This is a genomic window from Vibrio sp. 070316B, from assembly GCF_013114115.1.
Classification (GTDB): domain Bacteria; phylum Pseudomonadota; class Gammaproteobacteria; order Enterobacterales; family Vibrionaceae; genus Vibrio; species Vibrio chagasii_B.
The window spans coordinates 57,672-115,342 of sequence record NZ_VTYC01000010.1 but is presented as its reverse complement, the minus strand read 5'-3'; the positions used below and the strand labels follow the sequence as shown (position 1 = coordinate 115,342).

49 protein-coding genes and 1 riboswitch (2 of these 50 cut by a window edge) are annotated in these 57,671 nt (G+C 45.0%); of the genes, 24 read left to right on the top strand and 25 right to left on the bottom strand.

What is annotated here, in order from left to right:
* From mrdA to lipA, 7 genes are all read left to right on the top strand, one after another.
* On the top strand, nt 1–1,199 hold the 3' portion of the coding sequence (mrdA, locus tag F0251_RS10475) for a penicillin-binding protein 2 (RefSeq protein ID WP_116870155.1). The gene continues 694 nt to the left of window position 1, outside the view; 1,199 of the gene's 1,893 nt are visible here — the last part of the coding sequence; its start codon lies beyond the left edge, outside the window; it ends in the stop codon at nt 1,197–1,199.
* A complete protein-coding gene (gene rodA, locus F0251_RS10470; RefSeq protein WP_105059129.1) occupies nt 1,199–2,320 on the top strand; it encodes a rod shape-determining protein RodA in 1,122 nt (373 codons plus the stop codon). The genes mrdA and rodA overlap by 1 nt, the downstream gene beginning before the upstream one ends.
* A gap of 3 nt (nt 2,321–2,323) precedes the next feature.
* A complete protein-coding gene (locus F0251_RS10465; protein WP_171730931.1) occupies nt 2,324–3,163 on the top strand; it encodes a septal ring lytic transglycosylase RlpA family protein in 840 nt (279 codons plus the stop codon).
* Nucleotides 3,164–3,256: 93 nt separating this feature from the next.
* Nucleotides 3,257–4,438: a serine hydrolase gene (locus F0251_RS10460; protein WP_081090352.1), complete on the top strand. Its 1,182-nt coding sequence runs from the start codon at nt 3,257–3,259 to the stop codon at nt 4,436–4,438.
* Between the two features lie 232 nt (nt 4,439–4,670).
* Nucleotides 4,671–4,949: a DUF493 family protein YbeD gene (ybeD, locus tag F0251_RS10455; RefSeq protein WP_026084358.1), complete on the top strand. Its 279-nt coding sequence runs from the start codon at nt 4,671–4,673 to the stop codon at nt 4,947–4,949.
* Between the two features lie 195 nt (nt 4,950–5,144).
* A complete protein-coding gene (gene lipB / locus F0251_RS10450) occupies nt 5,145–5,804 on the top strand; it encodes a lipoyl(octanoyl) transferase LipB (protein WP_171730930.1) in 660 nt (219 codons plus the stop codon).
* Nucleotides 5,805–5,808: 4 nt separating this feature from the next.
* Nucleotides 5,809–6,774: a lipoyl synthase gene (lipA, locus tag F0251_RS10445; protein ID WP_017068511.1), complete on the top strand. Its 966-nt coding sequence runs from the start codon at nt 5,809–5,811 to the stop codon at nt 6,772–6,774.
* A gap of 170 nt (nt 6,775–6,944) precedes the next feature.
* Here the strand turns inward: lipA and F0251_RS10440 are convergent, their stop codons facing one another.
* From F0251_RS10440 to F0251_RS10430, 3 genes are all read right to left on the bottom strand, one after another.
* Entirely contained in the window at nt 6,945–8,306 is a 1,362-nt protein-coding gene (locus F0251_RS10440; protein ID WP_116870152.1) for a sodium-dependent transporter, read from the bottom strand.
* Between the two features lie 278 nt (nt 8,307–8,584).
* Nucleotides 8,585–9,361, bottom strand: a complete 777-nt coding sequence (locus tag F0251_RS10435; RefSeq protein WP_061033225.1) for a YggN family protein — start codon at nt 9,359–9,361, stop codon at nt 8,585–8,587.
* 88 nt (nt 9,362–9,449) lie between these two features.
* Nucleotides 9,450–9,923: a GreA/GreB family elongation factor gene (locus F0251_RS10430; RefSeq protein ID WP_102425977.1), complete on the bottom strand. Its 474-nt coding sequence runs from the start codon at nt 9,921–9,923 to the stop codon at nt 9,450–9,452.
* A 145-nt stretch (nt 9,924–10,068) separates the two neighbouring features.
* Between F0251_RS10430 and F0251_RS10425 the strand changes: the two genes are divergently transcribed.
* Nucleotides 10,069–12,003, top strand: a complete 1,935-nt coding sequence (locus F0251_RS10425; RefSeq protein ID WP_171730929.1) for an ATP-dependent DNA helicase RecQ — start codon at nt 10,069–10,071, stop codon at nt 12,001–12,003.
* A 74-nt stretch (nt 12,004–12,077) separates the two neighbouring features.
* On the opposite strand, the gene dinB is transcribed toward F0251_RS10425, so the two are convergent.
* On the bottom strand, nt 12,078–13,154 hold the full coding sequence (gene dinB, locus F0251_RS10420; protein ID WP_061033228.1) for a DNA polymerase IV: 1,077 nt from the start codon (nt 13,152–13,154) through the stop codon (nt 12,078–12,080).
* A 162-nt stretch (nt 13,155–13,316) separates the two neighbouring features.
* Between dinB and F0251_RS10415 the strand changes: the two genes are divergently transcribed.
* A complete protein-coding gene (locus tag F0251_RS10415) occupies nt 13,317–14,558 on the top strand; it encodes a diguanylate cyclase (protein WP_061033229.1) in 1,242 nt (413 codons plus the stop codon).
* A gap of 112 nt (nt 14,559–14,670) precedes the next feature.
* Here F0251_RS10415 and nqrM read toward each other — a convergent pair whose 3' ends face one another.
* The 9 genes from nqrM to bolA all read right to left on the bottom strand — a co-directional run bounded on the left by nqrM (nt 14,671) and on the right by bolA (nt 22,791).
* Nucleotides 14,671–14,925 carry a (Na+)-NQR maturation NqrM gene (nqrM, locus tag F0251_RS10410; protein ID WP_004737624.1) on the bottom strand — a complete coding sequence of 85 codons (255 nt, stop codon included), beginning with the start codon at nt 14,923–14,925 and terminating at the stop codon, nt 14,671–14,673.
* 16 nt (nt 14,926–14,941) lie between these two features.
* On the bottom strand, nt 14,942–15,946 hold the full coding sequence (locus F0251_RS10405; protein WP_105059125.1) for an FAD:protein FMN transferase: 1,005 nt from the start codon (nt 15,944–15,946) through the stop codon (nt 14,942–14,944).
* A 174-nt stretch (nt 15,947–16,120) separates the two neighbouring features.
* Nucleotides 16,121–17,347, bottom strand: coding sequence for an NADH:ubiquinone reductase (Na(+)-transporting) subunit F (gene nqrF, locus F0251_RS10400; RefSeq protein ID WP_008223085.1), 1,227 nt, complete (start codon nt 17,345–17,347; stop codon nt 16,121–16,123).
* A 29-nt stretch (nt 17,348–17,376) separates the two neighbouring features.
* Nucleotides 17,377–17,973 carry an NADH:ubiquinone reductase (Na(+)-transporting) subunit E gene (gene nqrE, locus F0251_RS10395; RefSeq protein ID WP_004737621.1) on the bottom strand — a complete coding sequence of 199 codons (597 nt, stop codon included), beginning with the start codon at nt 17,971–17,973 and terminating at the stop codon, nt 17,377–17,379.
* A gap of 7 nt (nt 17,974–17,980) precedes the next feature.
* Nucleotides 17,981–18,613, bottom strand: a complete 633-nt coding sequence (locus F0251_RS10390; protein ID WP_008223083.1) for an NADH:ubiquinone reductase (Na(+)-transporting) subunit D — start codon at nt 18,611–18,613, stop codon at nt 17,981–17,983.
* Entirely contained in the window at nt 18,613–19,380 is a 768-nt protein-coding gene (locus tag F0251_RS10385; protein WP_061033230.1) for a Na(+)-translocating NADH-quinone reductase subunit C, read from the bottom strand. Before F0251_RS10385 ends, F0251_RS10390 begins: the two co-directional genes overlap by 1 nt.
* Nucleotides 19,370–20,614, bottom strand: coding sequence for an NADH:ubiquinone reductase (Na(+)-transporting) subunit B (locus F0251_RS10380; RefSeq protein WP_048669180.1), 1,245 nt, complete (start codon nt 20,612–20,614; stop codon nt 19,370–19,372). Before F0251_RS10380 ends, F0251_RS10385 begins: the two co-directional genes overlap by 11 nt.
* A 5-nt stretch (nt 20,615–20,619) precedes the next feature.
* Nucleotides 20,620–21,960, bottom strand: coding sequence for a Na(+)-translocating NADH-quinone reductase subunit A (locus tag F0251_RS10375; protein WP_032498707.1), 1,341 nt, complete (start codon nt 21,958–21,960; stop codon nt 20,620–20,622).
* Between the two features lie 522 nt (nt 21,961–22,482).
* Nucleotides 22,483–22,791: a transcriptional regulator BolA gene (bolA, locus tag F0251_RS10370; RefSeq protein ID WP_008223074.1), complete on the bottom strand. Its 309-nt coding sequence runs from the start codon at nt 22,789–22,791 to the stop codon at nt 22,483–22,485.
* Between the two features lie 174 nt (nt 22,792–22,965).
* Between bolA and F0251_RS10365 the strand changes: the two genes are divergently transcribed.
* The 4 genes from F0251_RS10365 to F0251_RS10350 all read left to right on the top strand — a co-directional run bounded on the left by F0251_RS10365 (nt 22,966) and on the right by F0251_RS10350 (nt 26,714).
* Entirely contained in the window at nt 22,966–24,117 is a 1,152-nt protein-coding gene (locus F0251_RS10365; protein ID WP_008223072.1) for a methyltransferase, read from the top strand.
* Nucleotides 24,118–24,184: 67 nt separating this feature from the next.
* The gene (locus F0251_RS10360) at nt 24,185–24,754 is read left to right on the top strand and encodes a YajG family lipoprotein (RefSeq protein ID WP_004737614.1); all 570 of its coding nucleotides are present in this window, start codon (nt 24,185–24,187) and stop codon (nt 24,752–24,754) included.
* On the top strand, nt 24,754–25,302 hold the full coding sequence (locus tag F0251_RS10355; RefSeq protein WP_171730928.1) for a peptidylprolyl isomerase: 549 nt from the start codon (nt 24,754–24,756) through the stop codon (nt 25,300–25,302). The genes F0251_RS10360 and F0251_RS10355 overlap by 1 nt, the downstream gene beginning before the upstream one ends.
* Before the next feature lie 53 nt (nt 25,303–25,355).
* The gene (locus tag F0251_RS10350) at nt 25,356–26,714 is read left to right on the top strand and encodes an MFS transporter (protein ID WP_171730927.1); all 1,359 of its coding nucleotides are present in this window, start codon (nt 25,356–25,358) and stop codon (nt 26,712–26,714) included.
* Nucleotides 26,715–26,790: 76 nt separating this feature from the next.
* Here the strand turns inward: F0251_RS10350 and F0251_RS10345 are convergent, their stop codons facing one another.
* Complete coding sequence (locus tag F0251_RS10345; RefSeq protein ID WP_171730926.1) at nt 26,791–28,137, bottom strand: DUF4397 domain-containing protein; 1,347 nt, start codon at nt 28,135–28,137, stop codon at nt 26,791–26,793.
* Between the two features lie 585 nt (nt 28,138–28,722).
* On the opposite strand from F0251_RS10345, the gene F0251_RS10340 reads away from it, so the two are divergent.
* The 3 genes from F0251_RS10340 to csdA all read left to right on the top strand — a co-directional run bounded on the left by F0251_RS10340 (nt 28,723) and on the right by csdA (nt 31,861).
* Nucleotides 28,723–29,559, top strand: coding sequence for an outer membrane protein OmpK (locus F0251_RS10340; protein WP_029405556.1), 837 nt, complete (start codon nt 28,723–28,725; stop codon nt 29,557–29,559).
* Nucleotides 29,560–29,669: 110 nt separating this feature from the next.
* The gene (panE, locus tag F0251_RS10335; protein WP_019823860.1) at nt 29,670–30,563 is read left to right on the top strand and encodes a 2-dehydropantoate 2-reductase; all 894 of its coding nucleotides are present in this window, start codon (nt 29,670–29,672) and stop codon (nt 30,561–30,563) included.
* A gap of 86 nt (nt 30,564–30,649) precedes the next feature.
* Complete coding sequence (csdA, locus tag F0251_RS10330; RefSeq protein ID WP_019823861.1) at nt 30,650–31,861, top strand: cysteine desulfurase CsdA; 1,212 nt, start codon at nt 30,650–30,652, stop codon at nt 31,859–31,861.
* A 218-nt stretch (nt 31,862–32,079) separates the two neighbouring features.
* On the opposite strand, the gene csdE is transcribed toward csdA, so the two are convergent.
* The 4 genes from csdE to F0251_RS10310 all read right to left on the bottom strand — a co-directional run bounded on the left by csdE (nt 32,080) and on the right by F0251_RS10310 (nt 35,139).
* Nucleotides 32,080–32,511, bottom strand: coding sequence for a cysteine desulfurase sulfur acceptor subunit CsdE (gene csdE, locus F0251_RS10325; RefSeq protein WP_019823863.1), 432 nt, complete (start codon nt 32,509–32,511; stop codon nt 32,080–32,082).
* A gap of 37 nt (nt 32,512–32,548) precedes the next feature.
* Entirely contained in the window at nt 32,549–33,358 is an 810-nt protein-coding gene (gene tcdA / locus F0251_RS10320) for a tRNA cyclic N6-threonylcarbamoyladenosine(37) synthase TcdA (RefSeq protein ID WP_019823865.1), read from the bottom strand.
* Between the two features lie 113 nt (nt 33,359–33,471).
* The gene (gene mltA, locus F0251_RS10315; protein ID WP_171730925.1) at nt 33,472–34,584 is read right to left on the bottom strand and encodes a murein transglycosylase A; all 1,113 of its coding nucleotides are present in this window, start codon (nt 34,582–34,584) and stop codon (nt 33,472–33,474) included.
* Nucleotides 34,585–34,665: 81 nt separating this feature from the next.
* Nucleotides 34,666–35,139 carry a DUF2850 domain-containing protein gene (locus tag F0251_RS10310; protein WP_029405557.1) on the bottom strand — a complete coding sequence of 158 codons (474 nt, stop codon included), beginning with the start codon at nt 35,137–35,139 and terminating at the stop codon, nt 34,666–34,668.
* Nucleotides 35,140–35,299: 160 nt separating this feature from the next.
* On the opposite strand from F0251_RS10310, the gene argA reads away from it, so the two are divergent.
* Both argA and F0251_RS10300 read left to right on the top strand, forming a co-directional pair.
* Complete coding sequence (gene argA / locus F0251_RS10305) at nt 35,300–36,637, top strand: amino-acid N-acetyltransferase (RefSeq protein WP_019823870.1); 1,338 nt, start codon at nt 35,300–35,302, stop codon at nt 36,635–36,637.
* A gap of 293 nt (nt 36,638–36,930) precedes the next feature.
* Nucleotides 36,931–37,122, top strand: a complete 192-nt coding sequence (locus F0251_RS10300) for a hypothetical protein (RefSeq protein ID WP_008223046.1) — start codon at nt 36,931–36,933, stop codon at nt 37,120–37,122.
* A 52-nt stretch (nt 37,123–37,174) separates the two neighbouring features.
* On the opposite strand, the gene recD is transcribed toward F0251_RS10300, so the two are convergent.
* From recD to F0251_RS10280, 4 genes are all read right to left on the bottom strand, one after another.
* On the bottom strand, nt 37,175–39,385 hold the full coding sequence (gene recD / locus F0251_RS10295; RefSeq protein WP_019823872.1) for an exodeoxyribonuclease V subunit alpha: 2,211 nt from the start codon (nt 39,383–39,385) through the stop codon (nt 37,175–37,177).
* The gene (recB, locus tag F0251_RS10290) at nt 39,385–43,059 is read right to left on the bottom strand and encodes an exodeoxyribonuclease V subunit beta (RefSeq protein ID WP_019823874.1); all 3,675 of its coding nucleotides are present in this window, start codon (nt 43,057–43,059) and stop codon (nt 39,385–39,387) included. Before recB ends, recD begins: the two co-directional genes overlap by 1 nt.
* 393 nt (nt 43,060–43,452) lie before the next feature.
* Nucleotides 43,453–46,929, bottom strand: coding sequence for an exodeoxyribonuclease V subunit gamma (gene recC, locus F0251_RS10285; RefSeq protein WP_019823878.1), 3,477 nt, complete (start codon nt 46,927–46,929; stop codon nt 43,453–43,455).
* A 127-nt stretch (nt 46,930–47,056) separates the two neighbouring features.
* Entirely contained in the window at nt 47,057–48,007 is a 951-nt protein-coding gene (locus tag F0251_RS10280; protein WP_029405558.1) for a TDT family transporter, read from the bottom strand.
* 205 nt (nt 48,008–48,212) lie between these two features.
* On the opposite strand from F0251_RS10280, the gene F0251_RS10275 reads away from it, so the two are divergent.
* The 5 genes from F0251_RS10275 (at nt 48,213) to F0251_RS10255 (ending at nt 52,470) form a co-directional block, all read left to right on the top strand.
* Nucleotides 48,213–49,109 (top strand): LysR family transcriptional regulator, encoded by an 897-nt coding sequence (locus tag F0251_RS10275; RefSeq protein ID WP_171730924.1) that lies wholly within the window; start codon nt 48,213–48,215, stop codon nt 49,107–49,109.
* 88 nt (nt 49,110–49,197) lie between these two features.
* The gene (locus tag F0251_RS10270) at nt 49,198–49,491 is read left to right on the top strand and encodes a YebG family protein (protein ID WP_008223840.1); all 294 of its coding nucleotides are present in this window, start codon (nt 49,198–49,200) and stop codon (nt 49,489–49,491) included.
* Nucleotides 49,492–49,645: 154 nt separating this feature from the next.
* Nucleotides 49,646–49,729, top strand: a riboswitch (Fluoride riboswitch).
* 193 nt (nt 49,730–49,922) lie between these two features.
* Nucleotides 49,923–50,615 carry an iron-sulfur cluster assembly scaffold protein gene (locus tag F0251_RS10265; RefSeq protein ID WP_017071044.1) on the top strand — a complete coding sequence of 231 codons (693 nt, stop codon included), beginning with the start codon at nt 49,923–49,925 and terminating at the stop codon, nt 50,613–50,615.
* 23 nt (nt 50,616–50,638) lie between these two features.
* Nucleotides 50,639–51,628 (top strand): GGGtGRT protein, encoded by a 990-nt coding sequence (locus F0251_RS10260; protein ID WP_019823886.1) that lies wholly within the window; start codon nt 50,639–50,641, stop codon nt 51,626–51,628.
* Nucleotides 51,629–51,828: 200 nt separating this feature from the next.
* On the top strand, nt 51,829–52,470 hold the full coding sequence (locus F0251_RS10255) for a MarC family protein (protein WP_004737591.1): 642 nt from the start codon (nt 51,829–51,831) through the stop codon (nt 52,468–52,470).
* An 84-nt stretch (nt 52,471–52,554) separates the two neighbouring features.
* Here the strand turns inward: F0251_RS10255 and ushA are convergent, their stop codons facing one another.
* Entirely contained in the window at nt 52,555–54,255 is a 1,701-nt protein-coding gene (ushA, locus tag F0251_RS10250; RefSeq protein WP_019823889.1) for a bifunctional UDP-sugar hydrolase/5'-nucleotidase UshA, read from the bottom strand.
* A gap of 504 nt (nt 54,256–54,759) precedes the next feature.
* On the opposite strand from ushA, the gene dapD reads away from it, so the two are divergent.
* On the top strand, nt 54,760–55,791 hold the full coding sequence (gene dapD / locus F0251_RS10245; RefSeq protein WP_019823891.1) for a 2,3,4,5-tetrahydropyridine-2,6-dicarboxylate N-succinyltransferase: 1,032 nt from the start codon (nt 54,760–54,762) through the stop codon (nt 55,789–55,791).
* Nucleotides 55,792–55,902: 111 nt separating this feature from the next.
* Here the strand turns inward: dapD and F0251_RS10240 are convergent, their stop codons facing one another.
* Together F0251_RS10240 and purL are read right to left on the bottom strand one after the other, a co-directional pair.
* Nucleotides 55,903–56,436: a DUF3332 domain-containing protein gene (locus tag F0251_RS10240; RefSeq protein ID WP_019823893.1), complete on the bottom strand. Its 534-nt coding sequence runs from the start codon at nt 56,434–56,436 to the stop codon at nt 55,903–55,905.
* A 252-nt stretch (nt 56,437–56,688) separates the two neighbouring features.
* Nucleotides 56,689–57,671 carry the 3' end of a phosphoribosylformylglycinamidine synthase gene (purL, locus tag F0251_RS10235; RefSeq protein WP_171730923.1) on the bottom strand. The gene runs 2,914 nt beyond the window's last position, so 983 of the gene's 3,897 nt are visible here — the last part of the coding sequence; its start codon lies off the right edge, out of view; its stop codon occupies nt 56,689–56,691.

Sequence of the window (57,671 nt, the reverse complement as noted above, 5' to 3'; positions counted from 1 at the left end):
GCCGTGGACGTGTTATTCGCACACTAAAATTTGTTCCTTCTGTTCCGGGTAAAGATATTGTACTGAACCTAGATATCAATCTTCAGCTTTACGTTCATAAGCTACTCGATGGACGCCGTGGCTCAGCAGTTGTATTGGATCCAAAAGACAACGGCGTATTAGCAATGGTTTCAAGCCCGAGCTATGACCCGAATGCGTTCGTGCATGGCATTTCCTCTAAAGGGTATAACGCACTGCTTCAGGATAAGAACCGTCCTCTAGTAAACCGAACCACACTTGGCATCTATCCACCAGCATCAACGATCAAACCCTTCATGGCCGTTGCAGCTTTACAAGAAGGTGTCATTACACCGAATACCACACGTAACGACCCTGGCTACTGGAAGATCCCGAACTCTAAAACTCGACCATTCCGAGATTGGTTACGTTGGGGACACGGTAAAGTCGATATCGTAAAAGCCATCGAAGAATCGGTGGACACTTTTTTCTACCAGATCGCGTATGACCTAGGTATAGACCGCATATCCAAATGGATGATGATGTTTGGATTTGGCGATTACACGGGCATCGATATTTACGAAGAAAGTAAAGCCAACATGCCAACACGAGACTGGAAAATGGCCAGACACCGTGTGCCATGGTACCAAGGTGACACAATCCCTGTAGGTATCGGTCAAGGCTATTGGACGGCTACACCAATGCAGATTGCAAAAGCGACCTCTGTGCTGGTCAATAAGGGCGAGGTAACAGCACCTCACCTATTACGTGCCACCATTGAAAACGGTCACCCATTCGACGAGCAAGTTATGTCGGACATTGAAACTTACCCGCCACTAACAGGGGTTAAGAAGAAGTACTGGGATATCGCTCAAGAAGGTATGAAGCTGGCTAACCACGGTAAAAAAGGGACAGCCAGACGCTCATTCCAAAATATGTCTTACGTTACCGCAGGTAAGTCAGGTACAGCACAAGTCTTTGGCCTGAAAGAAGATGAAGAGTACAACGCCGATGAAATCGCTGAGCACCTACGTGACCACGCATTGTTTACTGGCTATGCACCGCTTGAAGATCCAGAGGCCGTTGTCACTATCGTTCTCGAAAATGCTGGCGGTGGTTCATCGAATGGCGGCCCAGTAGTAAGACGAATTCTAGACCACATTATCCTTGCAGAAGATTATCAAAGCGAGCCAATAAAATAATGAAACTTGATCCTTCAACAGGACGAAACAGAGCCTTATTTGAAAGGCTCCATATCGATCTGCCACTCTTACTCGGCATTCTAGTTTTAATGGGCTTTGCCTTATTAATCATGTACAGCGCGAGTGGACAGAGCTTAGCGATGATGGATCGCCAGGCGATGCGTATGGCACTGTCTTTGGGCGTAATGATTTTCTTAGCTCAGATATCACCACGTACCTACGAGACTCTAGCCCCAGTGCTATTCGCTGGCGGCGTTATTCTGCTATTAGGCGTACTCTTCTTTGGCGAAGCCTCTAAAGGTGCACAGCGTTGGCTGAATTTTGGTTTTGTTCGATTCCAGCCCTCTGAACTCCTAAAGCTCGCCGTGCCTTTGATGCTAGCGAGGTTTATTGGTAAGCGTTCACTACCACCGACATTCCAAACCTTAGCAATCTCGCTGGTTATGGTATTTGTACCAACCATTCTGATCGCTAAGCAGCCCGATTTAGGCACCTCTATCCTTATCGCGGCATCGGGTATCTTCGTGATATTCCTAGCGGGTATTAGCTGGAAGATCATTGCCAGTGCAGCTGTCGCCTTAGGCGCATTTATCCCAATTCTGTGGTTCTTCTTAATGCGTGAATACCAAAAGGTACGTGTTAGAACCCTTTTTGATCCTGAATCAGATCCATTAGGTGCGGGTTACCACATCATTCAAAGTAAGATTGCGATAGGTTCAGGTGGTATATCAGGGAAAGGCTGGCTACAAGGGACACAATCTCAACTAGAGTTCATTCCAGAGCGCCATACTGACTTCATCTTTGCGGTTATCGCTGAAGAATGGGGCATGATAGGTATCTTGTTCTTACTTGCGATCTACCTATTCATTATTGGACGTGGTTTGTACTTAGCAAGCCAAGCGCAGACGGCCTTTGGTCGAATGATGGGAGGCAGTATTGTACTGAGCTTCTTCGTTTATATTTTTGTAAATATTGGCATGGTAAGTGGCATTCTACCGGTTGTAGGTGTACCTCTTCCTTTAGTGAGCTATGGCGGTACCTCTATGGTTACCCTAATGGCTGGTTTTGGTATTTTAATGTCGATCCACACACATAGAAAAGCATTCTCAAAGGCGACCTAATCGATGTCTATTACAACGTTTTCAAAAAAAGCATCCTTGGTTGATGAGATGCCAATCAAAAAAATAGTCTCAATTCTGGGCTTAGCGATCTTAATCAATGGCTGTGCTTCTCAGAAACCAACTGGTCGCTACGATATCGATTCAGATATCGCGCCTGATGCCCCTATCTCGGTCGAGCATCTAGAGGACGCGCATCCTCAATATGAACCGTACAGCCTAGGCGGTAACAGTGACTACACTCTGCGTGGTGAAGATTACAAAATCGTAAAAGAAACCGAAGGCTTCACCGAGAAAGGCAAAGCGTCTTGGTATGGCAAAAAATTTCATGGTCATTTGACGTCTAACGGCGAGATTTACGACATGTATTCGATGTCGGCAGCGCACAAAACATTACCTATTCCGAGTTATGTCAAAGTCACTAATACCGACAACAACAAAACAACGATTGTGCGTATTAATGATCGCGGCCCATTCCATGAAGGCCGAATCATTGACCTCAGCTATGCGGCAGCTTACAAGCTTGATGTCTTAAGGACTGGCACTGCCAATGTTGAAATTGAAGTAATCAAAGTGGCGATGCCAACTGACGCTAAGAAAAAGGCAGCTTTGCCACAATTTATTATTCAAGTCGCAACATCGCAACATGAAGACAGAACGGAGAAGTTAGCCAAAGATCTCAGCGAAAAGCTAGCAGTAGCAAGCTTCTTGCAGCCAAATGATGGTCAATACCGACTGATGCTTGGGCCATTTCATGACTATGCTCTGACTCAAGAGAAATTAGAACAGGTTAAGCTGATGGGTTACCCTTCTGCTTATATCAAGAAACACACGCTAACTCGCTAATTAATCTGACAGTAACCTCTGGTAATCAGCGCTCTGGTGTGACAGAGTGATTCTGGTAAGATATGAATAGTTAACCAAATAATTGCATTCAAAATGATTAAATCTAATAAACTTGTTAAAACGATTTTTGCTACTTCTGTTGCGCTTTCAGCAACAATAGCTACATCGTCATTCGCTGCTCCAATTGTTGTTCCTGATGCACCACAAATCGCCGCTAAAGGTTTTGTTCTGATGGATTACCATTCAGGCAAAGTACTAGCAGAGAAAGAGATGAATACTCAACTTTCTCCAGCAAGTTTAACCAAGATGATGACGAGCTACGTAATCGGTCAAGAACTTGAGCGTGGTAACATCAACCTAAACGACGATGTTGTAATCAGTGAAAATGCTTGGGCTAAAAACTTCCCAGACTCATCTAAAATGTTCGTTGAAGTTGGCACAACGGTTAAAGTTGAAGAACTGAACCGCGGTATCATCATTCAATCAGGTAACGATGCTTGTGTTGCAATGGCTGAGCACATTGCTGGATCAGAAGACGCATTCGTTGACCTTATGAACGCATGGGCAAGCTCGATCGGCATGAAAGACACGCACTTTGCTAACGTGCACGGTCTAGACAACCCGAACCTATACTCAACGCCTTACGATATGGCACTGCTTGGTCAGGCGCTAATTCGTGACGTTCCTGATGAGTACCGTATCTACTCACAGAAAAAATTCACTTACAACGGCATCACCCAGTACAACCGTAATGGTTTGTTGTGGGATAAGAGCATGAACGTTGATGGTATTAAAACAGGCCACACAAGCAATGCAGGTTACAGCCTAGTAAGCTCAGCAACCGAAGGCAAAATGCGCCTAGTTGCGGTTGTGATGGGTACTAAGAATGCAAACGCTCGTAAAACAGAAAGCAAAAAGCTGCTTAGCTACGGCTTCCGCTTCTTCGAAACAGTGGCACCACATACTGCTGGTGAAACTTTCGTAGAAGAGAAAATCTGGATGGGTAGTAAAGACACAGTTGCTCTAGGTGTCGACGAAGATACTTTCGTAACTCTGCCTCGCGGCCAAGCTAAAGACCTTAAAGCAAGCTTTGTACTTGAGAAAGAGCTAGAAGCGCCAATCAGCAAAGGTGATGTTGTTGGTAAACTTTTCTACCAAGTTGATGGTGAAGACGTTGCGGAATACCCACTACTAGCACTTGAAGACGTAGAGCAAGGCAGCCTATTTAGCCGCCTATGGGATTACCTAGTACTGCTATTCAAAGGCTTGTTCTAAGTAATTCCAAGGTTTTGTTCTAAACAAAATCTAAACTTGCTAGAAAGCTAACCTAATGAGTAAGTTCATTATTTACTCTTTAGCGAAACAAAAGCCGCCATGTGCGGCTTTTGTTGATCTTGAGTTCAGTGATATTTACACGTAATATTCCGCCTTATTACTCGAGTCTACTGACCGAACACGCTTTTTATCGACTTCCGCCAATTTGCGAGAGTCTAGCCTTTTGGAGCTAATCATGAACATCAATTCTGATGCAAAACTAAAAGACCTCTTAGAGTTCCCTTGTTCATTCACTTACAAAGTAATGGGCCATGCTAAGCCAGAACTGACTGAACTAGTGCTAGAAGTGATCCAGCGTCATGCTCCTGGTGACTACAGCCCAACACTAAAACCAAGTGCAAAGGGTAACTACCACTCTGTTTCTATCAACATCACTGCGACTTCAATTGAGCAGGTGGAAACGCTATACAAAGAACTAGGCGAGATCGAAATCGTTCGTATGGTTCTGTAATCCTCGATTACGCATGAAAAACAGCGGCTTAATGCCGCTGTTTTTGTTTATAGCACCCTATTGCGGTCAAATTCATTCAACTTAATTTTAAATAAATACAAAGAAAGTTGAAAAACCTTGCAGTCCATCTGTAGTTAGAATCATGTTTCGCGTTTATAATGCGTTCACTTTATTAATCCTTGAGGGAGTGCCGCTTTGCAAAACAAGCTAATCGTAAAAAAATTAGGCCGTCAGGATTACGAACCTGTATGGAAAGCCATGCATAAGTTCACAGACGAACGCACAGAAGAAGACGTAGACCAAGTATGGTTGGTTGAACACAACCCTGTCTTCACTCAAGGACAAGCAGGCAAAGCTGAGCATGTATTAAATGCTGGCGATATCCCTGTGATACAAAGCGATCGCGGTGGCCAAGTGACTTACCACGGCCCAGGTCAGTTAGTAGCTTACTTTCTGATTAACATCCGCCGCAAGAAGTTTGGAGTGCGCGATTTGGTTACTCATATCGAGAACCTCGTAATCAACACTCTGAAAGCTTACAATATAGATTCAGCTGCCCGACCTGACGCTCCTGGTGTTTATGTCGATGGCAAGAAAATCTGTTCACTCGGACTACGTATTCGACGTGGCTGCTCATTCCACGGGCTAGCACTGAACGTCGATATGGACTTGTCCCCATTCCTACGCATTAACCCATGCGGTTACCAAGGTATGGAAATGGCACAGGTAAGCCAACTTGGCGGACCAAGTGAATTAGAGAACGTTGAGCAACAGTTAATACAAGAGCTCGTAGAGCTGCTCGGCTATGACCAAGTAGACATTCAAGCCACCAATAACATTACAGCAGAAGCATAAAATCATGAGCAAACCAATCCAAATGGAAAAAGGCGTTAAATATCGTGACGCTGACAAAATGGCATTAATTCCCGTAAAGAATATGCCTGCTGAACAGAAAGAAGTACTACGTAAGCCAGAATGGATGAAGATTAAACTTCCTTCTGACAGCCATCGTATCCAAGAAATCAAATCAGCAATGCGCAAAAACAACCTGCACTCAGTTTGTGAAGAAGCGTCTTGCCCTAACCTAGCCGAGTGTTTCAACCACGGTACGGCAACGTTTATGATTCTTGGCGCTATCTGTACTCGTCGCTGCCCGTTCTGTGATGTTGCCCATGGTCGTCCTGTTGCTCCTGAAGCAGAAGAGCCGAAGAAACTGGCGAAAACAATTCAAGACATGAAACTGAAGTATGTAGTAATAACTTCAGTTGACCGTGATGACTTGCGTGACGGTGGTGCTCAACACTTTGCAGACTGTAACCGTGAGATCCGCGAGCTCAACCCAAATATTCGCATCGAAACGCTGGTTCCAGACTTCCGCGGTCGTATGGACGTTGCACTTGAGCTACTGAAAGACAATCCACCAGATGTTTTCAACCACAACCTTGAGACAGCGCCACGCCTATACCGTAAAGCGCGCCCAGGTGCGAACTACAAATGGTCTCTTGATCTACTGAAGAAGTTTAAAGAGCAGCACCCAGACATCCCAACAAAATCTGGCGTTATGATGGGTCTTGGTGAAACTAAAGAAGAGATCATTCAAGTATTGAAAGACCTTCGTGAGCACGGCGTAACTATGCTGACTCTTGGTCAATACCTAGCGCCAAGCCGTCACCATTTACCAGTAGAACGCTACGTGCCGCCTTCAGAGTTCGACGAGCTGAAAGAGATTGCTCTAGAGCTAGGCTTCACTCACGCAGCATGTGGTCCGTTTGTACGTTCTTCTTACCATGCAGACTTGCAAGCACAAGGTATGGAAATCAAGTAACCTTGATTGCTTAAACCAAGATTGAAAAGGCGCTGAACTAACGGTTCAGCGCCTTTTTTCTATCGAGTAAAGCAAACTTGTTCTACACAAAAACAACAAAGCCGCTCAATGAGAGCGGCTTTGTTAAATTCAGATGTCTAGACGATAGACAAGTGAACAATAATGGCTAATTAGCCGAAAGAAGCCCAGATTACCGTTGCCACTAAGATTGGGCACACGAACTTCACATACATCGGCCAAACCTTACCAAACCAGCCAAGTTGAAAATCAGGGCAGCCTTGTTCAAGCTCTTTTACTTTTGACGCTCGGCTCCACACCCATCCACCAAACAGGCAGAACATCAATGCAGCAATTGGCTGTAGGTACTGTGTCGCTATCATCGCCACCATGCCAAACATCGCAGCAAAGTTGTAAACAATTACCACACTGAACAGTGCGATTGCACCACCAATCACCCAACTTGTTGGCGTGCGTCTAGTATTAAAACGCTCGCTCACTAACGCTACCGGGCCTTCTAACATTGAGATAGAAGAAGTCAGCGCGGCAATGGTTAGCAACAAGAAGAAAACAATTGCGAATATCTGACCAAGCACACCTAAGCTATCAAACATCAAAGGTAGAACCGTGAATACTAGCGTGTCAGAGCTTAACAGCGAGCCATCTTCTGCATAGATTTGAACGCCTTTTTGCATCGCAACAAACATTGCAGGCATTACCACTAAACCGGCAATAAAAGCCACTGCGGTATCAACCAGCGTCACGTTCATCGCCATTTTTGGCAGGTTCTCTTTCTTACTTAAGTAAGATCCATAAACCAACATTGAACAGCCACCAATCGTTAGCGAGAAGAAGCCTTGTCCCATCGCCGCTAGAATCAGCTTTCTATCCCACACCTTTTCAAAATCAGGAACTAGGTAATGCTTCAAGCCTTCTATTGCGCCAGCTTGAGTCATGATGTACACGAACAATAAACCGAACAAAACAAACAGTGCTGGCATTAAACGCGTCGACCACTTCTCGATACCTTGTTTAACACCGCCCTGAACAATAAGAATGGTCAGTACGTAGAACGCTACAGTACCAAATACATTACGCTCAACGCTGAAGCCTTTAAACCAATCAGCAGCAGCCTCTAGACCAATAAGATCAGCGACAGCACCAATTAGGAAGCAGATTAACCAACCACCAACAATGCTGTAAAACGCCAGTACGGCACTTGGGACACTTAATCCAATCCAACCAACAAATTCACCGACTTTTTTGCCTAGCGGGCTAGCCGTTAGTGAACGCATACTATCAACTGGGTTGGCTTGACCATGACGACCAATCGCCATTTCAACCACCAGCATAGGGAACGCAACCACGAAAATCATGATTAGGTAAACAAGTAGAAAGGCACCACCGCCATTACTCGCTACCTGAGTTGGAAAACCCCAAATGTTACCCAAGCCAACAGCAGCACCAGCCGCAGCTAAAATAAAGCCTAAACGAGAACTAAACAGCTCTCTTGAAGAAGAAGATTGTTGTTCCATATTGCTCGCACAAAGAATCAGTGAACTAGTTGAGAAGTACAGTAATAAAAAGCAATGATAGACACAACCAATAAATGAACAATTCTCTAATTTTTACAATCAATGCGCTATTTAGAACCACAAAATTAACAAAATTCCAGTTAGATAATTTTTCACAAGCAGATATATAAGGATTATCAGTCTACACCATCATCAAATCAGATACTGATCCGTTGGGCAAATGCTATAAACAAAAAGAGCACCAACTGGTGCTCTTGCTATTCATCATTAGACTCGAATTAAATCGTGAATACTTGATAATCTTTTAAGTTTGGAATGATTTCATGCAGCTCTTGCTCTTGTTCTGCCATCTCATCAAGAGAGTCACAGAACTCTGCGCTTTCTTCTTCCACCTGCTTAGCGTGCTGCTTCATTCGCTCTTCAACTTTCAGCTTGAGTTCAGCCATGCTGTCTGTCAATTCCGTCAGGTTGAGTCCGCCTTCTTGCTTCATCTTTTCTGACATGGCATTAAAAGCACTAGAAATAAACTCTTGGTTAAAGATCTCTTTAGCTTTTTCGAAGTCTTCAGACCAACCATTGGCCATCGACTCAAAGCTGTCTGCAGGCAAAACCAGCTCGCCATCTTTGTAGTAACGGGCTTCTAGGTCTGCGAAAAACGTTTTCATAGACTCTTTTACGTTATCAAACGACTCTGGGGAGTCCAAGCTGACAGCAATATCGTCAATCACATCATTGGCTAATGCGAGACTTTCGCTCGCCATCTGCTTAGCTCGTGGTATGTACTCACTCATACTCTCACGATATTTTTCAATCGCCGCTTGTTGGTCAGCATCAAGCTCAACTTTCTCGCCATGAATATAGAGATTATTATTATCATCGAACACGGCGGTATCACCATTTACCTGATGAATTTCGACTTTTTGGTCATCGATTCGCAACTCATTCTTCAAATCAACTCGACATTGAGCCGCAAATGTTGGCAGGCTCACAACAGAGATCGCCGCTGTTAACGATGCAATTAATACACTGTTTTTCATAAATACATTGCTTTTCATAACATCCTCTCATCAATCTGCCAGATTACTATACCCCGAGTTTATGCTTCTTTGTCAGGGCAAGGTTTTATATCAATTCGCTCGGACCTCAATCAATAGAAACCACTTCGTAACAAAACGGTTTATCAGCGACGCTAAACTCAACCTCGTCGCCGACTTCTTTCCCCATAAGCGCCCGACCAAACGGCGCATTCGAAGTCAAAATAGAGACCTCATTACCGTTCCAGGTAACAGACAGCCCACCGACTCTCGGCCCCATGAAAAAATGCTTATATTGGTCATGCTCGTCAATCACCACAACGTAGCTACTCACCGTCACCTTTTCACTATCACGCAAAACTAGGTTTAGGTAGCACTGGATATCCTCTTCGCACTCTTGCACTCTCACCGCTTGTCCGTGAGCAAGGTACGAGGCTTCTAACGCCAACGTATCGTACTTGTGTTCAGGAACTGTCTCTTCATCAGTCGCAGCATCAATGGCACGCTGTGTAGCGGACTGCGCGATACGTAATCGAGATTCAAGTTGCTCTAAGATTATTTGGCGGAGCTCAGACTTATTCATACTATTGGGGTGCTTTTCTATAGGAGCTACAGAATAGAATTAGGTACAATCAGGTGCAAGAGATTTGATACCTCAAGCGACGCTATCGTCAATCAGCGCTCGCTTTAGCATCAAGACAACACTTATTAATTCAGGTAGAACACAAATGATTGAGCAGAAGCTAAAACAAGTATTCGGATTCGATTCACTGAGAAACGGACAGAAGCAAGTCATTGATAATGTTCTATCTGGTCACTCGACAGCGGCGATATTCCCGACAGGTTCAGGAAAATCACTCTGTTATCAGCTACCCGCTCTAAAGTTACCCCATTTAACCTTAGTGATATCGCCACTGCTCGCCTTGATGAAAGATCAACTCGCTTTCCTACACAGCAAAGGCATCAGCGCGGCTGCAATCGAATCGAGCCAAGACAGACAAACCACCCAGCAAGTGATGCAATCCGTACGCAACGGAGACACAAAGATCCTGATGATCTCAGTCGAACGACTGAAGAACGAACGCTTTCGCCAGTTTATTTCCCAAGTGCCTATCTCGTTACTTGTGGTCGATGAAGCACACTGTATTTCTGAATGGGGCCACAACTTCAGACCAGACTACCTCAAGCTGCCTCAATATCAAAAGCAGCTTAACATTCCTCAGGTACTGCTGCTCACAGCGACAGCCACAACATCCGTTATTCAAGATATGAAGTCTAAGTTCGATATCGATGAAGATCGTGTTGTGGTGACAGGCTTCTACCGTAAAAACCTCGACCTATCTATTCAGCCATGCGAACAAGCTAACAAGTTAGAAAGCTTGTGTAATGTGGTCAACCAAGCGGCGCGAGCACCCACCATTGTCTATGTTACTCTGCAGCAAACGGCAGAGATGGTTGCTCAACAACTCCGTAATGCCGGGGTTAATGCTGTGGCTTATCACGCAGGTCTTAAACCAGAAAACAGAGATGCAATTCAACAGCAATTCATGAATGATGACGTACACTGTATTGTGGCGACGATTGCATTTGGTATGGGCGTAGACAAATCGAATATCCGCCGAGTGATTCATTTCGACTTACCAAAATCGATAGAGAACTACTCCCAAGAGATAGGAAGAGCTGGCCGTGATGGGCAAGCTTCTGAGTGTATTTTACTGGCTAACAAACACGGCTTGAGCACACTTGAGAACTTCGTGTTTGGCGATACACCGGACAACATATCCATCCAAGCAGTATTAAAAGAGATCTACGAAAACCAAAACATTGGGCCATCTGGCGCTAATCAATGGGAAATCATGCTTAACCAACTTTCGCGTGAATCTAACATTCGTCAACTGCCGCTTAAAACACTGCTGGTTTACCTCGAAATTGAAGGCGTGATTGAGCCGAAGTACAGCTACTTTGCGGATTACAAATTTAAGTTCATTCGTCCTAAGCAGCAGATCTGCGAGCAATTCCAAGGCGAACGTCGTAACTTTGTTGAAGCGATCTTCCAATGTTCACCGCAAGCGAGAGTTTGGTGTCAGGTCGACTTCGAAGCACTTTGGACTCACTTCCAAGCTGACCGTCAACGCGTGATTGCCGCTATCGATTACTTTAATGAGCAGGGCTGGATTGAGTTGGAAAGTAAACAGATCACCGACGTTTACGCGATCCATAATACTTCTGAAGAGATGATGCAGTTGTCTGAGCGACTCACCGAGTTGTTTAAAGCAAAAGAGAACAGTGAGATAAATCGTCTTAATCAAATGCTGAACTTCTTTGAGGCTGACACCTGCCTAAGCTCACGCCTAGCAAGCTACTTTGCAGATAACGAAGCGCCAAAAGCCTGCGGTCACTGCTCAGTATGTCGCGGCCAAGTGGCAACCTTGCCAAGCGTTGATGTTGAATCAGTCGATGATGAGACAGTAATGACATGGACTCATGAATTTATTTCTGCAAGCCAACAACTGATTACCGATGAAGCGATTACCCGTTTTCTCTGTGGAATCGCCACCCCACTTTCAACCAAGCTTAAAGCCAGCAAAATGGCTGGCTACGGAAAGCTAGAGCAACAACCTTTCGCCGACACCTTAGCGCGCGTAAAACAGCTTCCAAGATAACTCAAAACGATAAAAACCGACTAGGCTGTGAAGCTTAGTCGGTCTTAATGAAAAGCACTCGCCAACCTCTGTCTTTAGAAAAAGCTCAGCTGACGCATTTGGTCTTTAGGCTGCAACATCACACTCAAACCCAGTAAGCGTATCTCTCGCCCTTGCTGCCTTTTGAGTATTTCACTTAACAGCTCTTTGAAGTGCTCGCGATCTAGAGAAGCATGAATGTGCTCAATAGTGGTTTGCTGGAAATCAGCGAATTTGAGTTTGATACCCTGCTTGATGATCGCTTTACTTGGGCTAGCCTTTTCCAATCGAGTTTCAAGTTCAGGAAACAGTTTGTCTTCTATAACCTGCCAACACTCAGCGTAAGTCGATATGTTTTGGGTAAAGGTTCTTTCAACCCCAACAGACTTTCGCTCACGCTCGACAATGACTTCTCGCTCATCGATACCATGACTGCGCTTCCACAGTGAGGCGCCCTGACGACCAAATTTAAGTAGTAGATCGCGATAGTCAGACTCTTTTATATCCTTGCAGGTGAAAAAGCCCGCTTGGTGAAGCTTTTCAATACTCACCTTGCCGACGCCAGGGATCTTTTCAAGTGGTAGTTCATCGATCACCGCTTGCACGTCTTGTGGAGGGATAACGAATTGCCCGTTAGGCTTATTCATATCCGAAGCCACTTTCGCCAAGAACTTTATCGGAGCAATACCGGCAGACGCTGTTAGATTGAGTTCATTCCAGATATCACGACGAATAGATTCAGCGATAAGTGTTGCAGAGCCATGACACTGCTTTGAGTCCGTCACATCAAGAAATGCTTCATCCAACGACAACGGCTCTATCACGGCAGTATACCGAGAGAAAATCTCACGGATCTTTTTAGATATCTCGACATAAACCGACATTCTTCCCGGCACCACTAACAAGTTAGGGCAGAGTTGTAGCGCTTTAGCTGTCGGCATGGCCGAACGAACACCAAACTTACGCGCTTCGTAATTGCATGTGCTGAGCACACCACGCTGCTTTTCATGCCCGCCGACGGCTAACGGTCGGTTACGGTAGGCCGGGTTATCTCGCATTTCTACAGCCGCGTAAAAACAGTCCATATCGACATGGATTATTTTTCTCACTTTCTCTTGGTCCGCACTACACATCAACCAGTAACTCAACCTTACAACTGTATCTATGAACAGTATAATGGATAATTGTTGGTTTTAAAATGATCTAGAGTCCAGCTCAACAGGTTTAGCTTCAATCGCCACCTACTCTTCTGATAGTATTGTTAGGAGTATTTAGTCTATAAGTAGGGATAGCTTTTGAGTGAAAAAATACTAGTAGTAGAGGACAGTCGCGCATTCAGAAACTACCTTTACCAGCAATTTAAAAACGATGGTTATGAAGTTGCGCTCGCAGAATCTGTGGCTGAAGCCAAAGCTATCTTAGAGCAAGAGACGGATTTCTTGTGCGCCGTGCTCGACTACTGCCTACCTGACGGCCAAGATGGTGAGATCATTGATTTAGTGCTCGGCTATCAACAAAAAATCATCGTGCTTACCGGCATGTTCAACAACACCCTACGAGAACAAGTTCTGGCTAAAGGTGTGTTGGATTACATCCTCAAAGACAGCATGTCATCGGTCAGTTACTTGCTACCGCTTGTAAAACGAATCTCGAATAATCGACACCATAAAGCTCTGGTTGTTGATGATTCTGCTGTGGTTCGCCGATATGTCGTTCAACTTCTTGAACACCAATATATTCAAACCGTTCAGGCAGAAGATGGAGAGCAAGCGCTCGCACTGCTGCAAAACGATCCTGATATCACCGTTGTGGTCACTGACCACGATATGCCAAATAAAGACGGTATTTCGATGACTCGTGACATTCGAGTGCACCACGACCGTAACCAACTCGCTATCCTTGGCTTATCAGGCAGTGATGACCGCACCATGACCGCTCGTTTCCTTAAAGCTGGCGCCAATGACTTCCTCTATAAGCCCTTTAATCAAGAAGAATTCTTCTGCCGAATTCATCAACTCCTCGATATGAAAGAAGCGACGAGCGAACTGTTTCGCCATGCAAACGAGGATGCACTTACTGGCCTGTGGAACCGTCGTTATCTATTTAACCAGACGTGCAAGGGTTGTGAAGAACGCAATATTGCAATGATGGATATCGACTTCTTTAAAAAAGTGAACGACACCTATGGTCACGATGGTGGTGATGCGGTGTTGATTGAAGTTGGAAAAATTATCAAACAACACTTTAAAGACGACTTGCCCGTTAGGTTTGGCGGAGAAGAGTTTTGCATTCAATCATGCGGCCCATTTGAACAGTTTGTGGAAGCGTTGGAATCCATGAGAGACGCAATTGAAAGTCACCAAGTGGAGCATGATTCACAAATCATTAAAGTGACCATGAGCATTGGGGTAACCGATCAAGTGGGCTCTTTAGATGAACAGATTAAAGCCGCCGACGAACTGCTTTATACCGCTAAAGAACAAGGTCGAAACCAGCTAGTGTGCGCTCGCAATAATCTTCAGTTAGTTAACGAGTAGCTGAACCTTTCTAAGCATGAATCCAATTAGCGAAAAACAAAAAAAGCCCAAGGCACATACCTTGGGCTTCTGTTCTTGGAAAGCTTAATTCGCTCCCAATCAATATCGCTGATTAAGCAATACGATCTTTATTCCAAGCAGCTTCTTTTTGCTGACGCTCGGCCAGTTTCTCTTCGCGGTAAGCTTCACGGGCTTCACGCTTTTTACGCGCATCACAAGGTTCTGGGCAGTTACATACTTTATCAATACCAACTGCACCTAAGCCACCACAGCTACCTTTAACTACTTTCTTTTGAATGATGTAGCCAATAGACATTGCTGTAATCACAGCTAGAAAAACACCAAATGTAATCAGAAATGTATTCATAATTATCTCGCTTACCTTATTTACCTAAGTATGGCTTAAATGCTTCAGAAGCAACTTCTTTAAAGCCATCTGCTGTTTTTACCACCATGAACACAGGGATGTTATGTTGGTTTGCGACTTCCATTCCTTTCTCTTCACCTAAGACCATAAGGCCTGTAGATAAGCCGTCTGCAGTCATTGAAGACGGGTTTAAAACAGTTACAGAAACCACTTTATGGTGAAGAGGCTTTCCTGTTTCAGGGTTGATGATGTGTGAGTAACGAACACCATCACGTTCAAAATAGTTACGGTAATCACCAGAGGTTGCGATAGCCATATCACCCGGCTCGATGATCTCTTGGATATTACGCTCGTCAACGCTTGGTTTCTCAATCGCGATACGCCAGCCCACGTTCTCACGGTTTAAACCTTTCAGACGAATTTCGCCACCGACTTCAACCATGTAGTTGTGAATACCAATAGAATCAAGGTAGTCAGCGACGACGTCAACGCCCCAACCTTTTGCAATCGTGGATAGATCGACATACAGGTTAGGTAGGTCTTTCTTCAACATGTTGCCTTCAACGCTAAGGTGATGGATACCAATCTTAGCCTTGCGAGCCGCCAGCTCTTCATCTGATGGCACAACTTCGGGACGCGCTTCAGGACCAAAGCCCCACAAGTTAACTAACGGACCAACCGTTACATCCAGTGCTCCTTCAGTAAGACCGTTCAAACGAATCGCTTCTTTCACAACCGTCGCTGTTTGCTCAGATACTTCGAACGCATCTGCACCTTTATGCTGGTTGAAACGGCTTAATTCGGAATCTTTACGGTAAGTCGACATCTGGTCGTTTACTTCTTCAAGCAGGCGATCGATCTCTGTATGAACTTCATTAGACTCAGGAAATTCATCACCATTGATGTATTTAATATTGTAACTCGTGCCCATCGTTGGGCCACTCAAATGCACTTGCTCTCTTGACTGCTCACAGCCCGCAAGAAAAATCAAAGAAGTTAATGCAACAAGCCAAATTCTCACTTGCTTACTCCTGTCTAATGTTGAGGATTTATATAAGGAAAAATAAGAGTAAAAAATAGGTATTTTGAATGCCTTACTCTTTCTTATATAAGCCAGTATGTTGTCAAAAACTGTCTTAGAAAAACAAATGGCTGACTCGTAGGAGTCAGCCATAATATCAATCACTTAAGTGGATTAACCACCGAAGTCATCTAGTAGGATGTTTTCATCTTCTACACCAAGATCTTTCAGCATACCGATAACAGCAGCGTTCATCATCGGTGGACCACACATGTAGTACTCACAATCTTCAGGAGCTTCGTGATCCTTCAGGTAGTTTTCGTACAGTACGTTGTGGATGAAACCAGTGTAACCGTCCCAGTTGTCCTCTGGTTGAGGATCAGACAGTGCACAGTGCCATACGAAGTTTTCGTTTGCAGCCGCTAGGCCATCGAAATCTTCAATGTAGAACATCTCACGCTTAGAACGTGCGCCATACCAGTAAGACATCTTACGAGTAGACTTAAGACGCTTAAGTTGGTCGAAGATATGAGAACGCATAGGCGCCATACCTGCACCACCACCGATGAATACCATTTCATTGTCTGTGTCTTTAGCAAAGAACTCACCAAATGGACCAGAAATAGTACACTTGTCGCCTTCTTTAAGAGACCAGATGTATGAAGACATCACACCAGGAGCAACATCAGGGTTGTTTGGCGGCGGAGTCGCGATACGAACGTTCAACTTGATGATGCCTTTCTCTTCTGGGTATGAAGCCATTGAGTAAGCACGGATTGAATGTTCTTTAACGATAGACTCGTAACGGAATAGGTTGAACTTATCCCAGTCACCACGGTATTCCTCAGGAATATCGTAATCTGCGTATTTCACGTGATGTGGTTCAGCTTCAATCTGAATGTAACCACCCGCGCGGAACGGAACTTCTTCACCTTCAGGGATTGCTAGCGCAAGTTCTTTGATGAAAGTAGCTTCGTTGTTATTCGAGATAACAGTACATTCCCACTTTTTAACACCAAAGATATCTTCGTCTAGTTCAATCTCCATGTCAGTTTTCATAGCAACTTGACATGCAAGACGTTCGCCCTCGCGAGCTTCGCCTTTAGTGATGTGATCAAGTTCAGTTGGTAGGATGTCGCCACCGCCAGACTTAACTTTTACACGACACTGACCACAAGAGCCACCGCCACCACAAGCAGAAGATACGAAGATACCAGCGCCAGCTAGGGCACCAAGTAGCTTGCTACCAGGTTGAGTAACGATCGCCTTTTCAGGGTCGCCGTTTACTGAAATAGTGATGTCACCTGATGGTACTAGCTTAGATTTAGCGAATAGAATCACTAGCACTAGAGCCAATACAATAATGGTAAACATCGCTACGCCAAGAATAATGCTTTGCATTTGTTATTCCTTATTACTGGGTGCTTACCCTACAGTTGAACACCAGAGAAAGACATAAAGCCTAACGCCATCAGACCAACAGTAATGAACGTGATACCAAGGCCACGTAGACCTGGAGGTACGTCAGAGTACTTCATCTTCTCACGGATACCCGCAAGAGCAACGATAGCTAACATCCAACCCACACCAGAACCGAAGCCGTAAACAACAGATTCAGCAAAGTTGTAGTCACGAGTTACCATGAAAGATACACCACCAAAGATTGCACAGTTAACTGTGATCAGTGGAAGGAAGATACCTAGTGCGTTGTACAAAGGTGGGAAGAAGCGGTCTAGAACCATCTCTAGGATTTGTACAAGTGCCGCGATAACACCGATGAATGCGATGAAGTTAAGGAAACTTAAATCGACACCTTCAACAAGCGCGTTTTCTTTCAGAATGTTTGTGTAAACAAGGTTGTTCACAGGAACAGCGATTGTAAGTACTACAACTACCGCAACACCAAGACCAAAAGAAGTTTTAACTTTCTTAGATACCGCTAGGAATGTACACATACCTAGGAAGAAAGAAAGCGCCATGTTTTCGATGAAAATCGATTTAACTAGCAGACTAATATAATGTTCCATGACTACCTTACCCCTTCGCTTCTACTTGTTCTGGTTTGAACACACGAATTGCCCAAATCAAGAAACCAATTAGGAAGAATGCAGAAGGTGCTAGAAGCATCAAGCCGTTTGGCTGATACCAACCACCGTTGCTCACTAGAGGTAGTACTTCCATACCAAATAGTTTGCCAGAGCCTAGAAGCTCACGGAAGAAACCAACAGTGATAAGAACGAAACCGTAACCAAGACCGTTACCAAGACCATCGATTAGAGATGGGATTGGTGCAGACTTCATTGCAAATGCTTCAGCACGACCCATTACAATACAGTTAGTAATGATCAGGCCTACGAATACAGATAGCTGCTTAGAGATATCGTATAGGTATGCTTTTAGCACTTGGTCTACCACGATTACTAATGATGCGATAATTGCCATCTGAACGATGATACGCACACTGTTAGGAATGTGGTTGCGGATTAAAGAAACGAAGAAGTTAGACAGAGCAGTAACAAACATTACCGCGATAGTCATAACAAATGCTGTTTCTAGCTTAGTGGTTACCGCAAGAGCAGAACACACACCAAGAACCTGTAGCGCGATTGGGTTGTTATCCAATACTGGCGCTAAAATGCTCTTTTTAATTTCTTTTGCACTAGACATTAGTTCAGACCTCCGTCACGAACTTTTGCTAGGAACGGACCAAAGCCCATATCACCTAACCAGAAGTCAAATGTATGTTGAACGCCAACACTGGTCAGTGTTGCACCAGAAAGGCCATCAACACCGTGCTCAGTACCTTCAGGAGCACCACCTTTAACTACCTTGATAGCTGGCTTGTGGTTTTCGTCGAATAATTTCTTACCAACGAATTGAGCACGCCAAGTTGGGTTCTCAACTTCACCACCAAGTCCAGGAGTTTCACCTTGCTCGTAGTAAGTGATACCAGAAACTGTGTTGCCATCAGTTTCTACCGCAACGAATGCGTACATCATTGACCATAGGCCGTTACCGTGAACAGGGATGATAACTTTAGTAGTTTCAGCACCGTCTTTCACAAGGTATACAGTACCTGTGTTAGCACGACGAAGGATCTTAGCAATGTCATCTTCAGCAGAAAGCTTGATTGACTGAGCTGGATCTTTTGCCGCTTTACGTTGGTCGTATGCAGCAGCATCACCGTCAACGAAATCACCAGTAGCGAAATCAACTAGACGAGGTTCGATGTTCTCTGCGTACAGCGCTGGGATGTCACCTTCAAGGTCAACACCTGCAACTTCTAAGATCTTAGTTTGTTGATCCAGAACCGCGTTAGCTTGTTGCTTAGGTTTAAGAACAACTGCAGCTGTTGAAACGATGATTGAGCACACTAGGCTCAATGCGATAACAACAAACAGCGTCTTTTTAATGCTATCGTTATTACTTGCCATAGCGAGCTAGTCTCCGCTTAATGTTCTTCTCGATTACAACGTGGTCAAACAGAGGAGCAAATAGGTTTGCGAATAGAATCGCAAGCATCATGCCTTCTGGGTATGCAGGGTTAACTACACGGATCATTACACACATTGCGCCGATTAGGATGCCGTACCACCACTTACCTTTGTTGGTAAATGACGCTGATACTGGGTCTGTCGCCATGAAGAACATACCGAATGCGAAGCCACCTAGAACTAGGTGCCAGTGCCAAGGCATGCTGAACATTGCGTTAGTATCAGAACCGATCACGTTGAATAGCGTAGATACAGCGATCATACCGATCATTACACCAGCAATGATGCGCCATGAAGCGATACGCATGTAAACGATCATCGCAGCACCAATCATAAGTGCTAGAGTCGATACTTCACCGATAGAACCTGGGATGTTACCAATGAATGCGTCCATCCAAGTGATTGCTTCACCAGATGTCACGTTCATTAGTGCGCTACCGCCGCCTTGAGCCCATTGGCTAAGAGCAGTTGCACCAGAGAAACCATCTGCAGCAGTCCAAACTACGTCACCTGAAATCTGTGCAGGGTATGCAAAGAATAGGAACGCACGGCCAGCAAGCGCAGGGTTTAGGAAGTTACGACCCGTACCACCGAAGATCTCTTTAGCAACAACAACACCAAAGGTAATACCTAGAGCTGCCTGCCATAGAGGAAGTGTTGGCGGAACGATGAGCGCGAATAAGATAGAAGTAACAAAGAAACCTTCGTTTACTTCGTGCTTACGCACCATACAGAACAGAACTTCCCAGAAACCACCAACGATGAATACCGTTGCGTAGATAGGTAGGAAGTAAGTCGCACCAAGTAGCATCTTACTGCCAACACCTGCATCGGCTCCTAAGGAGGCGCCAAGCATTTCAGTTAGCCAGTAGTGCCAGTTACCATCGATAACAGATGCTAGTTCAGCGCCTGCGTACATATGGTTAAGTGCTGCGATAGCTTGACCACCCGCGTTGTACATACCCCAGAACATTGCTGGGAATACCGCGAACCAAACCATGATCATGATACGTTTTAAGTCAACGCTATCACGAACGTGCGAGCTTTTCTTTGTGATAAGACCTGGCGTGTAGAACACTGTAGCCGCTGCTTCGTAAAGCGCGAACCACTTCTCGTGTTTGCCACCTGGCTCAAAATGATGCTCGATGTCTTCAAGAAACTTTTTAAGGCCCATGAAAATTACCCTTCCTTCTCAATCGTATCTAGGCATTCACGAAGTAGTTGACCGTACTCGTACTTACCTGGACATACAAAGGTACACAATGCCAAATCTTCTTCATCTAGCTCTAGCGCACCTAGTGCTTGTGCACTATCAACGTCGCCTGCACATAGATCACGAAGCAGCAATGTAGGTTCCATATCTAGAGGCATTACGCGCTCGTAGTTACCGATTGGAACCATTGAGCGATCACTACCATTTGTAGTCGTTGTCATGTTGAACAACTGACCTTTAAACAGGTGACCAAGGAATGAACGAGTAACAGAGAACTTGTTCTTACCAGGCATAGCCCAGCCGAATAGCTCTTTATCACGACCTTCACGTAGAACAGAAACTTGCTGATGGTAACGACCAAGGTAAGCATGTGGACCGGTTGCTTGTGTACCAGTTAGTACAGAACCAGAAATCACACGAACTTCGCCTGGCATTAGCTCGCTGTCTGTCAACTCTTCAAGGCTAGCACCAATTTGAGTACGAACTAGACGCGGGTTGTTTACCACTGGACCAGCCAGAGAAACAACACGATCGGTATAAAGCTCACCAGTAAGGAAAAGCTTACCGAATGCGATAACATCTTGGTAGTTAATGCTCCACGCTACGTTTTCTGCATTTACCGGGTATAGGTAATGCATATGCGTGCCTGCAAGACCTGCAGGGTGTGGGCCATCAAAAACATGTTCTTCAACGTTAGACTGAGCTGAACGAGGTAAGCTAGTACCTTTTTTACAAACGTACACTTTACCGTTAGTCAGAGTTGAAAGAAGATCTAAACCAGCAACGAAAGCATCAGACTGCTCGTTAATGATTAATTCTGGCTCAGCTGCTAGCGGATTAGTATCCATAGCAGTTACAAAAATAGCCTGAGTTTCAGAATCGATTGCTGGAACCTTGCTGAACGGACGAGTTCGCAAAGCGGTCCATGCGCCAGACTCAACTAACTGAGCTTTAACCGTTTCACGGTCAAGACCTGCTAGTTGGTTAGCTTCATAGCTATTGAACGTGATTTGCTCATTGCCTGCTACTTCAATCACTACAGATTGAAGAACACGCTTAGCACCACGGTTCACTTCAATAACTTTACCGCTTGCTGGAGAAGTAAATACAACACCTGGGTTCTTTTTATCAGCAAAAAGAACTTGGCCTTTCTTCACTTCATCACCAACGCGAGCATGCATCGTAGGACGCATACCAACGTACTCTTCGCCAAGCAAGGCGACTTTAGTGATGGACTTACCATCATTAATCACCTGGGATGGAGTTCCTGCGATAGGAAGATCCAAACCCTTCTTTATTGTAATCATACGCACTTGCACTACTTTATCGGGAAAAAGATTCTTTTAATTGCGTAAATTCAGGACGTTTTAAGATCGCCCTTAGACACGACATTACTGTGTCCGGTCTTGGTAAATTTGAGATACCAAAATCGCAACATTATCTTAATAAAATTCTCACACAAAACATGTGAGATTTATCAGGTGCCGTATTCTAGCATTTTTTGACATCTTGATGCCATGACCAATAACTTGAATAGCGCGTTTATTTGGTGAGATTTGAAGCATATGGACTCTTAAATATGTATAAATTTGACGAGCCGCACAGATAAATTGGCTTTTGAAAGGTGTTTTAAACAAGAGATTAACACTCTGTCACAAACTATTATTTTATGAGTTATGTTGAAACACTGTTAATAAAAACATTACTCATTGTAGGTATTTTTAGACGTTTAACTTACCATCATTTTGAGTGATATAACGGCAAAAAACAGATAATTTAGGCGATAAAAAAGGCGGCATAGCCACCTCTTTTTATATGTATTAAATTTATTACTTGCCCCCACCCATACACATTGGGCTGTCTGGCACGTTATCGAGCTGCTTCAACCATTCATCTTTTGTATAAGTATGAATAGATAAAGCGTGAATATTGTTCGCTAGCTCTTCTGAAAGTGCTTTATTTACCGCTCGGTGACGAGCAATAAGACGCAAACCTTCAAACGCATCACTCACAACAATCACTTTAAAGTGACTCTCAGAACCGGCCGGAACATTGTGCATGTAGCTCTCATTAACCACATTCAAGTGACTTGGTGAAAACTCATTGTGCAATTTTGTTTCGATAACTTCTTGGATCATTGTGATTCCTTAATAACGGGTTGGCATTATCTGTGGGGTGAGTATAAACCCTAACAAGGCTACTGTCTGAGTATTTAATCGCGAACAGCATAGGTTTGGTCGAGTTTTCTCTATCTTGTTCAGCCCGCATTTGAGACAATATCTTTGTTATTTCTCATATAAGTATCCCAAGTAATGAAAACTGAACTTACCCTTCACGATAGAACTTTGACCTTACATCGTTTCCCTAAACGTTCAAATGAAACGCTTCAAGCTTGGGATGCGGGCGACGAATACATTATTAACCATGTTGAAGAGATGAACCTTGAACCTGGCAAACACATTCTGATCTTAAACGACAGCTTTGGTGCCCTATCCGCTTGGTTCTCAAAAGATCACGATGTGACCATGATGAGCGACTCATTTATCTCTCATCGTGGCGGCCTGAAAAACTTACAGCGCAATCAGTGTAATCGAGTCAACTTTTTAAACACCATGGATGATATCCCTCACGGTATTGATCTGGTACTGATGCAGCTACCAAAGACCAACCGCCATTTAGTGTGGCAACTGAGTCAGTTGCGCCAAGCTTTACCAGAAGGTTGCCAAGTGATCGGTGTCAACAAGGTAAAAGAGATTCACACATCAACGCTGAATCTGTTTGAGAAATACTTGGGTGAAACCAAAACGTCACTGGCAAAGAAAAAGCACCGCTTGGTGTTCTCATCACCAAACTGCCAGCCAATTCACAAAGTTGAGCCTTTTGTAGAATGGGATGTCGACGGTGAAGATATCCGCCTAAAGAATTTACCAAATGTTTACTCAGGGGAAGCACTCGATCAAGGCGCGCGCTATATGCTAGAGCATATACCTCAAGATCCTGAGCTACGTCATATTATCGACCTTGGCTGTGGTAATGGTGTTTTAAGTGTTAAAGCAGGCCAGTTGAACCCTCAAGCTCGCATCACTTGTGTTGATGAGAGCTTCATGGCCGTGGAATCAGCACGCCAAAACATAAAAGATAACCTTGGTGAAGATGGTAACTTCCAGTTCATTGCTAACAACTGTTTAGACGGTTTTAAGAAAAACAGCACATACCTAGTCATGTGTAACCCTCCATTCCATCAACAACAGGCAATTACTGATCACATTGCATGGCAAATGTTCTGTGATGCAAAGCATGTTCTTAGCAATGGAGGCAAATTAATTGTTATTGGCAACCGACACCTCGGATACGATGTCAAACTCGCAAGATTATTTGGTGAAGCTAACGTTGAAACGCTTGAACTAAACCAAAAATTTGAGATATTACAAGCAACAAGAGAACCTGCGAATTTTAACAAATAAGCAGTAGACTGCTTCACAAGAATTTAAGATACCGAGCTTCTGGTGTGAATTTAGAAAGGATAAAGGAATGAAAAAACTGATTTTGGCTGCTTCTATTATGGCTTTGACAGCATGTTCAGCCCCTCAGCAAGAACAGATAAATGTAATGCCAGAAGCTTCACTAAGCTCAAGCAACCTAGTACAAGGCAAAACATACACATTAACCAGTAAAGATGTTCGTGCTGCTCAGTATGTTGCACTTGTTGATAGCGGCCGCGCTAACATTCAACCAATTCACGCTAAGCAGAACATGCGTATTTCTCTAGAGAACGCTATCGCACAGCAATTTGAGTCTCAAGGCTTTCGTGCCAGCGTAAACAGCGAAAACTCTGTTGTTTTAGAGATTCAAGAAGCACTAGTTACCGTAGAACACACCATTATGGAAAACCAAATGGACGGTAAAGTAACACTTGAAGTTACGGCTGAAACACCAGAAGGCAAACTGGTTAAGACGTTCAATGGTACAGCAACTCGCACTGGTGCATTAAGTGCATCAAACGACGATATCGCAATGGTACTTAACGACGTTATCGACTTAGTGCTTAAAGAGATCGCTAATGACCAAGAACTACAAACTTACATGAAGGAACGTTTCTAATGGGTCGTATTCTATCTTCTATCGCACTAATGCTAGTAAGCGTGAGCGTGTGGGCTGGTCCTAAAGTAAACGTCGAAACGACGCTAGGTGACTTCACGATCGAGCTAAACCAAGAGCAAGCACCAATTAGTTCTGAGAACTTTCTAAAATACGTAGCAGATGGCAGTTACGAAGGTACTATCTTCCACCGTGTTATTCCTGGTTTTATGGCGCAAGGTGGCGGCTTCAACCAAGATATGCAGCAACAAGCAACGTATGCTCCGATCAAGAATGAAGGCAGTAATGGTCTGAAGAACGACACAGCAACGATCGCGATGGCTCGTACTAACGCGCCAGACTCTGCAACTCGTCAGTTCTACATTAACTATGCAGACAACGATTTCCTAAACGCGAAAGGCGGCAACCCGGGCTACGCAGTATTTGGTAAAGTAACCGAAGGCTTTGACGTAATTCAAAAGATGGCAACCATACCAACTAAACGAATGGGCCGTATGGCAGATATCCCTGTTGATCCAATTGTCATCACGAAAGTAACCCTTCTTAAGTAATCTAAAGCAACGCCCTTATTTCTTAAGGGCGTTTTTCTATACAAGGACGACCTATGTCATTAGGCACACCCTCTCTTTCTTGGATGCAAACTTTCCGAAGCTATCTCGATAAGCGCTTACTGTGGGTGTTCATGCTCGGCTGCTCAAGCGGCTTCCCATGGGTTCTTATTGGATCCAACATGTCTGGCTGGCTTAAAGACGCAGGTTTAACCCGTGCTGCTATTGGCTACTTTGGTAGTGTATTTGCCGTGTACGCTATTAACTTTTTGTGGGCACCTCTGGTAGACCGAGTCAAATTACCGGTGCTACACGCGATTTTAGGGCAACGACGTAGCTGGATATTTTTCTGCCAATCTATTGTCTTAGTTAGCACCTTATTCATTGCTGGCGTCAATCCTGCTGAGAATTTGGCGTTTACCTCAATGTTAGCGCTCACTATTGCCATTGCCTCAGCCACTCAAGACATCGCGATTGATGCATTTCGTATCGATACCTTCCCAAAATCAGAAGCTTCAAAACTACCACAAGCCTCTGCAATGGCTGTCGTTGGTTGGTGGACTGGCTACTCTCTACCTGGTTACCTTGCCTTTATTAATGCAGATTCAATCGGTTGGAATGGTGTTTACTACGGCATGGCTGGGATCGTAGTCGTTCTCATGATGTTCACATTATTAGTCGGGGAGCCTAAGACCAAACGTAGTAACCTACAAGCAGAAGCGGAGATCCGTCACAACCGACTTTTAGGAAACCCCATTTTGGTCTGGCTAACGGTTACGACCGTAGAACCTTTCTTGGATTTCTTTAAACGTAATGGAGTGAGAGTCGCTCTCACTTTAATACTCTTTGTTTTTCTCTTTAAAATAGGTGAAGCTTTCTTAGGGAGAATGTCGATTACGTTTTACAAAGAGGTGGGCTTTTCCAATGAACAGATTGGCTACTACTCAAAGTTAGTGGGTTGGGGACTGACCATGTTGTTTACGCTAATTGGCAGTATGGTCAATGTAAGGTTTGGTATTGTTCGTGGGCTGATGATTGGCGGAGTCGCGATGGCATCAAGTAATTTAATGTTTGCTTGGATCGCTCATGTGGGACCGAATGAACAGTTATTTGTTGCCACTCTTATGGTTGACAACTTTACAGCTGCTTTTTCAACCGTAGCCTTCGTTTCTTTTTTGACTGCAGTAACTGGACAGGCGTTTTCAGCGACTCAATATGCTCTACTTGCCTCTTTAGGGAATTTAGGCCGCACCACTTTAGCTTCCTTCAGTGGTGAGCTGGTTGATTACCTCAATGATTGGCCAACCTTCTTTATATTGACTGCACTGATGGTGATTCCAAGTTTGATCATGCTCTATTCGCTGCGCCACTTTTTCGCAGATTTATTAGAAAAAGCAAAAAACAACCACGAATAACAGAAAAGAAAACAGCGTAAAAAGAGGGTAGCATCACGCTACCCTCTTTTACTTTGTTACTTTGGTTTCGTAAGCGCTAGTCTGTTGTGTCACTCACGATAAGGTTGAAGCCAGTACCGGCTGAATCATCTATCGCCACAACTTGATAAACTACACCATCAGCCAAGGTTGCTGGAGCAGAGTCAATTGCCACAACCGACGGTTGACCCGCGACAGTAATGGTCACAAAGTAAGACCCTGCTGCAACATAGATGCCATTCGCATAATCTTTAAACTTCACATCACTCAGCGCTGGTGTACTTCCAGCAATGCCTACATTTTCTGTTAAGTAGATATCCACAGATGCAGCAATTGGGTTAGCAGCAGCGTGAGTAATATTTAACACTGCACTTGTCGCCACCGGACGACGGTTTTCAGGAACTACCAAAGGCTCTAGATTCAGCGGTGTTACGGTCCCTACCGCATAAATGCTGTAATCCATGCCAGCAAACACAGCCACCCCATCTGCATCAATCAATGCATTAGTCGTTGTGCCATCAGCGAAGATGTCAATGTCATAACTTCCAGCTGCTAAATCGAGAAACCCACGGATCTCCTTGAACATCAAATCAGCTAGCGGTGCAAATGCTGCTCCGTTGACAAAAACATCTACATCTGGAGCGCCATCTACTAAATGCCCTACTCTTACTTCTGCGGTTTCAGCCATGTCATAGATTAACGAAGATCCACTACCGTCCATAACCATTAACTTCACAGGTGAGGCGCTATTCGAATCAGCTCTCGGCACAGCGGCAATCGTCAATTCGCTGCCTGCGGGTAAAGTAATCTCCCCTGAGTCGAATGCGATAGCATTACCACTGACCGTTTCCAGTCTCACACGGTATTGTCCTGCAGGGATGTTTAGAACATCGGTGAAATCTTTGTACGCTAAGGTCCCCAGTGGTGCACCTAGTGGATCAGTCGGTCCTGTCACATACAGATTTACATCGCCAACACCCGTCGCAGCGTGAACTACTTGTACGTCTAGGGTCGAACTCGTTGCGGTCCCTTCAGCAGGACGAGTCACTACTAAGGCCTCCACGGGGTTGTTCGAACCATCAGCGTCACCAACGACCATAACCGTATAATCCAAATCACCGCTCAAGTCGAATTGGCTTTGTGGGATAACAGTAGCCACTGCATCACCGGGGAGTTGTACATCGACCTGGACAGATGTCTGACCTTGATTGACCGCCGCATAACCAGAGGCTTGTGCATAATCTACACCGCTCCAACGAGCTTGGTTGTCAATTAATACGTTCGCTAGTGGAGCATCAGGAGATGCATGGACGGCTTGAAGTTGCGTTGTGGGTTCGTCATCGTCGTCACACCCAAGAATGAACAGTGCTGAAATCGCTACAGCGAGTAGTGGTGAATATTTCATCGGTCTCTCTCCAAAATTTAGACCGGTTCGTCACACAAAAGATACGCTCAGTAAAAATCTTAAAACACACTCTGTCGGTGTTTCGTGCAGGGAACCGTTTTATTATTCTCGATGCTCTGAGCAAAACCAAAAATTTTGAAGGCTGCTGCTCGTCACACCGATTGTTCATCAATTGATTCCACCACCATTACGAAGTTGGTTAAAAATAGATCAAAGGGACGAGCCAACCGTGGAGAGATTTAGTCGTTTTAGGAGGTGAAATTACATAGAAAGGAATACTGTTGATTTTGATATGCATATCACTCTATTTAGTATAATCGTTTGCTTAGAGCGGTTATTCACCAATTTATCTACAAAATAATCTAATTTCACAAAATCAATAGAATTAGAGGTGCATCAAGATGCATTGCCGCGTTAAAGTTCCATCATTTAGATCATTAGTGTGATCGATCTCACTTTAATAATTGCAATTTTCACTCTGTCTCACTTTTATTTGAGAACAAAATCGCTATGATGCTCGGCATTCGGACATATAAACACGCACGGATTAGCGGGTTACTTATTTTAAACATAGAGAGTTCCATTATGCGTAAATCACTTTTAACTCTTGGCCTACTTGCAGCGACTTCTGCTCCAGTAATGGCAGCAGATTATTCTGACGGCGACATCCACAAAAACGATTACAAGTGGCTTCAATTTAACCTAATGGGTGCTTTCGATGAGCTTCCAGGTGAATCATCTCATGACTACCTAGAAATGGAATTCGGCGGTCGTTCAGGCATTTTTGATCTATACGGTTACGTTGATGTATTCAACCTAACGTCTAATCCAGGCAGCGACAAAGATGGTGCAGAAAAAATCTTCATGAAGTTTGCACCTCGTATGTCTCTTGACGGACTAACAGGTAAAGACCTTTCTTTCGGTCCAGTTCAAGAACTATACGTTGCGACTCTAGTTGAATGGGGCGGCGGCGGTGCTACAAACTGTACTCCAGACCAATCAACTTGTGTTCCAAGTGAAACAACCAACACACAAAAAATTGGTCTAGGTTCTGACGTGATGGTTCCTTGGTTTGGTAAAGTTGGCTTAAACCTTTACGGAACATACGATTCAAACAAGAAAGACTGGAACGGTTACCAAGTTTCGGCTAACTGGTTTAAACCATTCTACTTCTTTGAGAACGGCTCATTCATCTCTTACCAAGGTTACATCGACTACCAATTTGGTATGGATGATGATAACAAAGCACTAAACACTTCGAATGGCGGTGCTATGTTCAATGGTCTTTACTGGCACTCAGATCGTTTCGCTGTTGGTTACGGTCTAAAAGGCTACAAAGATGTTTACGGTCTTAAAGACGACGGTCTAGCTGGTAAAACTACTGGCTTCGGTCACTACGTTGCAGTAACTTACAAGTTCTAATCGAACTTCTAAGAAAGTTTCCAAAATGGCACCCTCGGGTGCCATTTTTTATTGCTTTCATTTAATGCCTCGCTATCATTGCTGCATTACTTTCTTATCTCGGTATTGCTGTGAACATCACTATTGTTGGTCCCGGAGCGATTGGCGCTTTATGGGCAATAAAACTGCTTCAAGCTGGTCATAATGTGTCTTTGTGGAGTCGTTCTTCTGAACCTTCTGTTGAGCTATCTCTTGATGAACAAGCTTCGATTTCCTTCAGCAATAACGACAAAGACAAGCTTTCAGAAAGCGATTTGGTGCTCTTCACAGTAAAAGCTTGGCAAGTCGAAGATGCTATCACACCACTTATTCAGTATATCGACTCCGATGCTATCTTAATGTTCATGCACAACGGCATGGGCGCTGTCGAAGCCATAGCTGATCAAGTTAATACTCATCCAGTCATATTAGCGACCACCACTCAAGCTGCATTCAAACCCGACCGCAATCATGTGATTCACACTGGTGCTGGTCAAACTCAGTTAGGGGCTTTTAATCAAGCTGGAAAGAAATGCACCTTCTTAGTCGATGTCCTTGATCACGCATTGCCTAACGTCAGCTGGAACCCAGAAATACATACCGCTTTGTGGACCAAACTCGCAATCAATTGTGCAATCAACCCGCTAACTGGCCTTGAGCAAATCAAGAATGGAGAGCTGTCCGAACCACGCTTTGGTAATACTCTAACCGCAATCATTGAAGAGCTGACGCAAGTTATGCAGGCAGAGGGCATTAGTTGCTCGTTCGACGAATTGGAAACTAACGTCAACAAAGTTATTCAAGCGACGGCAAAGAACAACTCTTCAATGAAGCAAGATATGCTTTATCAAAGAAAGACTGAGATCGACTTCATCACTGGACACCTGATAAAAACAGCAAATAAGCATCAGATAGAAGTTCCCGTTAACCAAAAGCTGTTCGATCAGGTCAAAGAGCAAGAAAATAGCTGGAATCATCAAGATTAGTCAGCAACGGTTAACAAGTCGCGATAAAATAATGATACCGCTTAGCATTACGCTGGCACCAATTTCCAAGATTTAGGTAAGAATAGATGCTTGATATCAATCACATCCGAGAGCAGTTTCCTGCGCTATCCCAAACCATCAATCAACAACCATTGATTTACTTAGACAGCGCGGCAACGACACAAAAACCTCAGGTAGTTATTGATGCCATTAGCCAATATTACTCCAAGCAGAATGCCAATGTTCATCGTGGCAGTCATAGTTTAACCGCGCACGCTACCAGCCAATTTGAAGCAGCTAGAGACAAGGTCGCTCAGTTTATTGGCGCAACCTCATCGAAAGAGATTATCTGGACTCGCGGTGCCACCGAAGCACTCAACCTTATCGCTCAAACCTACGCTAGAAGTACCCTCCAACCGGGCGATGAAATCCTGGTGAGCGAAATGGAGCACCACGCCAACATTGTCCCTTGGCAAATTGTGGCAGAACAAACCGGTGCTAAGATCATCAAAATCCCAATGACATCTGACTGCGAATTCGACCTTGCTGCTTTTGATGCACTGTTGACTGAACGAACCAAGATCGTAGCTCTGGCTCAGATAACCAATGTAACGGGTTCTCGCCAACCGCTTGAGCAAGTTATCGAAAAAGCACACAAGATGAATGCGATTGTTGTGGTCGATGGCGCACAAGGCATTGTTCATGAGCCAGTTGATGTTGCTGCTTTAGGTGCGGATTTCTACGTTTTCTCTGGGCACAAGCTTTATGCCCCTGCAGGGATTGGTGTGCTTTACGGCAAACTAGAATTGCTCGAAGCGATGCCGCCATGGCATGGCGGTGGCAAAATGGTTGAACGCGTCTCTTTTTCTGGCACCACGTTTTCTGAACTGCCTGGTAAGTTCGAAGCAGGCACACCAAACGTAGCAGGTGCCATCGCTTTAAGTTCAGCAATCGAGTGGTTACATCAGTTCGAACAACAAGACGTGGAAGATCATATCCACCAGCTACAACACAAAACTTATCAAGCACTCAGTCAATTGGACGACATCCAAATACTCGGTTATAAGCCCAATTCGAGCGTAATTACTTTTGTGATGGATGGCGTTCACCATCAAGATATTGCGACCTTACTCGACCAACAAGGTATTGCCGTTCGTGCTGGTCATCACTGTGCACACCCATTAATGGATGCACTCAAAGTAAAAGGAACTGTGCGAATTTCATTTGGTATTTACAACAACATGGATGATGTTGAAAAGCTCGTAGCGGCGATAGAAAAAGCCGTTGATATGCTTTAGGGAATGACGAGAAACACCATTAGAATTCGTCATTTCAGAACTGAGGAACGAAGTATCTGGAATCTCTAATAGCAATACTATCCAAACGAGATTCCTTATTATGCCCCTTCGTCGCTTTAGGGAATGACGAAATATAGTTAGAAATCGTCATTCCAGAACTGAGGAACAAAGTATCTGCAATCTCTTTAAAGCAATATTGTGAAAAAGTATTGGGACAGTTACGAGCTAGCGAGGTTCTTGATCTGCTCAACAATCGCTTTAAGTCCGTTTCCTCTGGAAGGGCTCAAATGCGTAATCAAGCCAATCTTGTCGAAATAGCCATCAATGTCGAACGCTTGAACCTGCTCTGATGTTTTTCCATCATACGCAGCCATCACTAATGCAATCAGACCGCGAACGATACGCGCATCAGAATCAGCACAAAAGTGCCAAACACCATCGATATTCAGAGAAACCAACCACACTTGGCTTTCACAGCCAGAGACAATCACCTGCTCACTTTTCAGTTCATCAGGCATCGTTGGCAGTTTCTTACCCCATTGAATCACTTGGCGATAACGGTCTTCCCAGCCGCTAAATGTCTGCATCTTGGAGATGATATCATCACTGGTAATTTCAGTACCGAATGGAGAGCTTGGGAATGTGGTCATTTTAATATCCAGTCGATTATTAATTGAATAGAAGACGTTACTTAGTGTGCTTTTGAATGAGCTTTTCTACTATGCGCGAAACAGCAACAAAGCCAAACGTCGCCGTTACTACAGTTGCAGCGCCAAAACCTGTCGCGCAATCCATACGTTTTGGACCTTCGGCTGTCGCTTTCGCAGCACATACACTGCCATCCGCTTGAGGATATTTAAGCTGCTCAGTCGAGAATACACAATCGATGCCAAACTTACGCGCAGGATTCTTAGGGAAGTTATGATGACGACGCAGCGTATCTTTCAGTTTCTTCGCTAATGGATCTTGAATCGTTTTAGTCAAATCGGCCACTTTAATTTGCGTTGGGTCGATTTGACCACCCGCGCCACCAGTGGTGATCACTTTGATTTTATTACTGCGGCAATACGCCAATAACGAAGCTTTAGCTTTCATGCTATCGATCGCATCCAGCACAAAATCGAACTCTTTCGACAGGTATTCAGCCTGGTTATCAGGACCAATAAAGTCGTCAATCAGGTTAACTTTACACTCAGGGTTAATCAGCTTAACACGCTCGGCCATCACTTCGATTTTGCTCTTGCCGACCGTGCCCGACATTGCGTGAATCTGACGGTTGATGTTCGTCACACACACATCATCCATATCGATCAATGTCAGCTCACCCACGCCAGTACGCGCAAGCGCTTCAACCGCCCATGAACCGACGCCACCAATACCGATCACACACACATGTGCCGCTCTAAGTATATCGACTTCACTATTACCATACAGGCGACGAGTGCCACCGAATCGTTGGTCATAGTTTTCTGAAGCTGGAGTGGTCAATTCACGCATTGTTGCCGCCAATTTATTTCTGAGAAAAAGAAAAGAGTGCGTTTTATACGCACTCTTGAATAAAAAGTCTAGGGGATTAGCGATTCGCTTTCAATGCCCTATTTTATTGTCGTTTACTCGACCTTTTCAGGTGGTAAAGCCCAAGGCGCTTCAGTCGCACTACCGTCTAAACCCAATTTCCACACTCGGCCAAAATGTTTGTAGTGACCCGCTTCAGTACCTGCGCGTGGTCCCATACCGTGGTAAAGATCCAAGTGGTTTTGCTTAACCGCGCCGCCCGTATCTAGAACCAGTAACAATCTTAATTGGTGTGCTCCGCTCCAAGTACCGTCGGCATTTAACTGTGGTACTTCTGCAAGAATCGGCGTTCCCATTGGTAAGATAGAGCGATCACCTGCGACTGCAGCCATTGGTAAAAGAGGGATTCCCGCGCTACCCATTACCGATAGGTCATCTCTTGCTTCAAAGAAAACGAAAGATGGGTTTTGTTCTAACAGCTCTTTGACCACTTCAGGATCATTCGCCAACACCCACTCTTTGATCGCTTTCAATGACATCTTCTCGCGGGGAACCAAGTCTCGCTCGATCAACACACGACCAATACTCACGTAAGCTTTGTTGTTTTTTCCTGCGTAAGCAAAATACTGCAAGGTATCATCATCACCAAAGTGTACAAAGCCACTGCCTTGTACTTCCATCATGAACGGGTCGATACGGTTGGCAGCGTAGCCAAGTTCAAGACCTTGACCTTCTAATGCGCCATTGTAGATCTCTTCACGAGTTGGACACTCTTTATCGCACTCTGGCAGACCATACACCGGGTAACGGTACTCTTCATTCGCTTCATGGCGCAGTTCCATTACTGGAGAGAAATAACCGGTGAAAAGCACATTGCCCTGCTTATCACCACCACCAAGTTGAGCTGTTTGAACACCAAAGTTTGCGAGTTCACTTGGGTCACCACTTAGCATCGCCCACTCATTAAGTTGCTTGTATAGCGGCTCGTAGATTTTCGCCATCGAAGGAGATTTAGACACCACCATTTCAGCCTGCTCAGCAAATGCGGTGTAGTCTCTTGGTTTATTGGATTCAACCTGATCGACCTTGTTTAAGGTGCGAGGAAATTCATCATCAAAGTGTTGTTGAGCGAGATCGGTGGGTTGAGCACAGCCAAATAAGACAGAGGCAGCGACAAGGGGAAGCCATTTTTTAATCACAAGAGTCATCCTAAAAATTCTATGCATCGAGGATGACAAAAACGGTCCGATAACACAATCTTAGTTTGTAAGAGTTTACAAGAAGATAACCTATCGAACTGAGTGATCGATATGACCTTTAAGGCGAAATACTGGGTTGTAATGGCTCTCTGAATCCAGCGTCATTTCTGTGTTGTCAGAATTGGTCATACGGAAGCGGTACGTCTGCTCTCCCGCTTTATACTCGAAGTAGTTGCCATCGAATTCAAAACTGGTCGCGATAATCGATCCGGCAACAGACACTCCATTGGCATTCAACACAAACTCATCCGTCGCATAATGAGCCACATCTTGCTCAATCCAAGTACCATACAACAAATGATTTGGCGTTGCTGCATCTTGTAGCCGTGTGATGACATCACCAAATAGCGATACGACAGCAAACGAACCAACCAGAGCCAATACCATCAGGCAACGCTCTATGATCTTACGCTTCAATGGAGATTGGTTGCGCTGCTCAGCCTCACTGTAAAGGCCTTTGGTTATCTCATCGATTTTATTCTTTTGTGCGGAAGCTTGTGGCATTCGGTTACTACTCATGAAGATGCTGTGCGCATTCTACACTGAGACACTTTATATAATGAAGCTTAGATGAGAATAGTTTGCGCTTTATTCCAAAAAGGTGTTGTTTAAATTTGAATTTAAATGCTAAATTATCGAATAAATAAACAAATGGACTTGTTCTGTGAAATTAAGAAGTACAGCGCTAGTAAAAGGTTTCAGACAATCAACCCCTTACGTAAATGCTCACCGTGGCAAAACCATGGTCATTATGTTGGGAGGCGAAGCCGTTGCCGACAGGAACTTTGGTAACATTATTAGTGATATAGCCTTGCTCCACAGCCTTGGAGTAAAAATTGTTCTCGTTCACGGGGCAAGACCGCAGATCAACCAATTGCTCGCCAAGCAAGATTGCCATACGCCTTATCACAAGAATATTAGGGTCACTGATGAATATTCTTTGGGCGTCGCTATGCAGGCTGCTGGACAGCTTCAACTTGCCATCACTGCTCGACTTTCGATGAGTTTGAACAATACTCCGATGGCAGGCACTCAACTCAATGTGATGAGTGGTAACTTCATTACGGCACAGCCGCTAGGGGTTGATGATGGCACCGACTATTGCCATAGCGGACGTATTCGTCGAATCGATATCGAAGGGATTAATCGCACACTCGACCAAGGTTCTATCGTGTTGCTTGGCCCTATTGCCAGCTCCGTGACAGGCGAAAGCTTTAACCTACTCTCTGAAGAGGTCGCAACCCAAGTAGCAATTCGTTTAAAAGCCGACAAGCTCATTGGTTTCTGCTCTGAACAAGGGGTGACAGATCAAAACGGCAATGTGCTCGCCGAGCTCTTTCCTAAAGATGCTAAACAGATTCTTGCACGCTTAACCGAAGATCAGAATCCAGTTGAAGACATGAGCACCGGGACCATGCGCTTCCTAAAAGGAGCAATTTCCGCTTGTCGTGCAGGCGTGCCTCGTTGCCACTTAATCAGCTACAAAGTGGATGGCGCCCTGATCCAAGAGCTGTTCTCTTTCGATGGTATTGGAACCCAAGTAGTGATGGCGAGCGCCGAGCAAGTAAGACAAGCTCAGATCGACGACATTGGCGGCATCTTTGACCTCATTCGTCCACTTGAAGAACAAGGCATCTTAGTGCGCCGCTCTCGAGAACAGCTAGAGCAAGAGATCCACCGATTTACCATTATTGAAAAAGATGGGTTGATTATCGGTTGCGCAGCGCTTTACGCATACCCGGAAGATCATATGGCGGAGATGGCGTGCGTGGCTATTCATCCTGATTATCGTGATGGCAACCGCGGGCAAATATTACTGGACTACATGCGTCATCAATCGAAGTCTCGTGATATCGACCAAATTTTCGTTTTAACCACACATAGCCTGCATTGGTTCCGTGAACAAGGATTTTACGAGATCGGAGTTGATGAGCTACCGATGGAAAAACAGGGGCTGTACAACTATCAACGTAACTCAAAAATCTTAGCGTTAAATGTGTAAATAAAGTTTTGGACTAAAATCTCACTTCAAAGGAAAAATAATTGCAAATGTAATCGTTTTCTATATGAGATTTATTAGGTATGCACTTTAACTCACAAACAAAATTGTATAGAATTTGGTCGCTTTAACAAAATAACAAATGTTTTTATTGGAATGACCACATCGACCGCCCTATGACACAAATCATTTGAGCGAATCGAAGTGGTTACTGCACGGATTGCTATACCCGTTAATGATCAGCAGGCGATTGATGTCTGGTCGTTGATATAAACAGCAAAAAGAGCAACATTGATATGAGAACCATTGTTTGTAACTCGCTGCAAAGTTTTTGGGATATGGCTGATAACCAATTCTTAGAAGGGCTAGACGTACACTGCGTATTCCCTGTGAGCGAGAATCTAAAAGAGTTTATTTTGAATTGCCAAGCAAAATACAAGATAAACCACATATCGTTTACTCGAGCGTTTTTAGGCACTGATTCCTAGCACGCTCAAAGCAACCAGGGATGGTTGCTTTGTACATGTACCTCTATCACCTTTAGCTAGTTAAGCGGCTTCCTAAACCACTCACTCGCTCTGTTTTCACCTTAATTCCACGCTTTAATACGTTAGTATCACTGAACATCATCAGTCGTTTCTTCGCACGCGTAATACCTGTGTATATAAGCTCTCGCGTCAAAATTGGGCTGAAATCTGGCGGCAGGATCATTAAGGTCAGATCAAATTCACTGCCCTGCGATTTGTGAATCGTCATCGCATAAGCCGTTTCATGATCGGGCACTCGGCTTGGTAGCACCGCCTTTACGCTGCCATCGGGCAACTCAAAATAAACCTTCAATCTAGGTGCAGAGTCAGAGTGGCTTGAATCCGATTCAAGCATGCAGATACCAATATCACCATTGTATAAACCCAAGCCATGATCGTTACGCGTTACCATTACAGGTCGCCCGTGATACCACAATTCATCATTGTGTGGATTCACTAAACGCCTTGCGGCAAGCGCCCTCTCAATACGATGGTTGAGGCCTTTAACACCAAAATCGCCTTCACGAATAGAACACAGCAGTCGACATTGACTGAACAAATCGAGTACCGATTTGGCTCTCGCTTCTTGAGTTTCTAACTCTTCCAACGGTACATTCATTCGATTGAGATACGCACCATACTCATTAACCAAGGTACGCAGCATCAAGTTATAGCTATCGCTCGATAGAGGATGATTTTCGATATCGCCAAACCCTTTGGCAAACACTTGGTCTACTTGATTCGCAGAGCCGTTATTGATTGCTTTTGCCAACTGCCCAATACCTGAGCGCGCATCGAAACGGTAACTCTTCTGCAGCATACATAGGCTGTCAGCAATCGCCGGAGGATTAACGGCTCCCGCTTTTGCTTGTGGTGTCTTAGCTATCGCATCAAAGCCAGTCATCTCCGCAATCAAGTTGCCTTGCGCGCTGCTGTAACCTGTAGAGTTAAATGAACAGATATCACCTAAAACTGCACCGGCCTCAACGGAAGCCAGTTGGTCTTTATCCCCAAGCAGAATCAGCCTTGCGTGTCCAGGGAGCGCATCCACCAGCTTATACATCATCGATAAATCAACCATCGAAGCTTCATCCACTACCAATATATCAAGGTGAAGTGGATTGCGTCGGTTATGTCTAAATTCCGCTCGATTAGGAATCGCGCCGAGTAATCGATGTAAAGTACTCGATTCAGTCGGTATGTTGGCCTTCACTTCAGGCGCTAATGGTAACTGTTCAATCGCTTTACCGATCGATTCAGTTAAACGCGCCGCCGCTTTACCCGTTGGTGCCACGAGCTTTATCGTTGGCGTTTTACCTTGGCTTAGTGATTGCTCGACCATCGCTGACAGTAATTTGGTTACCGTGGTTGTTTTACCAGTACCCGGCCCACCAGAGATCACTGCAAAGCGACGACTTAGAGCTACTGCTGCTGCCACTTTTTGCCAGTTTAAACATGCCGATAGTGGTACCAAGCTGTCTAGAACATCTAAGTCCGTTACCTGCTTGGCTTGAACAATCGCTTGGTCAATTGCGCCCCAATTCAAAGATTGCTCATCGACAATATCAAGATGATCACACACCAACTGTTGGCGCAGTACCTGAGACGTCTGCTGATTTGTTTCAGCCTTGGCTAAGGCGTTAAACAGAAAGTGATAACTACGTGCGAAAAGCTGATTGAGTGTTTCCGTCAGCGCCTTTTTCTGTTCAATATTGAACTCTACCGGCTTACTTAAACGATTTAAGGTGTCAGCCAGCACAACTTCATAGTTCCAGTAACGCTGTAAGTAGACGCGCTGCCCATCAAACATCAGAGGCTTAACACAGTCATTAGTTGCGCCAACGAGGTTAGATGATTGCAAAACAGTCACCCAATCAATACCTAATAGCTTTTGATTCAATTGCAGCGCCGTTTCACCGTACAACCCAAGTAACTGGGCTATATCTGCCGTTTGTGCAGGGCCTATCGTATGCTGCTGTATAAGCTGAGTACAAATGTGTCCTTTGCCTAATTCATGGCTCACTACCCCAGCGAGAAAGCCGATCTCTTGAGAGTAACTCGTGGCTTGCTGAGCAATAAAACGGGCAAACTGATAATCCAACTGACGAATCGAACCCTTATCTGCAAGAAACTTGAGTACATCCATAAATTGCTCAGGAATAAGTGAAACTGGCTTCGTTGTGTTCGCTGTTTCTATGCTGGTATTAGTGGTCGTTGTTGTCATTATAAAAGCCCCATCTGTCCAGTTTCATCGTCATTCAATTGTGCTGAACGTCTGTCTATCACTTTACCGTCAATCAATTGATCCATTTCATCAAGTAACGCCAGTGTTGGTTTCGCCGAGAAAATACCTTGCTGAGATTGACCGTCCATTCCTCGTAAGAACAAGTAGTACACGCCGCCAAAATGTTGTTCGTAGCTGTAATTGGCAACACGACTACGCAAAAAACGGTGCAGCGCCAATGCATAGATCTGATATTGCAGATCATAACGGTGGTCAGCCATCGCCGATTTCAATGCCTCGCCATGGTAGACGGCAACATCATCACCTAAATGATTCGATTTCCAGTCAAGAACATAGTATTTACCTTGATGCTCGAACACCAAATCGATGAAGCCTTTCAGCATACCTTGCACGGTTTGAAAACCTAGGTCGCCCGCTTTGGCTGACAATGGATCATGATATTGAATGGTTTGATTCAACTCTGATGAGGCCAATACTTCAATTGGCAGTAAGAACTCCATCTCAACTAAGCGTTGTGTTGAGTCTTTCTCGCTTAGTTTTAAGTTCTTGCCGTCTAATGCGGTGTTCAGCACTGTATCGACCAGTTGCTGAAGCACAGGTAGCCACTCTAATTCATATTGCTCTGATTCTAATAAGTGAGTGATTACTTGCGTGTTATGTTCACTGGTTGCTGGCTCGGTAAATTCAACCTCCTCAAACAAGGTGTGCAAGAAAGTACCTGGGCGAGCACCACGAGGGAACGTAAAGATAGAGCGTTCAGGCTCAATCAACTCAGACTCATCCTGCTCATCAGCCGAATCAATATCAAAGCCAGACACCTCAATGGTCGCGTCATGACTCGCACCGTGACTGCCTTGCTTTACAAGCCCCGAATAACTGGTGATACGCCAAGCTCGGTCGATTGAAGCCTTGAGTTCATTAGCATGTAAGTCGTCACTCACTTGTTCTGTTTGTACAAAAACATGATCATGAGCGATAGGTGTTTCGGCTAACAGCACACTGGAGTTCTTGCCCTCAATGGCTGCAAGGGCCTGATGCAATTCGGCAATGCCTTGCTCTTGACCGTTTTGAACCAAATAGCCCATCGCACTCAAATGCACACCTGTCGGCTCTTTGGTTGAACGCCCTTTACGCAGTGGCGCCATACCAATAAAACAGCCATAAACCGCACGAGTCAGCGCTACATAAATCAAACGCAAGTCTTCCGCCAGTCGCTCTTTATCGGCTTGTGCTAAAGCACTGTCACTACCTGTAATATCCAGTACTGTGGTATCTGAATCATGGTCGTAGAATTTGCCTTCACTCGCTTCTCGGTAACTCGCAACAAATGGCAGGAATACTAGGTCATATTCCAAACCTTTCGACTTGTGAATGGTAACGATTTGAACCAAATTTCTTTCTGATTCAAGGCGTTGAATGTCGTCTTCACTGCCACCTAAACCATTTTTAGCATCCGAGATCGCTTCTGCTAGCCAACGTAGCAAGCCATAGTCACTGTCGAGCTCCTGCCTAGCTTGTTGCAACAGTTCGCCAATGTGCATCAAATCTGTGAGTGAGCGCTCACCATTTTCTTCTTCTAATAAGCGTTCCGCGAGATGGCGTTTGCTAATAACGCTACGCAGCATTGGTAATACGCCACGTTGCAGCCACAACTTACGATATTCTCGGAATTCGTTAACAACGTTTTCCCACACAACTTCATCGTTGTTAAGTTCATCCAATGATGCGGCATCCAAAGCAAACAACTCTGAGGCTAAACTAGCGCGCAACGCACGGTCGTTTTCAGGCGTCAACACCGCTTGCAGTAAGCGTTGAATATCTTGGGCGACTAAACTGGTGAACACGCTATCTCGGTTAGACAAGTACACGCTAGCGATGCCTTGTTCGGATAACGCGTTCTTAATCAGACGACCTTCACTACCGGTTCGAACCAAGACAGCAATATCACCCGCATTCACGGCATGTTGTTTTTTGCCGTTATCAAAATAGGCTTGCTGGTTTTGAGAAGCGGTCAGAATGGTTTGAATTTGACTCGCTGTCGCTTCTGCCATTGCCTTGTGATATTCACCTTTCGGCAATGGCTTGTCTTCAGCCTCTTGCAGCCAAAAGGTCAGTGCATGTTGAGTCTGGCCATTCATCACCCATTGGCGCTTGTCAGCAGATGGACTGGCAGCAACGGGCAAAAATGGAATGTCTTGATCGTAGATAAACGGGCTATCCGAATTCATAAACACTTGGTTTACTGCGCTGACCATATCTGCACTCGAACGCCAGTTAGTCCCTAACGTATAGTGAGCACTAACTTGGTTTCTTGCCTTAATGTAGGTAAAGATATCCGCGCCACGGAAACCGTAGATAGCCTGCTTCGGGTCACCGATCATAAACAGACCACACTGCGGGTTATCGAGGTAGATTCGGCTAAAAATACTGTACTGCAGCGGATCGGTATCTTGGAATTCATCGATCATCGCCACTGGGTATAAGGTGCGAATTCTTTCCACCAGCAATGACTGCTCATCGACATCGATCGACGCAGATAACTGAGTCAGTAGATCATCAAATGATAACCACTGCTTCTGCTGTTTTGCCTTGGCTAGCATAGTTCGACAATGAGTAATCGCATGCGCTAATAACGGAGCTTTCAAGTCAGCCGGGTGATTTAAGAAATCCTCAATCGCTTCGAAAACTGCATGCTGAGGTGCGGTACCTTTCGGTGTTTTTTCGATTAACGTAGCTTGAGAGAACTTTTCTAACTTGTCTGGATATTGATAATCATGAGTGTCGCTCTGCGCCCATGCTGTCACCGCTTCTAACCATGTCGGCAGAGACTTCTTGGTGTAGCTACGTTTGTTCACATCCGAAGCAGAGATCAAAGCCAAAAAGTCCGCTTCAGACTCACACCACAGCGCTTTAAGTTGCTTCACTTTATCTAGGTTTTGGTTGTGCAGAGTTTGCAAATCCCCCGACATCGCGTCGACGGTTAGCTTCAATGGAGAGCCCGTCAGATAACGATTGACGTCTGCTAATAATGCAGCCGGTGAACCCCAGATATTACGAACCTCACCAGCCAGTTGAATAGGTAACGGGTAAAACTGCTTACGCCAGTAGTCGGCTACCACTTGCGCTTTAAGATGGCTTTCATCAGTCACAAACTCATTATCAAAGCGGCTGCCAGACTCGAAGGCATTTTGAGTCAACATACGCTGACAGAAGCCGTGAATGGTGTATACCGCGGCTTCGTCCATTTGCCTTTCGGCATTGAGCAGTGTTTTCGCAGCGCCAGCGTGGTCTTCGATTGCTTGCAGCAAAGGAGCAATCACTGGGTCATCACTTTGCCCACGAGCAAACGCAATGCGCGCATCATGGATTCGAGCACGGATACGATCTCGTAGCTCTGCGGTTGCCGCTTCGGTAAAAGTCACGACCAGGATTTGATCTACAGTGAGCGGCTCGTGATGTCGGGTAGCTTCCGCGAGCTCACCTTGTGGTGCTGCCGTGCCGTGTCCGAGCAGTAGGCGTAAGTACAAGCCAGCGATGGTAAATGTTTTACCTGTACCCGCCGATGCTTCAATTAAACGCGCACCATGAAGTGGAAACGTCATGGTGTTGAGTGTTTGTGGAGCAATTACCTGAACACTGCTTGTGGTCGTCATGCCTTACTGCCTTCTGATAAATATGTTGTTACAAATGTGACCTAGCGTGGAAAACGTCATTCAATTTACGTCCTACGCTGATTTGTTAATAGTTAGTGCGATCTCTCTCACGGATCAATTCGGATCGCCTCGCTACTATGCGCCCACGAGTCCAGGAGCGCGATTCGAGTTTTATACTCATTGCCTACTTAGAACCACAGAATAATGGTCCCTCTGACCTGTGGCCGTACAGCGAACGCCCTACACTAATAATGATTTACTGGCGGCCACTTTATTTCCTGTACCTTGCTTCCTTTCTCCAGGAAAGCAGACACTCCAAACGCTTACCAGCGACTCTCTTCTGCCATTCATTAATTCAGCGAACCCGCGATTGATCTTGTCGATCACAGCCACTTACTCCTGATCTTCCAGATCGGCAGCCGCCAACCTTGCCGCCTGTAACACAAGCGTCGAATACATTCGCGACTCAGCAGCCAGCTCATCGTCCCATTTAGGCCAAATACGCGAGATGTAGGTATCTCGACCCTCGCCAGTGAAAGCGAAGCTGTCATTAAAAGTATCGGCCATTTTCTTAAGTGACTTCTCTTCATCATCGACCCATTTACCACGGCTAAAGCCCGCTTCAACGCCGGCCAATGCGGTTTTCGGGAAGTAAGGCAGTGGTGCAGTCATACCTTGATAAAACAGTCGTACTAACTCCGCCAACAAACTCTTCGCCTGCTGCGCATCAACAATCGATTGTAACGTTTGGTGAACCACGCCTTCTTTTCTGTCGTAGCCAATAATATGAGTCGTTTTGCCCTGCCCCATCACTGCGCAACACAAGTGATCGATCCACGCGGCCAAGTAATCTTGAGAGCGTATTTTGCCACTACGAAAACGCACCAAACCCGATTGATAGTTTTGAGTAAGCCAGCCCATCAAACGAACAGGTTTTCCTTCACCTAGCACGTCAAATTCAATATTTACCTCAAGATCTTGCTGTGGCGAGCCGCTCACGAATCGAATCTCTTTGGCTAAGTCTTCTGCTTGAACACGGTTGGTTTCAAACTCGATATCACCAAAAGCACCAACCGGTAATCGACCTTGGGCTTTTTGCTCAGAAACAAACAAGCGAACCGCTTCATCTGCTCCTTCCGGGTGATCCAACAGTACCTGCAGCAGCGCATCTTTAAGCTGGAAGCTTTCTAAGCCATTAAGCACGAACGGCTCGTCGTCTTCCATTACCGGAAGCGGTGGCTCAAACACTACCTTTAGGCGACGATTAAAGAAGTATTGCACTGGCAAGCGCCAGAAACGCTGTAGCTCAACCAAATCGAGTTCTAACGGATAAGTCGCACCAAGCAAATAGTCATCCAAAGCGCGATTGAATTCACCACTGCGCTCACCAGAACGGTTAGCTGCAGGAAGCCACTCTTTGGCGTAGCTCAATACATGGCTTTCATCACCTTGTGTAAAAGCTGCCGGGCTGAACGGAGTCATGGTGTGCTCAAAGCTGATCGCTTGAGTCAGATTGATACCAGAATCATCACTTGGTAACGCTTGATCTGCACTTAGGCAGTAGTTCTGGTGGCAGTACTCAATCAACTCAGAAACCAATACCGACGGTACTCGCTCAGTATTATCTTGAATCGAGCGGCCGACATAACTGATGTATAAACACTCTTGCGCCGACAACATCGCCTCTAAGAATAGGTAACGGTCATCATCACGACGAGAACGGTCACCGGGACGAGTGCGTCCGTTCATTAGGTCAAAACCTTCTGGCGGCATTGAGCGTGGGTAAACACCGTCATTCATGCCTAACAGACAAACAGTTTTGAACGGGATGGAACGCATCGGCATCAGGGTACAGAAGTTCACTTGCCCCGCTAAGAAACGCTGACTGATACGCGCGCCCGACAGTTTATTATTCAAGTACTGATAGATAATGCTTGGCGATAGCTCTTGTTCGTACAAGGCATCATCAAGCTGTTCATTGAGTTGAGAAAGTGCATCACGAATCGACTTAAGCACCACCTCGCCTTCTAGCTCAACGGCGAAGAAATCATCAATCATTTGCAGCAAGGTTTCACGCCACATATCGATGGATTGCGTCTCAGCAAGGCGTTGACGGTAATGGGCAATACGATCAATAAAGTGCGCTAACTTACCAGCAAGTTCGGCGTTAATGCCTTGAACTTCGTTATAAGCAGCAATCGGAGAGTGTTCAGTTTCAAACAAACCTGCAGAATCCGACATCGCATAACCTAAGAGCATGCGCTGAATACCAAATAGCCAAGTATTTTGCTCGGTTGCAGGTAGATCAAATTCCGTTGCGGTAGAAGAGTCAACACCCCAACGGATACCCGCTTCTTCAACCCACTGCTTAGCTTGTTCAAATTGAAATTCATCAATACCGAAGCGTGCCATCATCGCTGGGATTTCTAATAGCTCTAGAAGTTCAGAAGCTAGACAACGCGTGTTCGGTAGCGCGACCAACTGCATGAACGCGGTCAGAATTGGGCTCTCTTGATCTGCGGTTCTATCCGAGATCGAGTAAGGGATATAACGCTCACCTGGAGCATTACCAAATACCGCCTGAATAGCAGGGCTGTAAGCATTGATGTCTGCCACCATAACGATGATGTTGCGTGGCTTTAATGTTGGGTCAGCGTCAAACATTGCTAACAACTGATCATGAAGAACTTCAACCTCGCGCATTGGGCTGTGACAAGCGTGTACCGTCAACGAACGATCGCCCAGCTCAACCACTTGTTTATGGTTGCTGGAGTCTAAGATGTGATCGTCTTGGTGCTCTTCTAACTCAAGAATATCGGCTTGCAGTTGATGCAGCAGGCTGTCTCTCTCGACATCAATAAAGAACTCATGCTCTTCGCTGTCTGATTGAGACAGCAAGAACAGGTTATCTCTGCCCAGTTTACCCATAGACGCCAGTAAGCTATTACCGACCGCTTGACTGGTATGCAGTTCGTCTTCAATATTGGATTCAATGCCATCTTTTAATGGTGAGACTTCGCCTTCTAGCTGAGGTAAACCATCAACCAAAGCAAACTGCTTACGACGCTGCGCTTCCACTCTCGCCAAGTATTTACGGTCACGAATATCGCCCCAGTAATGTTGGCAAGGGTTGGTAAACATCAGGTGGACATCAATCTGTTCGCCAAGCGCTTTCAAGGCATCCATGTAGCGAGGAGGCAGTGACGAAATACCAAACACAAACAGACGTTTCGGCAGGTGTTGTAATTGGCCTTGTTGATTAGCTAACGCTTCAATGAAATCGTGATACAAATTACCACGGTGATATTTCGATTGGCCTTGAGAGAGCGTTTGCTCGTAGAGTGCCTTCCACAAAATCGGCTGCCAAGGGTGCTCTTGTTGCCCTTCACTATCAATCAATTCTGCAACGGGTTCTCCCGCTTCCCACATCGCCATCCACTCAGGGCGATATACCAAGTAACCATCGAAGATATCGGCAATTTTCTCGGCTAATTGATACAACTTAGAGCCGTCTTCGTCGTTTTCAAGATAGCGCTGTAGGGGTAAGAAATCAGGGTGGTCAAGCTTTGCAGGTAGCAAACTCATTAGCTTCCACGTCATCGCTTCTTTGTTAAAAGCACTGCGTTTCGGTACGTCAGGAAGCACTTGGGTAAACATATCCCAAATGAAGGTTGCTGGAAGAGGAAAATCGATATTTGCTGCTACACCAAACTCTTTGGCGAGTTCCATCTTAAGCCATTGAGACATACCCGGGCTCTGAACCAAGATCTGCTCTTTTTCGAAAGGATTGGCTAAAGGGTCACTTTTGATTAAGTGAACGAGAAGAATTTTTAAAGTATCAACTTTATTGGAATGGTAAACAGTAAACAAAGTGCACTCACGCTAATCTTGCCACAATATACTGCCAGATTAGCATAAGTGCTGAGTTTGGATGAGGAATATAAGCTTATGAAATACCGAAAGCTTAAGGTCCGTTTATCTTTTGAACTATTGCCCTTTACAATCTGCCCGCTACCGCACTTAAAACACGATGAGGTTTGTAGTTCATGTAGTAACGAACAGCGACATAACCTACCACCAACGTCGCAACAATCAGCTCTAAATAAGCTAGGTTAAACACTTGGTTAATGTAATGCGCTTCAATACCTTGTGCTTGCATCCACGCAGCCAATTTAAACAAGGCTGTTGCACCAATCACAATTGGGAAGGTAAACGCTGCATAGCCAGGGCTGAATGGCAGACGAAGTAGTTTGAAAAACGCCATATAGATAATGAACGTCATCAACACTGCAATACCAAATAACAAACCAATGATCACTGGTGAAGGGCTTGCTGTCACTGTTAGGTATCCCGCCAAAGATAGGCTTGCTGGTGCTGCCATAATCGCAATGGTTGGTTTTGCTGCATCTGGCACTTCGTGAGAGAAGATCAAACGGTAAACCATCAGTGGTAGCATCACAGCATAAACCAATAAGCCGAATACCAAAGTCGCGTTCGCTACAGGCTCTAAAACTGGATTACCCGAGAAAGATACGTCTGCCACAATGATACCGATTGGCGGTACGAACCAGCTTGGCACCATATGGTGAATCTCAAAGTTTTTAGCTCTGTGGTACAAAAAGCTCACTAAGAAGATAACGTGTAGAGCAACCGCTGCAAGCCACATCGCTTCTTGTAAAAATTGAGAAATCGGCGCTAAAGATGCTGACACCACCATGCTGCCCATCGCAAATGTTGGTACTACACTACCCACTACAGGGTGAGCAAGATCTTCACGCAATAAATGACCATGAATCAAAAATTTCACAGCTAAAACAAGAAGTAATACCGCCGCGATACCCGCACTGGTCCACTGCACTAAACCAGGAGTGTGTAAAATACCTTGTGCGACTAAAACGCCATCCCAGCACCAGCCTAAACTTGCGATTGCTAGTGCTAACCCTGCCATGGGTGTTGGAGCTCCTGTTAATCTATATTTAATACGTTGAATCATGTGAGCCTCTCTTGAACTTAATTCACAAAACTTGTGAACTCATCAGCTTGTTGAAGCCATAATACGCTTGCACTTCGTTAAGTTATATCCAATTATATATAACAAGCGTTCATCAATACTGAACAACCAATTCCACCAGCAGCGTAAAAGTAGGAACCTGATGGCTAATATCTCAATCAAACAGCTCAAAGTGTTTGTCACCATTACCCAGCATTCGACACTTACCGCCGCATCGGAAGCTCTGTTTCTCTCTAAAGCCGCGGTTAGCATGGCACTCGGTGAAATGGAAAAACAGCTAGGGCACTCTCTATTTGACCGGGTCAACAACCGATTAATTCTCAATCAAGAAGGACATAAACTGCTTCCCTTGGCTGATGAGATTCTTCACCGGGCAGCAGGCATCGATGTTCTGTTCCGTGACGACCAGCCCTTAAGTGGCAATCTCAAGGTTGGCGCGAGTGACACGATCGGTAATCAGGTTGCGCCTTTTATTTTGTCTGGCTTTCGAGAAAAAACTCAGCACCAAGACCAGAGTTTGTTCATCTCAAACAGTGCCCTGATCTGTCAAAAGTTGGTGGATTATGAACTGGATATCGCGTTAATTGAAGGAAAAACACTCCAACCGGAGTTGATCTCTAGCCAGTTTAGTAGCGATGAAATGTGTATTATCGTTAGTAATCAACATCCTTTAGTGGCAAAAGACAAAATCGCGTTGCGAGATTTAGAAGACAGCCATTGGATATTGCGCGAATCCGGTTCAGGAACGCGTGAGTTTTTCCTACGAGCCGTCGCACCACGCATCGAGCATTGGTATGAGTCTTTTGAGCTCAACACCACAGAAGCAATCATCAACTCTGTTTCTGCCGGTCTTGGCTTTGCCTGTTTGTCTCGTTTAGCTGCTCAGCGAGCGATCGATTCAGGCCGTGTAAAAGCGCTTAATGTGCCACTTGATATGAAACGTCGGTTCTGGATGCTGGTCCACAAAGACAAGTACCAAAGCCCATTGCTGAAATCTTTCATGAGTTATTGTGAAGACTGGGCGACACATCAAGATTGAGGCCGCATAGTTCGGGCTCCAACTGGACTTTTAACATCAGAAACTGTATAAAAAGCCAGTAAAATTTATCAAACTTAGAGGATTAACCATGGCTGTTATCGTCAAGTACGTGGTGGAACGCAACGGAGAAGAGAAAATGACTTTTACCTCTAAAGCCGAAGCTGACGCATACGACAAAATGCTGGATATGGCTGATGAGCTTTTTGAACTGTTAGGCAAAAGCGATTTAGTTGAAGATGAAGGCAAGCAAGAAGAACTTGCAATGTACCTAGCGAAGAACAAAGAAGAAGTTCTTTACGCATTAGGTGCGAAGCGTAAGCCAGCTCCGAAAAAAGCGAAGAAGCTTGAAGCTGTTGAAGACGCAGAAGAAGATGCGGCTTAACTAGCTGAAGTTTTCTAAAAAACGCCAATGACACCTCTAATCAGAGTCAGTTATTGGCGTTTTTTTATACTTATCGAAATATAATGATGCTTGTTTATAGTCGAAATCGCTCTAAACATTCGCTTGCACAAAAGTGTGATAAAGATCTAATCTATAGCCATCAGGTGATGGGGTTCCACCTAAGCTTTTGCTTCAACCGCCCGTTCTTTTGAACCGTGCTAATGACTCCTACAGAATCGAAAACAGGTAATACTGTTGGATGTATCGCTACTCCTCCACTTTGAAATGGGCTGCGTCTATTAGGACCAAATCCCATGACTCCTTTGGATTATCGATACTCAAGATCTGTAGTGAACTAGCCGCACCTCTTCCAACACGTCCTGTTTTCTCAACGCCCTAGGTCAATACGACTTTATTAGTGAGAAAACAATATGCATTACTCTTCAGAAATTCAATCCATGTGCCCTATTCAAAGGGGTGATCTTCACAACTCGGCTCCAATTCCAGTTGAAGGCGCCATGGTTAGTCCAAAAGATGTCATCGCTATTTCTGGCTTAAGCCATGGCGTAGGCACTTGTGCACCACAACAAGGTGCAGCCAAACTGACTCTTAACGTAAAAAACGGCATCATCGAAGAAGCACTCATCGAAACGATTGGTTGTTCAGGTATGACACAATCAGCTGCGATGGCCGCTGAAATTCTTACCGGAAAAACCATTCTAGAAGCACTCAATACTGACCTGGTATGTGACGCGATTAACGTCGCGATGCGCGAGATCTTCCTGCAGTTTGTTTACGGTCGAACCCAGTCTGCTTTCTCTGAAGGTGGCCTAGAGATCGGCGCAGCATTAGAAGACTTAGGTCAAACACAGCGCAGCCAAGTAGGCACCAGCTACTCAACCGCAGCAAAAGGCGTTCGTTACCTAGAGCTTGCAGAAGGTTACGTAACCAAGCTAGCACTTGATGATCACAGCGAAGTGATTGGCTACGAGTATCTCAACCTCGGCAAAATGATGAAGGCGATTAATCAAGGCGTGCCAGCCAATGAAGCGGCCGACCTTGCGACAGGGACTTATGGTCGCTTCGACGAAGCCGTGACCACCATTAACCCACGCCAACAATAATTTTGCCAATTAAGAGGAAAGATATGATGAACACTCAATTTAATGAATCAGTAACTCGCGCATTGGCAGAAATGAACTTCGACTCTTTGGCGCAAGCAGAGCAATACTGTAAAGCACACAATGTAGACCCAAAAACGTTGGTGATGGACACTCAACCAATTGCTTTTGAAAGCGCAGCCGATGCATACACCTTAGGCACAGCTATGGCTCTATTCCGTAAAGCAAGCAACGCTGAACAAGCAGCGAATATCATTGGTGAAGGCCTCCAAGCATTCACAAAACCCGGTAGTGTCGCTGAGCAACGTCAAGTAGGTATTGGTCATGGTGCGCTTGCTGCTCGTCTTCTGAATGAAGAGAGTCATTGCTTTGCTTTTCTTGCAGGTCACGAGTCTTTTGCTGCCGCTGAGGGCGCAATTAAAATCGCACTGAACGTCAATAAATCACGTAAAAATCCATTAAAAGTTATCCTAAATGGTTTAGGTAAAGATGCGGCGTACTTAATCTCACGCATCAATGGCTTCACTTACGTGCGCACTCAATACGACTACCAAACCGGTGAACTCGTTGAAACAGAACGTCGCCGTTTCTCAAATGGCCCTCGCGGAGAGATCTTGTGTTACGGCGCTGATGATGTTCGTGAAGGGGTAGCAATCATGCACAGAGAAGAGGTGGATGTGAGCATTACGGGTAATTCAACCAACCCAACACGCTTCCAACATCCTGTTGCGGGTATCTACAAAGCAGAGCGTACTCGCCAAGGTCTGCCTTACTTCTCAGTTGCTTCAGGCGGTGGTACAGGTCGTACATTGCACCCAGACAACGTAGCGGCAGGCCCTGCGTCTTACGGCATGACAGATACCATGGGTAGAATGCACGCAGACGCTCAGTTTGCAGGTAGCTCTTCAGTTCCTGCTCACGTTGCTATGATGGGTTTCATTGGCATGGGTAACAACCCAATGGTCGGTGCTACGGTTGCACTGGCTGTCGCGGTAAGCGAATCTCAAAACGCATAATGATAGAAGTGATTGTCAGCATTTAGCGCCTCAAGCCGAGGCGTTAGTTGAAAAATCGACACCAACACACAATCAAAACTCTACTCCCATCACTAAAACTATACAGCCAGCCCTATGCTGGCTGTTTTTTATTCATACTTGCTCTAGTATCTATTCTTATTCAATATGTGTATTTAACTGCATCTTTTTAAAGGAATAATATGAAAGAGCTCATCATTCATACCATCACCGTGTTCATGGGCTTTTTCGCCATCATGAACCCTATCGCTAACACACCGATCTTTCTTGGTTTAACAGGCGACAACGACAGGGAGACAGTTAAGTCAATCGCGTTCCGCTCAGTGTTTATCGCATTCATTATCGTCAGTACGTTTGCCATTTCAGGTAAACTGATTTTTGACCTTTTTGGTATCACGCTTTATGCCCTGCGCATCACAGGCGGTATTTTGGTCTTCTTGATTGGCTTTCACATGCTTCAAGGTGAATCAACACACTCGAAGGCGAAAGAGAAGGTTAACTCAGATGCCCAACAAGACGCGGCGCTAAGTATCGCAGTATCACCACTGGCCATGCCGATACTGGCAGGTCCGGGGACAATTGCCACCGCGATGAACTTTGCTAGCACCGAGGGCATCTATGAAACCGTCATCACCATCATCGCGTTTGGTCTGTTGTGTACCTTAACTTACGTATTGTTTGTGTTTGGCGAACGCTTCGTGAAAGCGGTAGGGCCAAGCGCACTGAACGTGATTACTCGAATGATGGGTTTGATACTGGCTGTTATCGGTATGCAGATGTTGATTGAAGGTATCGAGCAAGCTCATAAAGCACTGTTTGTCTAGCCTCTAACTCCACTAAGTTTTATACAAAAATAGCCAGCGATTCGCTGGCTATTTTCTTTGTCGTTTTTGTTTATGAGTTATAAATTAGCTAGCAGGACAACCTTTCACTTCCAAGCCATTACTCATATAGATTAACTTACCAGCTTCTGGCGCATAATCTGCAGCTGTTATATTAGGATGCTTCACAAAGAATTCACGAAGTACAAAGGCATCCGCCAGCTGCGTCGATTCAACATCAATTACCGGATAATCATCACCACCAGCTGCACTAAAGCTGATCACAGAAAAGGTATAAGTATCAGTTAAGCTGAAACCTTTATTGTTAATGTCACGTATGGTCACATCACTCGAGTCGCAATTTACAGTCAAGCTAATATTATCCAGTTGAGCATAAGCGCCAGAACCTGCCGTCATCGTAGCAACAACGTCTAAATACTCTTTTACTTCAGCTCCTGTCATCGTAGCTTTAGTTACGAAATTACCAAAAGGTTGAACCGTCAACACATCACGATACGTCACATCGCCCACTTGAATCGAATCACGTACACCACCAGAATTCATCACGCCGAAATCAGCATTCACTAAGTCGTAAGTTCGGTAAGCGTGGCCTAATAAGTGACCAAGGTTAGTCTGCTCAGAGCGAACCACATTACGATCACCTTCAAGCTTCGCATCTGTATTTGAGATCACTTCATCAAGCAACTCTTGGCCTTGTTGCTGATACGCAGAAAGCGTCGCAATCACTGTTAAGTCTGGTTCAATCTCAGTTTGGATAAACTGATAATCACCATTTTCGTCTTTCTCTTTCAAGTTCACAGGAACCAGATCGTACTTCGCTAAATGCAGTTTGCCTTCATAAAACTCAAAGTCAGCTCGACCTACATACTTGCCCCATTCATGTGCTTGCATGATGTAAGTCCCATTCTGCTGATCTGGCTTACAATCATCTCCCGGATTAAAGTCTGCGTATTCATTACCTTCCATACAAACTGGGTTTTGGGAGTGCCCGCCAATAATGGCATCTAATTGCCCTTCCTCCAGTGAACGAGCAAGTAACACATCACCAGGAGCTTCACTACCATGTTGACCATCAGCGTAGTGCCCCATATGCGTAGTAGCAAAAATCAGGTCAACCGTTTCATTGGCCTCGATTTCTTTTATGGCTTTTTTGATTTCTACTTGCGGGTCCGCAAAATGAATCGTCGCGACATTATCAGGGTTAACCAATTTCGCCGTATCTTTGGTTGTCAGGCCAATAACAGCTATTTTTAACCCATTAATAGTGAATACTTTGTATGGAGAGAAAAGGCGTTCATCAGTAACTGTGTCTCCATCTTTGATATAAATATTCGCCGCTAGCATTGGGAAATCAGCCAGTTCAGCCTGCATCTCTAGCACATCTAAGCTGTTGTCGAACTCATGATTACCTAATGCCATTGCGTCGTAACCAAGAAGGTTCATACCAACAAAATCCGGTACTGCGTTCTGCATGTCAGACTCAGGCACACCTGTATTAATATCACCACCAGACAATAGAATGGTTTCACCACCGTTTTGGGTGACTTCAGCACGAATGCTATCGATCAAAGTCTTGCGAGCAGCCATTCCGTACTCACCCTTACTGTTCTCCCAAAAACGACCGTGGTTATCGTTGGTATGTAAAACAGTAAACTTGGTACAAGAAGCAGCAGTGTCACATGTCACTGCGGTATCATTGCTGTCCGAGCCACAGCCAACCATCGCTACGCCGATAGAGAGCACCAGTAAAGACTTAGTAAAATTCATAGAAGATCCTTTATTAATCGTTTTAATGTCGTTATGGCTGGAAATATACTTAATTAATATAGGGTTATAGTGATCTTCATCTTAATTACGCAGCTGAAAACTTGAGTATTTACTCGGACTGTAGGCACAAGCGATTAATCAACAGAAGTCGAATAATTCTGATAATAAACATAGATTTATAAAGGAAGTGTGACTCATCCTATTGATATAGCTAACAACAAGGTGGGTTAGGTATGAGTAGCGAATATGGAAATCAAATTATGCTGCATAGTTTAATTAAACACTGCAACATTAAGAACGTGGTGTGATATCCGGATAATGAAAACTATCGCTAAAAAGACAAGCAATATCATTTTACAGACTTTATCCCGATGCGCCCTTTCATAACGAGGGCGCTCTCTTTATGATGAACGCAATTAAATTAACTTTGCTAACGACGGCGCTCGTTATTCGAGCCACTGTTATGAAATAGCAAATTCAAGACTCAACACATGGAGATTCAACATGGCTTTCTTTTCACTAGCCTTCGGTACGGCAACCAAAAACCGCGACAATAAAATCATTGAAGCGTTCTTCCCTAGCCCACTTCTAAACCCAAGCGACGCTCTAGTAGCGGCTGTTGGTGAAGTAGCAGGTTACACTGAAGGCAACCAAGCTATCGAAATCTCTGCTGCACAAAGCGCAGAACTAGCGAAAGCATTCGCAGCAAACGACGATGCAGCAAACGCATCTTTCGCAGAAAAAGCAGCAGCATCTGATCAACCATTGGTTCTTGTTGTTCTTGCGACTGACGAGAAGCCAGCATCTGTTGCTGAAGGCTTCCTAAAGCTACAACTTATCTCTAACCGCCTAGTTCAACCACACGGTACGGTACTAGACGGCATCTTCGGTCTACTGCACAACATCGCATGGACAAACGAAGGCCCAATCGACCTACCTGAGCTGGCTGAGCGTCAAATCGAAGCTCGCCTTGCAGGTCGCGCTTTGTCTGTAGATTGCGTAGACAAGTTCCCTAAAATGGTGGATTACGTGGTACCAACAGGTATTCGTATTGCTGATACTTCTCGTGTTCGTCTTGGCGCACATGTGGGTGAAGGTACAACGGTAATGCACGAAGGTTTCATCAACTTCAACGCGGGTACAACAGGCGTAAGCATGGTTGAAGGTCGTATCTCTGCAGGTGTTGTTGTAGGTAACGGTTCAGACATCGGTGGCGGCGCTTCTATCATGGGTACTCTGTCTGGTGGCGGTACTATGGTTATCTCTATCGGCGAAAACTGCCTACTAGGCGCAAACGCAGGTCTTGGCTTCCCAATGGGCGACCGCTGCACTGTTGAGTCTGGTCTATATGTAACGGCTGGTACAAAAGTTCGCATGCTAGATAAAGAAGGCAACGAGGTAGAAATCATTAAAGCTCGCGACCTAGCTGGTGTTTCTGATCTGCTGTTCCGTCGCAACTCGATCACAGGTCAAATTGAGTGTCTAGCGAACAAGTCTGCTGTTGAGCTGAACAGCGAGCTACACAGCAACAACTAATCTAAGCGCTAGATGCTAGATGCTAGATGCTAGATGCTAGATGCTAGAAAATACGAAGCCGCTGGGGTTAAATCCAGCGGCTTTTCTTTTATCTATAGATAATGAAAGACGTTACACTTTCTCTGCGGCTAACTGCTCTAGAGCCTGGATAGAGGTTTCAGATACCAATGTGCCATCCATGTAGTAGCTGACCTTATCGCCATCGCGAACACCCAGTAGTACTGCTTTCTGACCATCGTTGTAAGTGATATCCATGCGAATCGTGTTTTCATCGATTTGCTGCATTTCACCCCATTCGATCTGGCGATTGTTGAAGCCTAGTGGTGCTTCTTTTAGTGAATCGTCTAGACTGTCATTCACATCGATCATGGTATCGACTTTGCTATCGAAGATGTGAGGCGCACCAGTAAGTGGGTTTTTACCAGCCCAGAATTCAATCGAGTTAAATACAATGTAATCGGCTGCGGTTGTTAGTGCGTAAACCGGAGCAAGCAAGAAGTTGACGCCCGCACGAGCGTAACGGTTATCCACTACCTCGACGTTAAACTTCATTAATTTCCCGGTCACAGCGTTACTACCTACACACCCAGCTAACGACATGACAATCGCTGCCACTGCAACGGCTTTTGTGATTGTTGTTTTCATAGTTCCCTCTTATGCCACGATGATTGATTCAGTTTTTGCACAGACGAACGAATATTACTCTGCGTAAAAACAGACATTATTCGCCTAACAAATTGATTCCATAACATTTAGCGTAGTGGAGATTTTTAGAACAGCAAACTGCAAACCTCAATTTATCACTCTGGTTCCAAAAAAATTCACAAAAAAAAGCGCAGACCTTTCGATCTGCGCTTTTAATTTTTGCTTAATCTAATCTAGATTAACGCGGCATGATTAACCCACATTCTTACGTGCGTTTTGGAACATACGCATCCAAGCGCCATTCTCGCCCCAGCCTTCAGGAGACCAAGAGTTAGCCACCGTGCGGAATACACGCTCTGGGTGAGGCATCATGATTGTCACGCGGCCATCCGTCGTTGTTAAACCTGTGATAGCGTTTGGCGAACCGTTCGGGTTGTTCGGGTATTGCTGAGTTTGGTTACCGTGGTTATCAACGTAACGTAGAGCAACCGTACCTGAGTTTTCAATCGCGTTTAGGTGGTCGTTGTCACGTACTTCTACGCGGCCTTCACCGTGAGAAACAGCGATTGGCATACGAGAACCTTCCATGCCATTGAAGAATACAGAATCAGATTTCTGAACTTCTACTAGGCTGAAACGCGCTTCAAAACGTTCAGATTCGTTGCGAACGAAACGTGGCCAGTACTCTGCACCAGGGATAAGTTCACGTAGGTTAGACAACATCTGACAACCGTTACACACACCTAGAGAGAAGGTATCTTCACGCTTGAAGAAGTTTTCAAATTGCTCACGAGTCGAATCGTTAAACAGAACCGACTTAGCCCAACCTTCACCAGCGCCTAGTACGTCACCGTAAGAGAAGCCACCACAAGCCACAAGGCCGTTGTACTCTTCTAGAACCGCTTGACCCGTAAGGATGTCGCTCATGTGAATATCAGTTGCTTCGAAGCCTGCACGGTCGAATGCTGCTGCCATTTCAACGTGAGAGTTAACACCCTGCTCACGTAGAATCGCCATCTTAGGCTTAGCGCCAGTGTTGATGAACGGTGCAGCAATGTCTTCATTTACGTCGAAGCTCAATTTCACATTTAGACCCGGATCTGAGTTGTCTTTCTTCGCTTCGTGCTCTTGGTCTGCACATGCTGGGTTATCACGTAGACCTTGCATCTTATGCGTCGTCTCAGCCCAGATAGTACGTAGCTCAGTACGGTTACGTTCAACCACAACAGACTCGC

What these genes read in the sequence shown, in the direction of transcription:
- rodA (WP_105059129.1), top strand. Translation starts at nt 1,199, where the DNA reads ATGAAACTTGATCCTTCAACAGGACGAAACAGAGCCTTATTTGAAAGG.
- F0251_RS10465 (WP_171730931.1), top strand. Translation starts at nt 2,324, where the DNA reads ATGTCTATTACAACGTTTTCAAAAAAAGCATCCTTGGTTGATGAGATG.
- F0251_RS10460 (WP_081090352.1), top strand. Translation starts at nt 3,257, where the DNA reads ATGATTAAATCTAATAAACTTGTTAAAACGATTTTTGCTACTTCTGTT.
- lipA (WP_017068511.1), top strand. Translation starts at nt 5,809, where the DNA reads ATGAGCAAACCAATCCAAATGGAAAAAGGCGTTAAATATCGTGACGCT.
- F0251_RS10440 (WP_116870152.1), bottom strand. Translation starts at nt 8,306, where the DNA reads ATGGAACAACAATCTTCTTCTTCAAGAGAGCTGTTTAGTTCTCGTTTA.
- F0251_RS10435 (WP_061033225.1), bottom strand. Translation starts at nt 9,361, where the DNA reads ATGAAAAGCAATGTATTTATGAAAAACAGTGTATTAATTGCATCGTTA.
- F0251_RS10430 (WP_102425977.1), bottom strand. Translation starts at nt 9,923, where the DNA reads ATGAATAAGTCTGAGCTCCGCCAAATAATCTTAGAGCAACTTGAATCT.
- F0251_RS10425 (WP_171730929.1), top strand. Translation starts at nt 10,069, where the DNA reads ATGATTGAGCAGAAGCTAAAACAAGTATTCGGATTCGATTCACTGAGA.
- dinB (WP_061033228.1), bottom strand. Translation starts at nt 13,154, where the DNA reads ATGTGTAGTGCGGACCAAGAGAAAGTGAGAAAAATAATCCATGTCGAT.
- nqrM (WP_004737624.1), bottom strand. Translation starts at nt 14,925, where the DNA reads ATGAATACATTTCTGATTACATTTGGTGTTTTTCTAGCTGTGATTACA.
- nqrF (WP_008223085.1), bottom strand. Translation starts at nt 17,347, where the DNA reads ATGCAAAGCATTATTCTTGGCGTAGCGATGTTTACCATTATTGTATTG.
- nqrE (WP_004737621.1), bottom strand. Translation starts at nt 17,973, where the DNA reads ATGGAACATTATATTAGTCTGCTAGTTAAATCGATTTTCATCGAAAAC.
- F0251_RS10390 (WP_008223083.1), bottom strand. Translation starts at nt 18,613, where the DNA reads ATGTCTAGTGCAAAAGAAATTAAAAAGAGCATTTTAGCGCCAGTATTG.
- F0251_RS10385 (WP_061033230.1), bottom strand. Translation starts at nt 19,380, where the DNA reads ATGGCAAGTAATAACGATAGCATTAAAAAGACGCTGTTTGTTGTTATC.
- F0251_RS10380 (WP_048669180.1), bottom strand. Translation starts at nt 20,614, where the DNA reads ATGGGCCTTAAAAAGTTTCTTGAAGACATCGAGCATCATTTTGAGCCA.
- F0251_RS10375 (WP_032498707.1), bottom strand. Translation starts at nt 21,960, where the DNA reads ATGATTACAATAAAGAAGGGTTTGGATCTTCCTATCGCAGGAACTCCA.
- bolA (WP_008223074.1), bottom strand. Translation starts at nt 22,791, where the DNA reads ATGATCCAAGAAGTTATCGAAACAAAATTGCACAATGAGTTTTCACCA.
- F0251_RS10365 (WP_008223072.1), top strand. Translation starts at nt 22,966, where the DNA reads ATGAAAACTGAACTTACCCTTCACGATAGAACTTTGACCTTACATCGT.
- F0251_RS10360 (WP_004737614.1), top strand. Translation starts at nt 24,185, where the DNA reads ATGAAAAAACTGATTTTGGCTGCTTCTATTATGGCTTTGACAGCATGT.
- F0251_RS10355 (WP_171730928.1), top strand. Translation starts at nt 24,754, where the DNA reads ATGGGTCGTATTCTATCTTCTATCGCACTAATGCTAGTAAGCGTGAGC.
- F0251_RS10350 (WP_171730927.1), top strand. Translation starts at nt 25,356, where the DNA reads ATGTCATTAGGCACACCCTCTCTTTCTTGGATGCAAACTTTCCGAAGC.
- F0251_RS10345 (WP_171730926.1), bottom strand. Translation starts at nt 28,137, where the DNA reads ATGAAATATTCACCACTACTCGCTGTAGCGATTTCAGCACTGTTCATT.
- F0251_RS10340 (WP_029405556.1), top strand. Translation starts at nt 28,723, where the DNA reads ATGCGTAAATCACTTTTAACTCTTGGCCTACTTGCAGCGACTTCTGCT.
- csdA (WP_019823861.1), top strand. Translation starts at nt 30,650, where the DNA reads ATGCTTGATATCAATCACATCCGAGAGCAGTTTCCTGCGCTATCCCAA.
- csdE (WP_019823863.1), bottom strand. Translation starts at nt 32,511, where the DNA reads ATGACCACATTCCCAAGCTCTCCATTCGGTACTGAAATTACCAGTGAT.
- tcdA (WP_019823865.1), bottom strand. Translation starts at nt 33,358, where the DNA reads ATGCGTGAATTGACCACTCCAGCTTCAGAAAACTATGACCAACGATTC.
- mltA (WP_171730925.1), bottom strand. Translation starts at nt 34,584, where the DNA reads ATGACTCTTGTGATTAAAAAATGGCTTCCCCTTGTCGCTGCCTCTGTC.
- F0251_RS10310 (WP_029405557.1), bottom strand. Translation starts at nt 35,139, where the DNA reads ATGCCACAAGCTTCCGCACAAAAGAATAAAATCGATGAGATAACCAAA.
- F0251_RS10300 (WP_008223046.1), top strand. Translation starts at nt 36,931, where the DNA reads ATGAGAACCATTGTTTGTAACTCGCTGCAAAGTTTTTGGGATATGGCT.
- recD (WP_019823872.1), bottom strand. Translation starts at nt 39,385, where the DNA reads ATGACAACAACGACCACTAATACCAGCATAGAAACAGCGAACACAACG.
- recB (WP_019823874.1), bottom strand. Translation starts at nt 43,059, where the DNA reads ATGACGACCACAAGCAGTGTTCAGGTAATTGCTCCACAAACACTCAAC.
- F0251_RS10280 (WP_029405558.1), bottom strand. Translation starts at nt 48,007, where the DNA reads ATGGCAGGGTTAGCACTAGCAATCGCAAGTTTAGGCTGGTGCTGGGAT.
- F0251_RS10275 (WP_171730924.1), top strand. Translation starts at nt 48,213, where the DNA reads ATGGCTAATATCTCAATCAAACAGCTCAAAGTGTTTGTCACCATTACC.
- F0251_RS10270 (WP_008223840.1), top strand. Translation starts at nt 49,198, where the DNA reads ATGGCTGTTATCGTCAAGTACGTGGTGGAACGCAACGGAGAAGAGAAA.
- F0251_RS10265 (WP_017071044.1), top strand. Translation starts at nt 49,923, where the DNA reads ATGCATTACTCTTCAGAAATTCAATCCATGTGCCCTATTCAAAGGGGT.
- F0251_RS10260 (WP_019823886.1), top strand. Translation starts at nt 50,639, where the DNA reads ATGATGAACACTCAATTTAATGAATCAGTAACTCGCGCATTGGCAGAA.
- F0251_RS10255 (WP_004737591.1), top strand. Translation starts at nt 51,829, where the DNA reads ATGAAAGAGCTCATCATTCATACCATCACCGTGTTCATGGGCTTTTTC.
- ushA (WP_019823889.1), bottom strand. Translation starts at nt 54,255, where the DNA reads ATGAATTTTACTAAGTCTTTACTGGTGCTCTCTATCGGCGTAGCGATG.
- dapD (WP_019823891.1), top strand. Translation starts at nt 54,760, where the DNA reads ATGGCTTTCTTTTCACTAGCCTTCGGTACGGCAACCAAAAACCGCGAC.
- F0251_RS10240 (WP_019823893.1), bottom strand. Translation starts at nt 56,436, where the DNA reads ATGAAAACAACAATCACAAAAGCCGTTGCAGTGGCAGCGATTGTCATG.